Origin of the sequence: Virgibacillus subterraneus (assembly GCF_900110695.1) — a bacterium.
Taxonomy (GTDB): domain Bacteria; phylum Bacillota; class Bacilli; order Bacillales; family Amphibacillaceae; genus Lentibacillus; species Lentibacillus subterraneus.
Genome location: NZ_FOEH01000004.1, coordinates 230,685 through 288,355, shown reverse-complemented (window position 1 = coordinate 288,355; position 57,671 = coordinate 230,685). Strand labels below are relative to the sequence as shown.

Here is a 57,671-nt window from a genome sequence, read left to right as displayed (position 1 = left end):
TATGATAGATAATGAGTTTTAATGTTTGCTGGTAATGGAGGATATGGATGGATACTAATTTTAGTTTGCTATATGATTTTATTGTAGATAATTATCATGGTCATGAACTAATAATTTTTTATGTCTTAAATTTTATTTTTGCATCAATTGCATACAAGTTAGGATTTGCTCGCAAATTACCAATATTAAAATCTTTTTTGGTTTATTTAATGTTAGCATTTGGTTCGATAATCATAACGTTTTTTAGTATAGTTGGTTATCCTATTACAGAGAGTTTACTTATTATGTCACTGATTTTAGGAATATACAGATTCAGACTGTATCAAGAGAGAAAAACAAAAAGTAAATCATAGAAAGACAAAAAACTCCCATTTTTGGGAGTTTTTATCTATATTAAATCCTTTTTTTGTTTCTTCCCTTCATATAAGTGGAAGTTTCCAGTTTCATGTCTCTTTTTTGTGTTACTATATATCCGCTGATCACATTGCTGACATAAATACATATGGATTCTGCGATTTCTTAACCGTTTAGCTTGCAATGAACTATCCTGAATATCTTCTATAGTGTCACATAACACACATTGTACTTGCATCTCATCACCTCTAAAAATTAGGCTGTTTACCTATTAACTATAACATGACATTCTTTTGTATTAAAGTGAATGTTTTATAAGAGAATAAGTGGGGAACATATTAATTATTAAACTATATATAAATTGGAAAGGGTGATTAGATGCGAAAAAGATATATTGCTTCAGCGGCTGGAGCTATCGGAGCAGGAATTATGGGTGTTATCCTTAATAAAGAGGAAAACAGAAATAAACTAAAAGATAAAGTAAGATATATAACCAATAAAGTAAAAGATACAAATAAATCTAATTCTACTTTAGAAGATGCTGGTATTCCAGATCAAACAGAGGACAAGGATCCTGCACAACTGGAAAACGCTAAAATGGTATCAGAAGGGTCCCAATTTGGAGTAGACTATTATAATGAGGTTAAGGAAAAAGAAAGTGAAGAAAATAATATGAAATAAGAAAAGTGCTTCCTATCCTCTTCGGGAAGCACTTTTTGATAGGTAAGAAAGTATAAATACTTTTTTACTGCATAAGCGCAACTAAGGCTTGAATGCCAAGACCCGCTGCAAAGTACGGTAACGCAACTGCAGTGCGCTGGCACACTGCATACTGTGCTAAACAGCCACTTACGCTTTTTTTCTTATTCATTGTTCTGATGATTTGATTGTTCTTCCTCTATATCATCCAACTCTTCCTGATCTTCTTTTGGCAACATTTCTTTGTTTTGATCTGGTTCCTGTGGTTGATCATCATTAATTGGAAAGTCTGGCATATATCTACCTACAATTGCTGAAAGTTCGTCAACAACTCCCTGTACAGGATGTCCTTGATTAATTTTGTTTCCCATCATACGAAGCCTTTCGACAACATCGCCATCAGCAACAACAACTGCTGTTTTTCCATATGGATCATTCTGTAATGCTTCCAAAACGGAATATTTTATAGTTCCAACACGTGAACGGTCTAAATCTTTATCAACATTTATACCTACAACAGCATATGGACCTGCTACTATGGATGCAGAGTCATTGACATTTGGTACTTCACTTGCAATATTTGCTAAATGGGTAGAGATTTGTCTGTTAGTGGGATTTTGTTTCTCTCTGGGGTCAGAATCTTCTACCTGTACAATACGGTTATTTTCTTTTTCAGTTGATAAGGATTGATCTTCTTCCTCATTTTGCTGACAGCCATTTAAAAACAAAAAACTCATTAAAGACAGTATTCCTAAACGTAACAACATGTGTACTCCTCCTTTAAAATGTACAAACGGAATTACTGTCTTATTATTCTGAGTCGAATGCTGTAAAATATACATTCAAAAGTACAAAAGCAAGGTTAAGAGAAATCTGCAATTTCTGGAGAAAGACTTTTCTATTATATGCCATTTCAAAAAAGAACTCGTATTAGTAACTTAGCATTGCTAAAGTGATTCTTATGAAAGCTTTATATTGCTTTGTTTGAACCCCTTATACTTTGGAGAGATAAGCAATAGTTGCACTAATTAAGTAAGAAAATATATATAGTTTTTTAACTACTAAAAAAGCTGCTTACATATAATATGTAAACAGCTTCATCATTTAATTAATAACTATTTTCTCAATTCCTGTAATAGGATTATCTTTATTGGAACCGTCCTTATAAAATAAGTGAACAGGCCCTTCTTCTTTTAGGGGCTTTCCATCAACAGCAAATAGTAAATAGCAACTTTGCAAAGCTTCTAGTGAGATATGTTCATCTCCCTTACTTGTTACGATTGTAACGTCTGTAGCATTTTCATTTACTTCGGCATGATCCACAAACTCATTAATTGGCATTACATATGAGTTTTCTAGTATTTTTTCTCGTTCAAACCGGGATATGCTTTTATTAACTGGTGGATTTATTTTCTGTTGATAAACTGCTCTACTCCAACGTTTCGATGCATTTTCAAGTTCATTGTCCTCAACTTGTACATTTTCTCGTTCCGTGAATGCTTCTTCTAGTAGTATTTTTCTATCATCAAAGATCCATACGGTTGGATCTAGTGTGATTGAATATGTAACATTTCCAATAATCGGGACTATCATGTCTAACCACCTCTCAAAAATTATCTTTATCAAGAATAGCAGACATTCTTAAATTTTTCACTATAAATGATTAATTGATTAATTTTAAATTTACCTTAATATCATTTGCATTTTCATGGTTCAAACGATAATATAATATAGAAGAAAGTCTTTTAAATGGAGGGGATATATTTGATTCCTGAGGTGACTGAAACTCATCGTGAAAAAGCCTATGCCCTTCTAAAGGCTGATGCTGATAAAATACGAAGGCTAATAGAAGTTCAGATTGAGAATTTAACGATGCCACAATGTCCTTTATATGAAGAGGTTTTGGATACACAAATGTTTGGTCTTTCAAGGGAGATCGATTTTGCTGTGCGTTTAAACTTAATCAGCGAGCATGAAGGTAAAGCAGTACTTGAGAATTTAGAAAGGCAGCTTAATATATTACATGAAGCAGCACAAAATTCGGTGTAATGTCATGTTACAACTTAGCAAAAACTTTGCCTAATTGGATAATGGCAAGGTTTTTTTATTTAAGCAGTTAAGAAAGTATAAATACTTTTACTGCATAAGTGCAACTAAGGCTTTTGCCATTAAGGCTTGGCGAAAAGCCAAGTTTTCTAATCTAATAGAAGTAGGAATTTAATATGTTACACAATTATATTAATTATGTTATACTATTAAAAATTTCTATTTCAACTATTGTTACTAATACATATGTTGAGGAGAAGAAAGATGATACAGAGATTAAAGAGTTATGATTTTACGTTAATGATTACACCAATACTACTATCAATGTTTGGGATAGTAATGATTTACAGTGCTAGTATGGTAATCGCTGTTGTAGAAGGTAATGAAAGTTCACATTATCTGATTAAGCAGATTCAATGGTTTTCATTAGCTATGGTAGGGTTTGTTGTGACAAGCATTTTTCCGTATAAATATTATCAAAAGTTGATGAAATTGATAATTTTAATTATCATTGGATTATTGGTGGGAGTTAGTATTTTTGGAAATGAAGCTAACGGTGCCCGATCGTGGTTCAATTTTGGATTCATCAGTATGCAGCCTGCTGAATTTGCAAAATTAGGATTAATTATGTATCTTGCCTCTGTATACTCTAAAAAACAATCGTACATTAATGAGTTTAACAGAGGAGTGCTTCCACCTTTAATATTAACTGCAGTAATATTGGGTCTCATTGTTTCGCAGCCTGATATTGGAACAGCAGCAATTATATTTATGATTGCTTGCTCTGTGATATTCAGTTCCGGAATTCACTTTAAACATTTATCCATTCTTGTGTTGGTAGGCTTGGCTTTAGTCGCTTTTGCTGTACCAAATATGGTGACTGAAGAGCGAATTGCCAGATTTGATGGGGCTTACCAGCCTTTTGAAGACCCGCAAGACGATGGGTATCATCTGATTCAGTCATATCTAGCTATAGGTGTTGGTGGACTTACTGGTGAAGGTTTGGGACAGAGTGTTCAAAAGCTTGGCTATTTACTAGAACCTCATACTGATTTTATAATGGCAGTTATAGCTGAAGAACTAGGTTTTGTAGGGGTCTTTATTGTAGTGGGTATGTTGTCTATTATTGTTCTGCGTGGATTCTTTATTTCCAAAAAATGCTCCGATAGTTTTGGTGCACTATTAGCGATAGGAATTTCCTCGATGATTGGAATTCAAGCATTTATTAATCTCGGGGCAATAAGTGGAATTTTACCGATCACAGGGGTACCATTGCCGTTTGTGAGTTATGGTGGCTCATCGCTTCTTGTTATGATGGTATCAATGGGAATAATGAATAACATTGCAAAATCTAATAAGCAAAAAGAAGAACAACCAATACCTGTAAGTACAAAAGAAGAACCTGAAACAAATGTATTTAAAAATAGAGGAGGAAAAACATGGGTGAGGTAAAACGTATTGAAAAAGTATTAGTTGCAAATCGTGGTGAAATTGCTATACGTGTCTTCCGAGCTTGTACTGAACTTAATATTCGTACTGTTGCGGTTTATTCCCAAGAAGACACCAGCTCTTACCATCGTTATAAAGCTGATGAGGCTTATTTGATTGGTGAAGGGAAGAAGCCAATCGATGCATATCTTGATATTGAAGGTATAATTGAACTTGCAAAAAATGTAGGTATTGATGCGATACATCCAGGCTATGGATTTCTTTCAGAAAATATTCATTTTGCTAAGCGTTGTGAAGAAGAGGGAATAATTTTCATTGGTCCAACAAGCGAGCATTTGAATATGTTTGGCGATAAAGTGAAAGCTAGAACGCAGGCAATAAACGCTGGCCTTCCAATTATTCCAGGTACTGATGGGCCAGTAACAACAGTAGATGACGTAAGAAAATTCGGGGAAAAACATGGTTATCCAATCATTATTAAAGCATCACTTGGCGGCGGTGGCCGTGGTATGCGTATCGTCCGTAATGAAAGTGGATTGTCAGAAGCCTATGATCGTGCTAAGTCAGAGGCAAGAGCAGCATTTGGCAGTGACGAAGTGTATGTTGAGAAGTTAATAGAAAACCCAAAACATATAGAAGTACAAGTTATTGGGGACAAACATGGAAATACAGTTCATTTATATGAGCGAGACTGCTCCATACAACGCAGGCATCAAAAGGTAGTAGAGATGGCACCAAGTGTTTCATTACAAGATGATTTACGACTTGAGATCTGTGAAGCAGCAGTAGACCTGATGAAAAATGTTAACTACATAAATGCGGGAACTGTTGAATTTTTAGTAACAGATGATGATTATTATTTTATTGAAGTTAACCCACGTGTTCAGGTTGAGCATACCATTACAGAAATGATAACTGGAATTGATATTGTCCAAACCCAGCTTAAAATTGCTGAAGGACAAGATATTCATAACAAGTCAATTGGTATTCCTGACCAGGATAGAATCGTGACCAACGGATATGCTATTCAATCACGTGTAACAACAGAAGATCCATTAAACAATTTCATGCCGGACACCGGGAAGATTATGGCTTACCGCACTGGTGGAGGATTTGGTGTACGCTTGGACGCTGGAAATGGATTCCAGGGTGCGATTATTTCTCCGCATTATGACTCTTTACTAGTAAAGGTGTCGACTTGGGCACTGACATTTGAACAAGCTGCACAAAAAATGGTCAGAAATTTAAAAGAATTCCGGATTAGAGGAATAAAAACAAACATTCCTTTCTTGGAAAATGTAATCTCACATAGTAAATTTTTATCTGGAAAATACAGTACAACGTTTATTGATCAGACACCAGAGTTATTTGTATTTCCGAAGCGAAAAGACCGTGGAACTAAAATGCTTTCCTATATTGGCCATACTACAGTTAATGGATTTGAAGGTATTGCTAGAAAGAAGAAACCGTCATTAGCATCTCCAATTGTACCTAAAATTAATAAGCTGGATGAAATTCCGACGGGGACAAAACAGATTTTGGATGAGCATGGACCTGAATATTTAGCAGAGTGGTTAAAAGCACAAAATAACGTGATGCTGACAGACACTACCTTTCGCGATGCACATCAATCTTTATTAGCTACTCGTGTCAGAACAAAGGATTTATTAAAGATTTCCGAGCCGACTGCGCGTTTATTACCCCAGCTTTTTTCTGTGGAAATGTGGGGGGGAGCAACATTTGATGTATCCTATCGTTTCTTAAAAGAAGACCCTTGGCAGCGATTAATAAAACTTCGTGAAAAAATGCCGAATGTTTTGTTTCAAATGTTACTACGTGCAAGTAATGCGGTAGGTTATAAAAATTACCCTGATAATTTAATAAGTGAATTTGTTGAAAATAGTGCATCTGCTGGAATTGATGTCTTCCGTATATTTGACAGTCTGAATTGGGTTGAGGGAATGAAACCTGCTATTCAGGCAGTACGGGAAAATAATAAAATTGCCGAAGCATCTATGTGTTATACAGGTGATATACTGGATTCAGGTCGTACGAAATATGATTTAAATTATTATGTCAACTTGGCCAAAGAGTTAGAGCGGGCTGGTGCACATATATTGGGGATAAAGGATATGGCTGGCTTGCTAAAACCAGAAGCTGCTTATCAATTGATTTCAACTTTAAAAGAGACCATTGATTTGCCAATCCATCTGCATACACATGACACAAGCGGTAATGGTATTTATATGTATGCTCGAGCTATTGATGCTGGAGTAGATGCGGTTGATGTAGCCAGTGGTCCAATGGCTGGTTTGACATCACAGCCAAGTGCGCAGACTTTATATCACGCATTAGAAGGAAGAGACCGTCAACCTAAATTAAATATCGATTCCTATGAAAAAATCTCACATTATTGGGAAGGTATTAGAGATTACTATCAAGATTTTGAGAGTGGTATGAAAGCACCACATACCGAAATTTATACTCATGAAATGCCAGGTGGACAATATAGTAACTTAAAACAACAAGCGAAAGCGGTAGGACTTGAGGATCGTTGGAATGAAGTTAAAACGATGTTCAGACAAGTAAATGATATGTTTGGGGATATTGTTAAGGTCACACCTTCATCTAAGGTGGTAGGGGATATGACATTATTCATGGTTCAGAATGACTTAACCGAAGATGAAATATATGAACGAGGAGAATCAATTGATTTCCCCGATTCTGTAATTGAATTTGCACAGGGCTATATTGGTCAGCCGTATCAAGGATTTCCACAAGAATTACAACGGATTATTTTAAAAGGAAAAGAATCAATTAAGGTACGACCGGGTGAGTTATTAGATCCGATTGATTTCACCCAATTAAAGGAAACATTATTTAAAACCCTTGATCGCCAGGTAACAAGTTTTGACTTGATTTCATATGCACTATATCCCAAAGTATTTATGGATTACCATAAGTTTACCGAAATGTATGGTGATATGTCGGTTCTCGATACACTCACATTCTTCTATGGTATGAAGCTAGGTGAGGAAATTGAGGTCGAAATTGAACAAGGGAAAACGCTGTTTGTAAAGCTGGTATCTATTTCTGAAGCGCGGTCAGATGGTACCCGTGTCATTTATTTTGAATTGAATGGTCAATCGAGAGAAATTATCGTTAAAGATGAAAATGTAAAATCGCAACTTATAACAAAGCCAAAGATTGATCAAGGTAATGACAAACAAATTGGTGCAACCATGCCTGGAACAGTTGTTAAAGTTCTCTGTGAAAAAGGAGAAAAAGTCCAAAAGGGTGATTATTTACTAATTAATGAAGCTATGAAAATGGAAACAACTGTTCAAGCTCCATATACAGGTGTCATTAAAGATATTTACGTAAAAAATGGTGAAGCGATAGCAGTTAATGATCTACTAATTGAATTTGAATAGTTTAAAAAGGGTAATGGACTAGTCCATTACCCTTTATTTCACAGTCAAGAAAGTATATTTATTTTCTTGAAGCACAAGTGCAAATGGGGCTTATCTAAAAACAAGGTTTATTGTCCAAAGTAAAAGGGTTCTAAGAAAGCAAAATAGGCTTTCATAGGAACCCTTTTAATGAATGTCAAGTTTTCTAATGCTTTGCGCTTCTTGTTGATAACAATATGAAATAACTGAGCATTGCAAAATAGCAGGAAATTACAAACGCATGTAATAATGCTATTCCCAGGTTCAACATTGTAAAGACAATCATAGCTCCAAAGAAGACTTGCAGACTTATTAAAGAGACTGTTGTAATCCAACCCCAGTACATGACCCGATTTGTTCGGTAATTTTTCATGATTTTTATAAATAACACAACCGTCCAAATAAATAATAAACTAGCAGCTAGTCTATGCCCCATCTGAACCCACTGTTCAAAGTTATAGTCAGCTAGTGAAAATGGTGACCCATTTGAACAAAATGGCCAGTCGCCACAAGCCATACTAGAATTGGCGTGTCTAACCAATGCACCTGTATAAACAACAAGTAATGTGTATATCGTCAGTGCATAAATTTCAATACGGTGTTTCTTTTGAATGATTAACGATTTTGCATCGAATTTCTGATCTATTTCAAATATTAAAAGCATCAGCAAAAACAGTGATGCAAATGATATAAGTGAAATACCAAAATGCGTTGCCAAAACAAAATCCGATTGATTCCATACTACCGCTGCTGCACCAATTAGTGCTTGGAGCACCAAGAAGAACGATGATAAAAAGGCTAGGAATTTCACTTCACGAATGTGACCAATAAACTTCCAAGCCAAAATGGATAAAGCCAATACAGTGACACCCATAATTCCAGATACTAATCTATGACTAAGCTCTATTACAAGTTCTGGCGTAATAGTGGATGGTACGAATTCTCCATGGCATAGTGGCCAAGTTGCTCCACATCCCATGCCAGATTCAGTCTTCGTAACAAGGGATCCCCCCATTAACACAAATACCATGCCCAATGTAGAAACTACAGAGAGCCATTTTAACATTTTAATCATATGACTGCCTCACTTTATGTCAAGTAAATATACCTCAATAGAATAATATTAATACTTCTATGTTAATAGAGCAATGAAAAACGCTAAACATATAGTAAAAATCACACAATTGTCATCTTATCATGGCTTATTACCATTTTCACTATAAAAAAATAAAAAACTCTTGCATTGTCGAGATTTGTTTGCTAGAAATAATATAGGGGATATTTGCTAAGCTTCAATTCACTATGCCCATCGCTATGGGATAACTACATATTTTATATTTTACTGGACAAAGGCTTTAAAAGCCTTTTGTTTTATTTTAGACCTCTATTTCACAAAACTGTCACATTTGGAGGTTTGAAAAGGTGAAATCAAGTAATGTAGTAAATAGATTGTATTTCAATTCCATGGTACAATTAGAATAATTATGTAGGATACTATTGGGAATACTTAGGTATGATAAGTAGTATGCCTAGAAATTATTTGTGCCTTTTGTTGGGTTTAGAAGGGGGGAATATATGTAATGAATAAAGTGGAGACAACTTCTTCACCTCTAATTGGTAATTCAGCTGCAGCAAAGGAAAAGGATGTTACTTTACTTGCTGATCTAAAGTCACTCATTAAAGTAGGAATTGTAAATTCTAACTTAATTACGACATTTACCGGTTTTTGGTTGGCTCTTTATTTTACAAACAGTACTTTTGCAGCTAATTGGGAAGTTTTTCTATTAACTATGGCTGGAAGTGCTCTTGTTATTGCCGGTGGTTGTATCATGAATAATTGGTATGATGTAGATATTGATCCTGTTATGTCGAGAACAAAGACACGTCCGACAGTTACAGGAAGTATATCGTTAAAAAATGTTCTGCTCTTAGGCATTTCTTCTACCACATTGGGACTTATCCTCTTATTGTTCACAACTGTTGAAGCAGCGTTTATTGGATTTATAGGCTGGTTTACATACGTTGTTCTGTATACAATGTGGTCCAAACGCAAATATACCTTAAACACAGCAATTGGTAGTATTTCCGGAGCGGTCCCCCCATTAATTGGGTGGGCAGCTATCGACCCAGGTCTTCACATGGTAGCTTTTGTTTTGTTCCTTACTATGTTTATATGGCAAACGCCGCATTTTCTGGCTTTAGCTATGAAAAAATCAAAGGAATATAAGGCTGCAAACATACCAATGCTCCCTGTTGTACATGGGTTTGAATTTACAAAACGACAAATTGTCGTCTACATTGCATGCTTATTGCCACTACCATTTTTTTTAGCATCATTAGGAACAACTTTTATGGTAATCGCAACTTTATTGAATGTTGGGTGGTTAGCACTTGGTATTAGTGGATTTTTTACGAAGAATGATTTGAAATGGGCGAATATGATATTTATATATTCCTTAAATTACTTAACCATCGTATTTTTACTGATGGTAATTGTGACATTTGATTTCCCGTTTAGTTAAACTCGTCCTTACTTATACAAAATTAATATATAAGGAAGTTACAAAGAGAAAGAGAGGTATGAATACATGAAAGGTTGGATGGGAAGATTCAGAGCATTTTTTCTGTTAGGCTCGTTAGCACTAGTGTTGTCAGCATGTGGTAAAGACAACTTAACTGCTCTTGTACCCAAAGGGTATGGCGCAGAGTCCTCTATGGATTTAATTATTATTTCGACAGTTGTAATGCTGTTTGTCTTTGCGGTTGTAATGCTTATATATGTAGCAGTTCTGCTGCGCTATCGTAAGAAAAAAGGTCAAGAGGACTTTATTCCGAAGCAAGTTGAAGGTAACAAAACACTTGAAACAATCTGGACAGTTATCCCAATTATCCTGTTGATCATTATTGCAGTGCCTACTGTAACGGCAACTTTTGATTTAGCGGATAATTCCGGTTCAAAAGATGGATTGAACATTCAAGTTACTGGTAACCAATATTGGTGGCATTTTAATTATGAAGGGCAAGAAATTCAAACCAGTCAGGATTTATATGTACCAGTTGGCGAAAAGATTTATTTATCCATGAAATCTTCAGATGTACACCATTCATTCTGGGTACCATCTATTTCAGGGAAAATGGATGTGTTGCCAGAGAATGAGAATAAGATGTATATCGAAGCATATGAAGAGGGCGTTTACTGGGGTAAATGTACAGAACTTTGTGGTCCGTCTCACTCACTTATGGACTTCAAGGTTATTGTAGTCAGCCAGGAAGAATTTGATCAGTGGGTAAAGGATATGAAAAATGTAAATCCTGATAATCAACCACAGGATGCTGTTGCACAGGAAGGTAAGTCGCTGTTCCAGCAAAATAATTGTATGAGTTGTCATGCGATTGGTTCATCTCCAACGCAAATAGGACCTAACCTTACTAACTTTGGTGATCGTTCTAAAATCGCCGGAATTTTAGATCCGACGAAGGAAAACTTGGTTAAATGGATTGTGGATCCTGAATCCATTAAGCCAGGAAATAAAATGACTGGTAATTACCCTGAGGTTTCAGAAAAAGAGGCTGGTAAAATTGCTGAATATTTAATGCAATTAAAACCGTCTGAGGTTACACCTGAAAGTGCAGGAAATTAATAAACATACACATATAAATCAAGGGATGGAAGATGTTAAAGGGAGGTTTAACTCGTGAGTATAGCAGCTACTCAAAAAAGAGGCTTCGGCGCTGTGCTATGGGATTATTTAACCACTGTAGATCATAAAAAGATTGCTCATTTATATCTGTTCGGTGGTGGATTTTTCTTCATACTCGGTGGATTGGAAGCCATGATTATACGTATTCAATTGGTCAGACCTGAAAATGACTTTGTCAGCGCAGGTTTGTATAATGAAATTCTTACGATGCATGGGACTACGATGATATTCTTAGCGGCAATGCCGTTATTATTAGGCTTGATGAATGCCGTCATGCCTTTACAAATAGGGGCAAGAGACGTCGCATTTCCGTTTTTAAATTCATTGGGCTTTTGGTTGTTTTTATTCGGCGGGCTTATTTTAAACTGTAGTTGGCTTTTAGGTGGAGCACCTGATGCAGGGTGGACGTCATATGCACCTTTGTCGACCACATCACCAGGACATGGTGTTGATTTCTATGTGCTCGGTTTACAAATATCAGGTGCTGGTACGCTAATTGGTGGTATTAACTTTCTAGTTACCATTATTAACATGCGTGCACCTGGAATGACATACATGCGTATGCCATTGTTTTCATGGACAACGTTTATAACAAGTGTATTAATTTTATTCGCTTTTCCAGCATTAACAATAGGTTTATTCCTACTAATGTTTGATCGATTATTTGGTTCAGCATTCTTTAATGTTGCACTGGGAGGGAATACTATTATCTGGGAGCATTTATTCTGGATATTTGGTCATCCTGAAGTATATATCCTGATATTACCAGCATTCGGGTTATTTAGTGATATTTTCTCTACATTCGCTAAAAAACGCTTGTTTGGTTATACAGCAATGGTGTTTGCAACTATCTTAATCGCATTTTTAGGTTTCATGGTTTGGGCTCACCATATGTTTACAGTAGGTCTTGGACCTGTAGCTAACTCGATCTTTGCGATTGCGACAATGGCTATAGCTGTACCAACTGGGATTAAAATATTTAATTGGCTCGCGACATTGTGGGGCGGTAGTATAACTATTAACTCAGCAATGTTATGGGCATTAGGATTTATCCCTACATTTACTCTTGGAGGTATGACAGGGGTAATGGTAGCTTCAGTTGTTGCTGACTATCAGTACCACGATACTTATTTCGTTGTTGCCCACTTCCATTATGTAATTGTTGGTGGTACCGTTTTTGGAATTTTAGCTGGTCTGCACTATTGGTGGCCTAAAATGTTTGGGCGAATCCTAAATGAAAAACTTGGTAAAATAGCTTTCTGGATATTCTTTACTGGATTTCATTTAACTTTCTTTATCCAACATTTCTTAGGTTTGATGGGAATGCCTCGTCGTTACTGGGTATTCTTAAAAGATCAAGGCTTGGATACAGGTAACTTAATTAGTACAATTGGTGCATTCTTAATGGCAATTGGTGTTATTATATTCTTCTATAATGTTGTTTACACAGCAGTTAAGGGAGAAAAAGTACCTGATGATCCATGGGATGGTCGTACACTTGAATGGGCGACATCTTCACCGCCTGCTCACTATAACTTTAAACAAACCCCATTAGTCCGTGGACTGGACCCACTTTGGGTTGAAAAAACAGAAGGTAAAGGCAAAATGACACCTGCAGAACCATTGGGGGATATCCATATGCCAAATGGATCGATCTTGCCATTCATTATGTCATTTGGATTATTTATAGCCGGATTTGGTTTCATTTATCAAGTCAACTATACCTGGGCTTATATTCCATTATTTGTAGGTATGGGTATATTACTTGGTTGTATGTTAATCAGATCATTAAAAGATGATCATGGTTACCATATTACAAAAGAAGAACTTGAAAGGGAGGCTGACTAATATGAGTCACGATCATTCCTTAAATCCCGAAACAATGCCACATGAACCAGAAAAGGCTACCCTTGAGGGTAAAAACAAATTTCTTGGTTTTTGGTTTTTTCTTGGTGGTGAAACAGTTTTATTTGCGTGTTTGTTTGGAACATACCTTGCATTAAGAAACTCAACAGCTGGTGGACCAACAACAAATGATTTGTTTGGTTTAGAGCTTGTTTTCATAATGACCATTTTGTTATTAACAAGTTCATTAACAAGTGTTTATGCGATGTATCATATGAAAAACAACAACTTTAAGAAAATGCAGCTTTGGCTAGGCGTTACGGCTGTACTTGGGTTTGCATTTTTAGGTTGTGAATTGTATGAGTTTAATCATTATATACATGAGTATGAATTCACATTCCGCTCATCAGCATTTGGTTCAGCCTTTTATACATTAGTAGGGTTCCACGGAGGACACGTTACATTTGGTTTACTGTGGCTTTTGGCGTTGATGATACGTAACGCAAAACGAGGCTTAAACTTATACAACGCACCAAAGTTTTATGTATTTAGTTTATATTGGCACTTTATCGATGTTGTATGGGTGTTTATATTTACAGTTGTATATTTAATGGGAAAGGTGGGTTAATTAATGGCAGAGAACACCAATTCCAACGAAGTTAATCCATATCAAAAGCATAAAAATAAATTAGAGATGCAAAAACAGTTAATTACATTTGCATTGATGATTTTGTTCACTATTATTGCTTTTGTAATTGTGGCTACTGGTATGATGCAAAAGATGTTTGTCATACCAGTGTTACTAATCCTAGCTGTTATTCAAGTAGCTTTTCAGTTTTATTATTTCATGCACATGAAAGAAAAGGGGCATGATATGCCATCCTTAATGATGTATGCTGGTATAATGGCAGCACTACTTATAATAGCGGGATTAGTAGTAATCACTTGGTGGTAAGATACAAAAGAGATCGGATCGGGACACAAAGTCCCGATCTTCTTTTTGCCTCTTTAATAATTATAAATCCTTTTCTTTGTTCAAAAATTGTCACATTACAGATGTGTGATTCTTATTTAAATGCGTTATAATAAGATACATAATCCGTTTATGGAGTGAGATATTATGTGGTTGGAATTACAGATTTTTGGTTTTCGTGCGTTGTGGAGTCCATATTTTCTTTTGTTTGTATTAGGTCTTGCTTTGGTCTATTTTTTGATAACTGGACCATACCGTCAGAAGTTTGGCGGCGGAGATAAACCATCCAAAAAACAACAGAGTATGTTTTATATTGCTTTGTTTTTGTTATATGTAGTAAAAGGTTCACCAGTAGATTTACTTACTCACATAATGCTAACGACGCACATGATGCAGATGGCAATTTATTATTTGGTGTTTCCTATTCTGATTATCAAGGGAATTCCGAAGTGGTTATGGGAGAAAGCGGTTCTTAGCCCTGTTATAAAGCCTGGACTATCGTTCCTATCAAAACCACTTATTTCGATTTTGTTATTTAACACATTATTTTCATTGTATCATTTACCTGACATATTCAACTTTGCTAAGTCATCACAAATTGCACATTCATCGATATCGGTTACTATTTTGATTGCAGCATTTATTGTATGGTGGCCTGTTTTGACACCAGTTAAAGAATTTAATCGTATGCCTTCTCTTGGGAAAATATTTTACATTTTCGCCAATGGTGTTTTAATCACGCCAGCATGTGTATTGATTATTTTTGCCGACGTACCGATTTATGCCGCATATTCACAGGATGGGGCTTGGATGCAGGCATTAGCTTTATGTGTACCTAATGATGTATTACAAGGTTTAACATATGCCATATCGGGTCCTGAAATGTTCTCTCCGTTGACTACATTAGAGGACCAACAACTAGGTGGTATTATTATGAAGATATCACAGGAAATCACGTATGGTGTAATCTTAGCTAGAATCTTTTTTGGCTGGTTTAATCGAGAAAGCTTACAAATCGATCCATTACCCGAAAACGAATATAGTTAGTGAATTCATGTGGACTATGTGAAGCTTTTTTAATTGTGCTACTTTCATAAGGATAGAAAGGATTAGTGTAAATATGCCGTTTTTACCAACGATAAGCACTTTCTTCATCATGACAAGTGCTGTTTTAGTTGCATTTGGATGGAGATTTATTATTAAAGGGAATGCAAGTGCACATAAAAAAACGATGATTTCTGCAGCGATCAGTGCGTTGTTATTTTTTATAATTTATGTATCACGAACTATCTTTATTGGAAATACAAGCTTTGGGGGACCAGAGGATATCAAAATATACTATACAATCTTTTTGATTTTCCATATTTTCCTGGCAACAACAGGGGCTATTTTTGGTGTCGTGACAATAACATTAGCATTAAAGCGAAAAATAAAAATTCATAGAAAAATCGGACCTGTAACAAGTGTGATTTGGTTTTTTAGTGCAATTACAGGGGTAATGGTTTATTTACTCTTGTACATTATTTATGATGGTGGTCAAACAACAAGTATGTTAAAAGCAATATTAGGTGGATAAGTAAAGTGTGCGAGCAGTATTAGCTCGCACACTTTATATTTTTATATTCCATTTTATTATTTTGGCTTCTTTTGCTGAATTAAAGGCAATCAGGAATAATGGTCCTAATATAAAACCTAGAATACCCAATAGTTTTATTCCCAAAAACATTGCAATAAGTGTGGCAAGTGGTGATAGACCAATATGCTTTCCCATTACTTTCGGTTCGACTGTTCTTCGTACTGCCAACAATATAATGGCCAATATCGCTAACTTAATGCCCAGAACTGTATCACCAGAGATGAACATAAATAATGACCATGGACCAACAATTATAATCGACCCTATAATTGGAATGAAATCAACTATCCAAACAATAAGTGCCATTATAATAGCTACTTCAGGTGCTATTACAAATAGGCCCAATAAAGTAACAAGGAAAATAATAACACTGACAAGTAATTGCGCTTTGAGGAATCCGAGTACAACGCTTGAAAGTCTATTGTTCATGAAGGAAACCTTTTCAGCAGTTTCTTTTGTCATTAAATTATATAATTTTGCTTTAATCAACGGTAATTCGAGCATAAATAAAAACAGTGCAATTATGTAAACAAGAAAACTGATTAAATACTGTGGAACTTGGGCAAAGATTTGTGCAATATTCTCTATGGTGATTTTTTCTTTAGCTGCATTACTTAAGTTAGTTAGATGTGACTGTATACTATCGGAAATCTGATCAGTGAATTCTGGTGGCAGACTCTGTGTATAATTTTCAAAATCTGATTCCCAATCTGCGTAAACATTATTTAGCTCATTAAAGTGTGTAGGAATATCTTCGACAAAATTAACAACTTGGGTAACTGCTTTTGTAACGACAAATGACCCCGAAATCCCTATGAATACCAAAAATAACAGGAACACGATAATTACTGATGTTTTTCGGCTTATTCTTCCTTTTCGTTGTAAAAATCTTACTAAAGGATTGAGGATTAATGCTGTTACTAATGCAACGATTAAAGGTATTGAGACTGGTAGTATAAAGTAAAAGACCAGTATTAGGAATATGGTTAAGATGATTAATGTCCATTGGCGTTTTGATATAGATCGAAACAATGTGAATTGATGTCTCCTTTCTTTATATAGGATAAATATGTATATAAAAAATATAGCACTAATTATACGGTTTGAACAGTTAAACATAATGGTTTAGGTTATTAAAAAACCAACTGCGCCTGTTATTTACTGAGCAGTTGGTTTTATGATTATTAAATACCTGTATTTTTCATCTGTTTATTTTTTATATATCTCAATTTCTTCTTTGACTTTTGATACAAGGTTAGTTGCACGTTCTACTAAGTTTTCAGGGAAATTTTCCTGTTCGCCATATTCTACACCATGTGGGTAATAGTGTTTACCAAGTAATGGTGTTGAAAGTTTAATAACAGCATTACCACGGTCGACATCACCCTCAACTGCATAACCTAAAATTCGAATATAATATGTAATGTTTTTTTCTTTGGAACCAATTTTATAGTCATAGGTTACACGTTCGTAATCCCACTGGCCTCCACGAATAAAAGCGTGTTTTGCCATCAGGTGATCTAATGGTTTCACATCAACAATAGAATCTTCAATTCCAGTATTTTCTAATCTCATTTTATCCACCTCACATCTTTTTCCTCACATAACAATAATAATACTAAATAGCCCAAGTTGCAATCGAAAAGAAAATTAAACGGATATATGAAAGATATTTGTAAATTTGGGAATGAATAATAAGTGATACTATAAAATTCGCTAAGGAGGAAGTGTAATGAAAGCTGCTAAAGAAATTATGAGTACGGACATAGTTGTTTGTCTGAAAGATGATACGTTACATGATGCAGCTATGAAGATGAAAGACAGGAATGTTGGTGTTATTCCAGTTTGTTCAGCTGATCGGGAACTTCTGGGGGTAATTACCGACCGTGATTTGGTTTTAAGAGGGTATGCTGATAAGAAGCCAGACACAACAAAGGTACAAGAGGTTATGAGTGATAAGCTGCATTTCACTTCGCCAGATACTTCAGTAGAGGAAGCAAGTAGACTAATGGCTGAAAATCAAATTCGACGTTTACCTATTGTTGATAATGGTAAACTCGTAGGCATTGTTTCGTTAGGGGATCTTTCACTTGAGGATAAATCAAATGATGCTGCAGGTCATGCTCTTGAGGAAATTTCTGAACGACCAGAACTTCATTAATGTAGTATAATGAGAACAACCGTATAATCCATATACGGTTGTTTTTTAATAGATAGTTAATAAAGCATAACTAATCTTACTACATAAGTGAACTGAGGCTAACACTCCAAAGTAGAGGATAAAAAACACTTTAAAGAAAGGTCAATTTTTCTGAAAAAAATAAAGAAAAGAGAATGTACTTGGAATCTCTTACATATAGTTAACAGTAAAAGGTTGAATAGAAGGGGAAGCGTCTATGCGGTTTATTCAAGTAGTTGCACTATTAGTATTACTCTTAATTGGTGGCTATTATCTTTTTGAAAAAAATAATCTATCACCCAAACAGGCGATAGATGACTTTAGCAGCATTTTTGAAACAAAGAAGAATATGCTAGAGACCAAGCAAATACCTGAGGAGAGATTAACTATTCCTTTAAAGGGAGATCTTTTTCAATGGGTAGATAAATCAACGGATGAATTAATTAAAGCATTCGGAGAGCCGGTAAGAAGAGATCAAAGCGGATATGGCTATGAATGGTGGGTATACACGGATCAGCAAAAACAACATATTCAATTTGGAGTAGTCGGTGATGAAATTAGATCAATCTATGCTGTTGGAAATGACTTGTCGCTTGAACCTATTGAAATCGGGCAAGACTATGAATCGGTGAAGAAAGAACTGTCTATTACAAATGAGGTGTCTTACAGTAAGAAACTTAATTCATATACATTTCGCTTAAAGGATGAGGAAATACAAGGAAGACCACTAGTCAAGCTAACAGATGATATATTTATGCAATTATATTTTGATACGTTTACAAATAAATTGTCATCTATTCGTGTGTTATCTGCGGACATATTGTTACAGCACCGTCCTTATGAAATGGAGTATCGCGGTGATTTGCCTGAAAAACCTAATTACTCAGATAAAAAATGGGAAGAGATAGAAACGGGAATGGAACAGCAGGTTTTTAATATAACAAATGTTCTCCGAAATCAATATGGAGAAACCTCTTTAAAATGGGATGAAACCGTTAGCGAGGTTGCCTATCTTCATAGTAAGGATATGGCTGAGAATAATTACTTCTCTCATTATGCCTTGAATGGGGATGGTTTAAAAGAACGGTTAGCAGCACAAGAGGTGTTTTATCAGGCAGCCGGAGAGAATATTGCTGCACAATATCCGGATGTACCATCAGCTATGCATGGCTGGTTAAATAGTGAAGGACACCGGGAGGCATTACTGAAAGAGGATTATACACATTTAGGAGTAGGAGTCTTTCGATTTTATTACACTCAAAACTTCTTGAAAAAACAATAGGGTTTGAAAAAACGCATAGGATGGTATTTTTGTTATTAAGCGTACTATAAAGTCTAAATGCTGTGGATAAATGGACTTCCGAATTAGCCAAGTCCAGCTCCGCCGTACAGGACGAACTAGTGCGTTTATTCTTGTTTCGGACTTTAAACAGTGTAGTATTGTGCTTTTTATTACGCACAGTGTTTGATTAAATTACATAAAATAATTAGTAACAGATAACTATGATGAGGTGAAAAACTGTGAGTGATGATAAGCTTCACCCTAGTGTTAGGGAGTTTAAAGTATTTATGAATAAGCATCCAAAGCTTATTGAAGAAGTCCGTAAAAGCGGGAGAGGCTGGCAGGAGTATTATGAGAAGTGGGCATTACTTGGTGAAGATGATCCGGTTTGGGACAGTTACAAGAAGGAAGAGGCTGAAGGCAAGTCAAAAGAAGGTAAAGGAGAATTGTTTGGCCAGTTAATGAAACTATCGGAAAATGTTGATATAGATAAGGTGCAAAAGCAAGTACACCAATTAAGTAATACCATTACAACAATTCAAGATGTATTAGGGCAATTTCAGACAACAAAAACCCCTCCACAGCAGTTCAGGAAATCAAATAATCCATTTAATTGGGGGAGGGACTAGAGGTGGTACGATGCAGACATCAACATATCAATACTTGCAACAAAATCCAAAGCTAGCTAATTTTGTGCGTTATAATCCTGCTTGGTATCGATACCTTTCAAGAGATCCTTCTAGGGTCAAGGAACTTGAAAAAGAATCAAAAAAATTTTATGGAAAAACAATACCTCAACAAGTTGAGAAATTTGGGGATCAGATGAAAATGGTCAATATGCTAATTCAATTTGCAGGGGCAATGAAGGATTAAATAAATTACGTTTTCATTAAGGGAATTACATGATAAGATTGAGGTGGAGGTGAAAAAATGATTGGTACAATGGAATATGTAGATATACTTGACCATTCTGATATAGTCAGTGATATGATTCAAAAGTCAGATGTTATGGAAGCCTACGAAGATTCCCTTAAAAATGTAAGGAATGATGATGAAGCTCAACGGCTTATAAAGGCGTTTAAAGATACAAAAGGTCATTATGAAGACGTTCAACGTTTTGGAAGGTATCATCCTGACTATAATCAAATTATGAAAGAAGTACGCTCTACAAAACGTGAAATGGATATGAATGACAAAGTTGCAGCATTTAAGATTGCTGAACGTAACTTGCAAAAGTTACTCGATGAGGTAAGCGAGTATATTGCTTTAAGTGTGAGCGATGATATTAAAGCACCGAAAGATGGAGCTGCATTAAGTGATGGCGGCTGCGGTTGCGGAAGTGGAAGCAGTGGTTGTGGTTGTAAAGCATCCTAGTAAATATTGATGTATTTATTATATTCTGATACACTTATTTGCAAACATGATGTTAGCGAGGATATCCGATGATAACGAAACGTCAAGGATTAATTGTTTGGTTTCAGCATATGAAAAACATAAAACAAATAAAGCGATATGGGCACTTAATTTATTCTTCAAGGAAGTTAAAGTACGCAGTGATTTATGTAGACCAATCTGAATTGGAAACTATAGAGACTAAGCTACTAAAGCTTTCTTTCGTGTCAAAAATCGATCGTTCTTATAAACCATTTGTACAAACAGATTATGAGAACGCTAAACCTGATAAGGCTAAACAGTATGACTATAAAATGGGAATTTAACCTTTGCGGTGATACATAACTTGACCGCAAAGGTTTAGTTTTGTCAAAAAATTTTAGAAAAATCGGCATTTCGTTAAAGGGAGTCTTATGAAAGCGTATTTTTGCTTTCGTAGCCCCCTTATTCTTTGAAGTAAAAGCCTTATTATAGATAAGCTTTGGTTGAACTTATGAAGTAAAAAGTATTTTGTTACTTTCTTAACTACAAAAAGAAAACCTGCAGATATTTTCTGCAGGTCCCTTTGTTTTCTTGTTAGAAAACAAAAAGGCAAAGGGAGAGGAGAAACCGGAGGAAGAACTTATGGGGAAGTGTAAGTCTTCTCCGTGTTTTGAAACAGCCAAGCAATCTTAGCTGTCTCACTATGCTATTATGTACATGGTAATGAATTATATACACTCTCTTTTATTTTTTATAGTTAATTAGATTATAAACTTGCTCTTTTGTTTTGTTAGGATTAATATGATTTATTGAGGTGGTTACATGCGAGTAGTAGCAGGTGTACATAAAGGTAGGCAATTGAAAGCGGTGCCAGGTAATACTACCAGACCTACTACAGATAAAGTAAAAGAGGCCATATTTCAAATCTTAGGGCCATTGTTTGAACATGGTATGGTTCTTGATCTGTATGCTGGGAGTGGCTCATTAGGAATTGAAGCTTTGAGCAGAGGTATGGAAAAAGGGATATTTGTTGATAAAAATCCTAAAGCAATACATACTATTTATGAAAATGTTAGGACAATAAAATTAGATGATAAGGTTGAAGTGTATAAAACAGAAGCATTTCGTGCCATGAATGCTGCTTCAAAAAGAGACCTGCAATTTGACTTGATTTTACTAGATCCGCCATATAGGAAAGTAAACTATGGGAAATTGTTGGATGAAATTGATAAACTTCAACTATTGAATAAAAATGGCATGATATATTGTGAACATGATATAGTAGACAAATTACCAAGTGACAGTGATCGTTTTTCCGTCGTAAAACAAGATAATTACGGTGGTACAATAGGCGTTACAATTTATAAACAGGAATAGAAGGGAGAGCTTTTCATTGAGCAGATTAGCAATATGTCCAGGCAGCTTTGATCCAGTAACATATGGGCATTTGGATATTATAGAACGAGGTGCAAGTGTTTTTGATAACGTTATAGTTGTCGTCTTTAATAACCAGTCCAAAGCTCCTTTGTTTACAGTCGAGGAAAGAGTAGCTCTGTTAGAGGAATCCACAAAGCATTTACCTAATGTTACGGTTGATGAATCAAATGAATTATTAATTGATTATGCCATGCAGCAAAAGGCGCAAGTAGTATTACGCGGACTGAGGGCTGTTAGTGATTTTGAATATGAAATGCAAATCACATCTATGAACAGAAAGCTTAATGAAAGAGTTGAAACATTATTTATGATGACAAATAATCAATATTCGTTTTTAAGTTCAAGTATTGTAAAAGAAGTGGCTAAATACAAAGCCAATGTTTCTGATCTCGTTCCTGAAGCAGTAGAAAAAGCATTAAAGAAAAAGTATAGCTAGTTTAAAAAGATGTTGATAAGTGAGATGATCAACATCTTTTTTATGTTTTTCTTAACCGATTGCTTAAAATAATGAATGCAATCAGTAAAAATGTAATGGTTATTATTGGCCCAAGCTCTTTTAAGTTATATAGTATTGCCAGCCATGAATCTTGTGGAATCCCATTTGAAACAGGGATCCCCTTAAAGTCGAAAGAGGTTCGATTCAAATATAATGGCTTATATAAAATAACTGTTAGAATGCTTGCAAACACTCCATGCAAAATACGGGCGAAAAAATATGGCGAAAAACGGATATCCGTGGGTGCTATAATGCTTGCAACTTGTGCTTGGATTGAAAATCCATTAAAGCCTAATATAAAACTTACTACAATAATTTTAGCCAATAAACTGCCGGTCTCTGTTTGCGATATTGCTCTTGCTCCTTGTGTTATTTCGAATAATCCTGAAAATAGTGGTAAGGATAAATCTGCTGGCAGCGTAAATAATTGTAAAATATATTCAAAAATGGTTGAGATTGCTGGTGAAAATCCTATGATAAACATCAGCTTTGTTAAAACGGAAAAAAAGATGATAAAGCCACCAACCATTACTAATGTTTGAATCGAAGTTAAAACTGCATCCCCGACTATTTGTCCAAATGGACGTGGGTCATTCATTCTGGCACGATGCATTTCCTTAAATGCATAAATGATAGAAACTTTTTGTTTTTTTGATTTCACCACATTCTTTTCTTTTTCTCTGCCGTAAAACCGCATGCATATACCGACTAGTGCGTTACCAATGTAATGGGCCGAAGCAAGTAATATACCCAGTTTAACATCGTAGAAAAAACCAACTGACACTGCTCCGAATATAAAGAGAGGACTTGAAGCGTTTGTGAATGAAACGAGTCGTTCAGCCTCGATTTGTGTAAGCTGACGTTCCTCTCGAAGTCGTGTCGATATTTTAGCGCCAGTGGGATAGCCACTAGCCATTCCCATTGCCCATGCAAAGCTTCCGGCACCAGGAACATTAAATAACGGTCGCATTATAGGTTCAAATAATATTCCAATGAATCTTACAACGCCGAAGCCAATTAATAATTCAGCGGTTATAAAAAAGGGTAGTAATGAAGGAAACACAATTTCCCACCACATTTTTAAGCCTCTTATACTAGCTTCAAATGATTGGTCTGGATATTTAATTAGGCAAAATGCAATAAAAACAGTAATCCCTGATAGTAGTATTGTTTTGACTTTTTGTGTCAACATAAAGCCCCCTAGAGTATGAGCTAGCTCTGTACTTCTATTTTCGATAGTAGTAGAATGATTCTAGCTTGATATATTAAATTTATTAGCATGTTAAAGAATTAATTTGTACGAGCCTATATCAATATACGCACATACATCATGTTTTTATGCCATACACTTTTTATCACCTTAATTAAAATGATGTAATTGGAAAGATGGAAGGGGTTTTACGGTGAACTTTACAAAAAAGCACATAATTTATTTAATAGTTGTAATCGCAATAGCATTTTTCCTTTCAACATATCAACTCCCATATTATGTATATAAGCCTGGAGGTGCTGATGCACTTAACCCAATTGTCAATGTTGAAGGTGGATACGATAGTAAAGGTGACATGCATCTTGTTACGGTCCGAGGCGGGCAAGCGACCCCAGTTCAATATTTGTGGGCAAAAGTACTGCCCAATCATGAGATCTACCCCCTTAGCGAAGTTAGGCCAGAAGGTGTTTCAGAAAATGAGTATTTTCATGCACAGCTTCAGATGATGGAAAGTTCACAGGAGGCATCAACGGTAGTAGCTTATAAAGCCGCTGATGAGGATATTACAATTAATTATGAAGGAGTATATGTAGTTGCAGTTGTTAACGGTATGCCAGCGGATGGGAAGTTAGAATCGGGCGACCGTATCACTGAAATTGATGGGAATGAGATTAAGGAATCCAAGGATTTAATAAATTACGTGGAAAATAAACAAGCAGGAGATACGATTAATTTAGAAGTTGAACGTGGTGAAAAGCAATTGACAAAAGAAGTTCAACTTGAGAGATTTAAAGAGGCGGATAATAAAGTTGGCATTGGGATAAGACTTGTTACCGATCGAAGCGTGAAAGTTGATCCAAAAGTTAACTTTTCGAGTGGTAGTATCGGCGGGCCAAGTGCAGGATTAATGTTCTCTTTGGAGATTTATGATCAATTGACCGAAAATGATTTAACAAAAGGCAATCAAATTGCTGGAACCGGTGAAGTGGACTACAATGGGAATGTATTACGGATTGGTGGAATTGATAAAAAAGTAATTGCAGCTGATCAGGAAGACTGTGATATCTTTTTCGCTCCTAATGATAATGGAGCTGAAGGATCAAACTATGAAGTAGCAAAGAAGACTGCAGAAGAAATTGACACCGATATGAAAATTGTTCCAGTAGATACATTCGAGGATGCATTGAACTATTTACAAAACATAGAATCGGAATAATAAAAACCTGTCTTATGCTAATGTAGCATAAAACAGGTTTTTTTCTTTGACTTTTTTATCCTTACTTTAATATTGGTGGCTGCAGTTCCTGCTTGTGAAAGTCTCGTTTCTTTTTAGCTGGAAGTATACTATAATAGGCCTTTGAGGCTTTTTCCTCCATAGAAAGCATTGGGTCAGTAGTTCGGCTTAGATTTGCAACCAGTGGTACGTCCATATTCTTTTTTTGTCTATTTAAATAGGTTTGTCCTGTTTCTGTCATTCCTAAAATGCGGACATATGGAACAGATGAAGAATTTTTTGCAACTTCCATATCTGTTTTTGGTGTATTTGTTAATATATGGGCAAATATTCGTTGCAATCGTGTCCAAGTATATCGTTTAGTTTTAATCTTCTCAATCCAATCGTCAAACGAAGTGACATCATTAGCAGTAGATTTAATACGATATTCCAGTCCTTCATCAACACCATGAATTTCAGAAAGTTCATGGAGTGACATTGTTAAAACACGGTAATGAACAAGATGAAAATAATGTTCCCAATTATGCCAGGTAGTTGCATCATGCTTATATAGTTGGAGCTGGCTTACGGTCTCTGCTGGCATGGTGTCTTTAATATCTGCTGAGATAACCTGGTCAGTAAATAATTTGTTTCGAATACTTGTAGCACTTGCAATTGCCCCTGTAATTTCTTTGTCATGATAGCCACTTTTCGTTCGTGTTATTGTTAAGGGGTCAATAGGTAGATTATTATCAAGTATCGTTTTAACGTAGCTAAAACCAAGTATATTGTTTGGCTGCGATAAATCCATCTCCGAAGTGGTTAAGCCTATCTTCTCATATGCTTTTCTGCTTGCCTCTGGAAAAGATAGACCTTGATTTAAACAGCTTTTAAGTGTTTCTTTGAATGTGAACTTATTCTCATTGTAGACTTTGTAGCTCTTAGTAAAACGGGATATGTCACCAGATTCACTGCCGAAACAGATACTGGACACACCAATCTCATTTAATGTATGTACAGAACCTTTGGAAAACAAATCACTGCTTTGAACAGCGTAAGGATAGGGTAACTCCAATACTATGTCAATTCCAGCTGATAATGCCGCATTTGTCCGGTGGAATTTATCAATAATTGCGGGTTCTCCACGTTGTAAAAATGATCCACTCATAACAGCAATTATGCAATCGGCTTTAGAGACTCTTTTTGCTTCCTGTATATGATATACATGCCCATTATGAAACGGGTTATATTCGACAATTAAACCACAAGCTTCCATACGTTCATCCCCTATATGTGAGTTGGTATTAATTGTATCAAAAAACTTATCCAGACGCATTGTTCATAAATATGATTATCAGAAATAGGAAAGGGAACACTATATATATAATTTTTTGAAGGAGGTTAAGAAAGTAATGCTACTTTCTAATCTGCATTAGTGCAATTAAGACTATAGCCATCAAAACTCAGTAATAAGCTAAGACTTCTAAACAAATTTTATTCTGTAAAGAAAACATGTTGACAAAAGTTCATTTTCATTTTAAAATAACTCTTGTTGCCTTGAGGTGATAATAATGAAATTTACATTAGGTCAAATTAAGAATAATGCCTATAATGAACCCTTTTCATTTGATGATTGGGTTAATGTTTCCGAGTTGGAAGCATTGAATAATGATATACGTGAAATTGATTCTGCTCATGTATATGGTACAGCATTCGATCAGGGGAACGAAATTGTTTTTTCATTTACAATAAGTGGAAAGATGATTTTACCATGTGCCCGTACATTAGTCGATGTTCCATATCCTTTTGAAATAAAGGCAACTGAGATTTTTTCTGAATCAACCTATTATGATGGTGAAGAATCAGAAGATGAAATTCATCCTATTGATGGGGAAGTACTTGACTTAACCCCCTATATCAAGGAAAATATCTTACTAGAGGTTCCTTATCGTGTGTTCTCGGATGATGAAGAAGCCAAAAGACATACTCCTGTTAAAGGAAATGATTGGGAATTTATTTCAGAGGAAAAAACCGAAAAGAAGATTGATCCACGTTTGAAAAAACTGGAGTCATTACTTGAAGATAACGAGAAAGAGGAATAAGAATATTAATTCTGATTTTTGCTTTCGTATTTGAAGGAGGTGTAAGTCATGGCAGTACCAAAAAGAAAAACGTCTAAAAAGGTTAAAAATCAACGTCGTACTCATAAAAAGCTACACGTAACTGGCATGGTAGAATGTTCAAATTGTGGTGAATTAACCAAGTCACATCATGTATGTAAATCATGTGGACATTATGATGGAAAAGAAGTAGTTAACAATTAAATCGTACTAATAGCCTATAATTAACAGATCACTGCTTAGTGATCTGTTTTTATATGTAAAACTACAAATTATGCTATGATGAGCAGGAATAAGTGATAAAAGAGGGGATTTCATAATGGAAACAATTCAATATAATAAACATGAAGATGGTTACGGTGTAATACAGTTAAATCGTCCTGAAAAACTGAATGCTATATCAAATGAAATGGCTAGTGAACTTAAGAATGTACTGAAATCTGCGAAGCAAACTTCGATTAAATTCTTAGTAATCACAGGTGCAGGAAGTAAGATGTTTTGTGCGGGTGGTGATTTACATAATCTTCACGGAGAACTAAGTACTGATGAAGCTTTTTCAATGTTGTATCCAATGAAAGAAGTTCTTTATGAAATTGTCTCTTTCCCAGTTCCTACTATATGTTTGCTAAATGGAGATGCGTTAGGTGGAGGATGTGAAATCGCAACTGCTTGTGACTTCAGAATTGCAAAGGAAAACACTAAATTTGGTTTTGTACAAACTAAATTAGGAATAACCCCCGGCTGGGGTGGCGGAGCACTTTTATATGAGAAAGTTCATCCAAGCTTTGCATATCAGTGGCTGATGGAAGGAGAAGTATATAATGCATCTTATTTACAAAAACAAGGTTGGCTACATAAAATTGCTTCAGAAGAATTATGGAATAATCATCAAAAACTATTAAATCCTTATTTATCGAAGTCGTTAAATCAAATGAATATATTAAAAATGCAATATAGGAAGAAGCTATCTATATTAGGCTTTTCTGCATTAATGGATGACGAGGTTAGAAATTGCGCTAAGTTATGGGAATCACAGGAACATAAGGAAGCTGTTCAACAATTCATATCACGATAATAATACAAACTATTCACAAAAATAGTAAAACTTATTCTATCACTCCTACTTTTTGCATACATTGATAGCAAATGTGTAAGGAGGGATGTTATGAATGCAACACGTCAGGATGCATGGACGCAAGATGAAGATATAATATTAGCAGAAACTGTTCTTCGCTATATTAGAGAAGGTAAAACCCAGCTTGAAGCGTTTAAAGAAGTTGCGAAACAACTATCACGAACATCAGCGGCATGCGGCTTTCGCTGGAATGCTTCAATTCGGAAGCAATACCAGGACGCTATTGATTTTGCTAAGGAAGAACGTAAACAAGGCGGACGACAGAAATCATGGAATTATACAGAAACAAGACCCATGCAAGAGGATGATCCAATTAATACTGCGATTTTACTGTTGGAGAAAATGAGGACTAATTTTACTAGTGAAAGTCAATTGTCTCAACAAGAAGAGAAAGAGGCAGTAAATAATTTAAAGAAAGAAAATGAGATACTTAAAGAACAATTAAAGCGTTATGAAGAAGCGTGGAGAGAAATGGGGAACTTGTGGAATTGGGTGAAGGAAAATAAAATGTAACAACAAGAGTGCAAGTAAACACAGTGTATAAACTAGCCATGGCTAATTCTGAAGAGAAGTTATTCATTATAATATGCCAATATATAATTTTCTGGAGCGCAAAAAGACATGAATGATTAATAATTATCATTCATGTCTTTATTTTTGTCTAGGAAACTTCGTGTATCCTTTTCGCTTTCCAAGCATAAGATTCATCTTGACTTTCGCCATCATTGGCGATAAGTCAAGTTCATCTAATCTCGGGGAAAAGGAAGATCGACTAAAACCGCCGCTTTGCGCGGAAACGTCGACCTACCCGCAGCGCTGAGCACAGTCCATACGGCGCTGAACAGGCGCTTGCGTTTTTGTTCTTATTTTAGTTTTCTTTTTCTTTTACGCCCTCAGGCATCCAAATCAGCGGATTCTCGCCAAGGTCACGTTCCATGTCATATCTTGCTTTTTGAAAGCCCATTTTCTCCCAGAAACCATGCGAATTAATTCGTGGGTTTGTTTTTATAGGTAACTGATAGCTTTTAGCAAAATCGACTAAGGCTTTACCGTATTCCTGTCCTCTATAATCTGGTAATACCTCGAGTTTCCAAAGCTCCAAGTAATCCTGCGGCGGTTCAAAATATGCATCATATTTAGAGGTGACCTTGTAAAGGCTCATTCTTGCGATTAAGTTATTGCCAAGATAAATCCCATAAAATGGTGACTCGCTGTCATTTTCGACAATATTATTTTGTAAATCTTCCAGCATAGATAGTTCCTGGTTGCCATACTCCTTGAATCGCTTAAATTTTTCTAGTGTCTTATAATTAATTAAAAGCTTCTCAACTTTAATTTGGTTCATGACATCTTCCCCCTTAAAATCAGAAGTATTTGGTTTTCCATTTAATTTTATTATAATATAAAAAAATTCAGATTGAAATGACAGATACTTATAATCTTAGTTTTATTATACTGTAAATTAAGAGGAAATTATACTTCAAGTACATAATGGTATATATTCTGCTACAATTAATTAAAGATTTTGTCCAAAAAGTCCGATAAAAATGACGCATTGAATTTCTTCGTTAGCTTAGCAGTTAGGAAATGATAATACTGCAAAAGTAAAACCAAGGATTTCGCCATTAAGCATTGGCAATAAGCCGAGTTTCTAACTTTTAAGTTGGATGGAAAAGATAATCACGATGTAGGTTCGGTAAAGTTTTTTCCTAGTGTTCATGTTTTCATAAGGGAAGCTACTCTGAAATACATCGCATGAAGAAAATTGTCCTATATTTTTGAGAACATTGCGACCTTAGCCGACTCGGTCATTTTCATCCTCCTTTTTGAACACACACTTAAAGGAAAATTATAGAAGGGCGAATACGAATATGAATATTGGAATAATAGGCGGGGGATCAACTGGACTGTTGCTCGGAAGTCATTTAGCAGTTAAGCATAATGTGACTATTTATGTTAGGCGAGAGCAGCAAAAGAAAACGTTGAATGAAAATGGGATTTTTTCGCCAGAATCAAATAAATTAATAATAGTAAAGTCACTTCTAATCAGTGAGATGCATAGAGAAGATTATTTATTCGTCTGTGTGAAACAGCATCATGTTTCACAAGTTATTCCATTTATTAACCAGACAAATATAGAATCCACCGTTATCTTTTTGCAAAATGGCATGGGACATATTAATTTGCTGCAAAAATTGACTCAGACGGTTCTAGTCGGAGTGGTCGAACACGGAGCTCTGCGAAAGAACGACCATATCGTTTCACATACTGGAAAAGGTGTTATTAAGCTTGCGGTATTTTCGGGTGACCGAGATGATCTTGATCCCATTGTAAACAATTTACACCAACACCAGTTTCCGTTTAGAGGCTCATCAGACTGGGAGAGTTTACTGCAGGGGAAATTGATTATTAATGCTGTAATAAATCCTTTAACATCGTTATTCAATTTGAAAAACGGTGATATTTTTAAGAACGTATATATTCATAATATAGCTTGTGAGTTATGTCGTGAAGCATCACTAGTATTGGGGTTAAACTTTAATCAACAATTGGAACGGGTTCAGGAAGTTGCAGATAAAACAGGAAATAATATTTCATCGATGCTAAAAGATTTACAAGAAAACAGAAAAACGGAGATTGAAGCAATATGTGGTTACTTAATAAATCAAAGCAATCACCCTATTCCGTATACGACATTTATATATACTAGTATAAAGGCTATGGAAAAGCAGAAGGAGATTAAGGAATAGGCATGTTGAATATTATCATTTATTTTATAGGATTTATCATAACAGTTCCTGTGATAGCTACATGGATTGTTTATTTAATCTCCTTGAAAATATACAACCATAAATGGAAAGCATTTCATAATGCTGTCAACTGGACAGCTATACTATACATAATTGCCGTTAATACTTTAGTAAGTGAAGTCTTTGGTATATCATTTTTTGGTATCGTTTTGGTTATATTAATTAGTATCTATACGATTATCATAATTGTTCATTGGAAAATTTATACCGAGGTTTTATTCAGTAAAGCGTTTAAGTTATTTTGGCGAATTTGTTTTCTATTGTTTTCAATCTTCTATATTTGTTTGGTTTTTGTTGGTATTTATTTGCGTATTTTTTCTTATTAAGGATCTTATAGTAATAGTTGTCAATCCTGGATATTTTCACTGATGAGCATTCATTTTCCAAGCAACACTTTTTCATTAAAAAACAACAAACTTTTAGAAAATATCCTAATTAAATGGATGGGTTAAAACAGATTAAATGAAATTAGCGACAGTTTTATGTACAATACATATTGGATATATTTCATTACGTTAAAAGGAGCATGTGATCTATGCGGATCGATCCAATAAAACTACAGAACCAAAATGCACTAATAGATGATTATCGCAATAATAGAGAAAGTATCACGAAACATTTTGACTACAACCCTTATTCGGATGCTGCCTATCAAAGTAGATTGCAAGCGTTGCGAAACAGAAATTTTGATCGTAAGCAGCTTACCGAAACACTTTTCGAAATTAACCAGCAATGGAATGCTCCTGAATCTACATACTTAAATATTAAACGTCTGAAAAATGATGATAGTGTTGTGGTTATTGGAGGACAGCAAGCGGGATTATTGACGGGGCCCATGTATACGATAAATAAGATTATTTCGGTTATACAGTTTGCTAAACAACAAGAATCTAAGCTTCAAAAACCGGTTATTCCTGTTTTTTGGATTGCAGGTGAAGACCATGATTTTGATGAAATCAATCATATTTTTTTACCGGAAACAGCCTCCATGAAAAAATACAAATTGCTGCAGAGGGTATTGGATAAGCAATCCGTGTCTGATATTCCAATTGATGAAACCTATGCAAACCAATGGGTGAATCGATTATTTGAACAAATGGATGAAACTCAGTATACGAAAAAGCTCTATCAAACGATCAAAGACTGTTTAGAGAACTCATGTACATATGTGGACTTTTTTGCACGTGTCATTTATCAATTATTTGATGAAGAAGGTATTGTGCTAGTTGACTCTGGTAATCCAAAAATGCGCAGGCTTGAACGAGATCATTTTCTAACATTGATTAAAAATCAGACTGAAATCAGTACAGGTGTGCACGAGGCATTGCAGCAAATTAAACAAAAACGCTATTCTGTGTCTTTGGATGTTGAACCTACTGATGCACACCTTTTTTATCATAAAAATAATGAGCGAATTTTACTTGTACGAAATGAGAATGGGGATTGGGAAGGAAAGCAAAATGAAGTATTGCTGACTAACCAGGAAATGATTAATGTTGCTAGAAATAATCCGGAATCATTGAGTAATAATGTAGTTACAAGACCAATCATGCAGGAGTTATTGTTTCCAACATTGGCATTTATTGGAGGTCCAGGTGAAGTAGGCTATTGGTCAATATTAAAACCAGCATTTAAGGCTGTGGGTATTAAAATGCCGCCAGTAATACCACGATTATCGTTTACATTCATCGATCGTAATGTGGAAAAAGTAATAAGTAAATATGCAATAGATGAACAAGATGCTGTTAATCATGGAGTAGAAGAGATAAAGGGAAACTGGCTGGCATCACAGAGTGATCCACCAGTAAAACAGGTCGCTTCCGAAATTAAACAAGCAGTTGACAAAGCTCATAGCCCTTTACGAAAAATTGCTAAAGATACACGCTCAGACCTTGGTGAGTTAGCTGATAAAAATCTGTATTATTTGCAATGTGATATTGAATATCTTGAAGATCGGATTATTAAAGCAGTAGAGGAGAAATATAAAAAAGAATTAATTGAATTCGATCAAATTCAAATAGCTTTGCGACCAAATCAGGGACTTCAGGAACGGACATGGAACCCGCTGCCGTTAATTAATGATTACGGCCCATATTTTATAAAACAGCTAGCAAAGGAATCTTGTTCCTTTGAACAGGAACACCACTTAATTTATATATAATTAAATTCCACCCACTATCCCCCACCTATTATAAAATGGTGGGGGATAGTTGTGTTTAACACAGGATTAATTACTCTAAAACGTTGAGACATACTGATGTATCAACGTTTTTTGTTTGTCTTTTTTCTCCGGAGGTTTAGCAATGATCAGCGGTACTATGTGGAACAAAAGACCTAATTTGATAATATGGGTAAAAAAGTTAAAAATAGAGTGGTGAATAGTGGAGGAATGTGGTAACATATGAAATATGAAAGTGGGGATAGCTTTATGTTCATGGGCGAATTTCAACACAACATTGATACAAAAGGTCGAATAATTGTTCCTGCTAAGTTCCGTGAAGGGCTTGGCGACAACTTTGTTGTTACCCGTGGACTCGATAAATGTCTGTTTGCCTATCCGATGGACGAATGGAAGTTACTTGAAGAAAAGCTAAAGAAACTCCCCCTAACTAAAAAAGATGCACGAGCTTTTACAAGGTTCTTTTTCTCTGGAGCAGTTGAATGCGAAGTTGATAAACAGGGAAGAATAAATATTCCTCAGCCACTACGAAATTATGCTGTGTTGGATAAAGAGTGCGTTGTAATTGGTGTATCTAATCGAATTGAGTTCTGGGCAAATGAGAACTGGGAAGATTATTTCAATGACTCAGAAGAATCATTTAGTGAAATTGCTGAAAATCTTATGGATTTTGATATTTAGCAGTTATAAAGAAGTAATATATTAGCATTGAGGCAAGATTTCTAAAAGTAGGTGTGACAATGTTTGATCATTATAGTGTTTTGAAAGATGAGACCTTGGAAGGTATAGCTATAAAGTCTGATGGTACATATATTGATTGTACAGTAGGTGGCGGTGGGCATTCAGAACAAATCGCTTCCCATCTAGGGGAGGATGGTTTATTGGTTGCCTTTGACCAGGATATGGATGCGCTCAGCGCAGCTAAATCAAGACTGCATCAATATCATGATCGAATAACATTTATTCATTCCAACTTTAGAAACTTAGAAGAAGAATTATCCAAACATAATATTGATAATATTGATGGAGTCCTTTTTGATCTTGGTGTTTCGTCCCCACAATTAGATCGTGGTGATAGAGGTTTTAGTTATCAGCAGGATGCACAACTTGATATGCGAATGAACCAGAACCAGGATCTTGACGCACATGAAATTGTTAATTCGTGGTCTTACAACGAACTGGTAAAGATCTTTTTCAAATATGGTGAAGAGAAATTTTCCAAACAAATTGCGAGGAAAATTGAAGCGTTCAGAAAAGAACAATCAATTGAAACAACACATCAGCTGGTAGAAATAATTAAAGATGGTATTCCCGCACCTGCACGAAGAAAGGGAGGGCATCCTGCGAAACGTATTTTTCAAGCATTGCGAATAGCGGTGAACGATGAGTTAGAAGCGTTTAATGATGCATTACACCAAGCTGCAAGAGTTGTTAAAGTTAATGGAAGAGTGGTTGTTATTACATTTCACTCACTCGAAGATAGACTCTGTAAACAAGCGTTCAAGAAATGGAGTACAGCGAAGGAAGTGCCAAGGAATCTTCCAATAATACCTGTAGGTCACCAGGCACCATTTAAGCTAATTAATAGAAAGCCGATTTTACCAAGTACTGGTGAATTGGATTTAAATCGCAGGTCAAAATCTGCAAAGTTACGGATTGCTGAGAAAGTTAATGAGTGGAATGAAGATTTTACATATGAAGAAGGGTGGAAAAAATCATGAGTGCAAGCCATGCTCGCAGTTGGGAACAATCTTATACATCACATGCACCTAAAGAGGACAAACAAATTGCAGTTAAGGTACATAAGAAAGGCTGGATAACAAAAGGCGAAAAAATGTTGTATTCAGTAATTGGATTTTGTTTGATTATAGCATGTATTTATATTGTTTCTTTTTCTTCTTCAACGGATACTTTAAACAGAGAATTACAATCATTAGAGCAAACCGTACAAAAACAACAAATTGAAAACGAAGGATTAGTATATGAGAAAAAACAATTAAGCAGACCAGAACGCATTACAAGAATTGCTAAGGAAAATGGATTGAAAATCCAAGATGCAGAAGTGAAGCAAGCAACTGCGTTTAACAACTAAGCAAGGTGGATATGTTATGAAAAAAAATAAAACAACCCATTTCATGTCTAGCATTCTGATTCTTATTTTTGTCGGTATATTTTTAATTATAGCCGGTAGGTTTTTATATATTCAGGCTACCGCTGAAATTAACAACGTTTCACTGGATGAATGGGCCAAGGAGAAACGAACTGCATCATACACCCTGGATGCAGAGCGGGGTAAAATCTTTGATAAAAATGGGATGACGCTAGCTTATGATCGGCCTACATTCCGTATTCAAGCAATTGTTGATGAATCATATACTCAGGATCAAGAGGAGCCACTGCATGTTAAAAATCCGGAAGAAACTGCGGAGATGCTGGCTCCTTTATTAGATACTGAGCAAGGGTATCTACTAGAACGACTGGAAAAAGGTATTAAAAAAGATCAATTTCAGGTAGAGTTCGGGAATGTTGGTAAAGAATTATCCCAGCAAACAAAAGAAAAAATCGAGAATTTGAATCTGTCAGGTATTACTTTTCAAAAAGAGGCGGTAAGATTTTATCCTAATGGTATGTTTGCATCTAACATTATTGGATTTGCTCGTAAAAAGGATGGAAAGATCAACGGAGTAACCGGCATTGAAAATGAGATGGATGATTTGCTGAGTGGAGAGGCCGGACATATTTCTTACCAACGTGATAATTTTAATAAGAAATTACTAGATCCAAATGAAGTTATTAAGCAGCCTGAGGATGGAGAGGATGTTTATCTAACTATTGATCAAAAAGTTCAAACAATACTTGAAGACGTTATGACCCAAGTCGATAAAGAATATAAACCAGAGCGTATAACCGCTGTTGTCATGAATCCTAAGACAGGTGAAGTATTGGCTATGGGTAATCGCCCAAGCTATAATCCTAATAATCCAAATGTGAAGAATTGGTATAATGATGTGATTTCCACACCGTTTGAACCAGGATCGACAATGAAGATATTCACATGGGCTTCTGCTATTCAAGAAGGTGTCTACAATGGTGATAAGTGGTTAGAATCCAGCAGCTATCAGATTAGTGATAATATAGCTCCTATTCACGATTGGAGCAATAACTGGGGTTCAATAACATTTGATGAAGGATTTGCACGCTCATCGAATGTTGCTGCTGCAAAGTTAGTCTGGGAAGAAATTGGCACAGAAAAATACTTGGATTACCTTAATGCTTTTGATTTCGATCAGAAGACTAGTATTGATTTGCCACATGAGGCTGCAGGAAACCTTGTGTATAATTATCCACGTGATAAAATGGCTACAGGTTTTGGTCAAGCTAGTACTGTAACACCGATTCAGCAAATGAAGGCTGCGACAGCAATTGCTAATGATGGCAAGATGCTCAAGCCTTATGTTATTTCAAAAATAGTAAATTCAACTACAGGAAAAACAATGGAGAAAAAGTCACCAGAAGTAGTTGGAAACCCTATTTCGGAGAAAACATCGGAGCAAGTGCTAGATTTGATGGAATCTGTAGTTTCATCAGAACCTGGAACAGGGAGACCCTACAAACTGGAGGATTATTCAGTAGCAGGTAAAACAGGAACAGCCCAGTTATATGAATCTGAAGCAGGCGGTTACTTAACCGGGCATGGTAACTATATTTTCTCATTTTTAGGTATGGCACCCAAAGATGATCCACAGCTAATGATGTATGTATCGGTTGAAAAACCAGAATTAGAGGGTAATACTCCTGGTTCAACACCTGTTTCATTTATATTTAAGAATGTCATGCAAAACAGTTTACATTACATGAATATTAATCCAGACAAAGACCAATCCAAACCAGTTCAATCGGTCAAGGTTCCGGAATTAGAAGGTATGAGTAAAGCGACTGTGAAAAAATCCTTAGAAGCTAAAGGTATAAATATAACTGTAATTGGTTCAGGGGATACGATAACAAAAGCGAGTGCTGCAAAAGGTGACGAGCTGCTTCCTAATGATCGCATTATGCTGATTACGGATAACCCAACAATGCCTAGTATAATTGGATGGTCGACAAGAGATGTATTACAATTTGCGAATTTACTTCAACTAGATATAGAAATCCTTGGAAACGGATATGTCAATAGTCAAAGTATTAAAAAAGGTACTACTCTTAAAAAGAATGACTATTTAGGAGTCGAATTAAAGCCGCCTAAGTCTAAAAATAATAATAGTGAATCTAATGAAGAACAAACCGAAGAACAGACAGATGATTCAAGTGACCAGCAATAAATAAGCCTTTTCTAGTCTTATAAATTAGGCTTCTTTATACGGGCACCTAAGCTTTTTCTAACATAAACAGTGTTCTATTCATTTTTTTTCATTCATATAGTGGATACAAGCCTACCTATGAAAAGGGGATGGAGAATGAAACGTGTATCTGCCGTGACTGTAAGAAAAAGAATAGTTACTGTTTTTCTTTTTGGATTGTTATTTTTTGCAATAATTGATGTTCGCTTGGGATATGTTCAGTTTGTTATTGGTGACGAACTCATGGACCTGGCAAATGAGTCCTGGAGCAGGGACATTACCTTTGAGCCTGAACGGGGTAACATTCTTGACCGGAATGGTGAAATATTGGCTGAGAATGTCTCGTCCCCCTCTGTTATTGTCGTTCCAAAACAAATTAAAAATCCCCAGGAAACTGCCGCCAAGATAGCAAATATATTAAATATTTCAGAGGAAAAGGCGTATGAATATGTAACCAGGAAGTCCGTCTATACACGTGTGCATCCTGAGGGGAGAAAGATATCAGAAGAACAGGAGTTACAGTTTCGTACGCTAGATTTGGATGGTGTTTACCTTGCGAAGGATTCAAAACGTCACTACCCGTATGGAAATTACTTATCACACGTATTAGGATTTGCAGGTATTGATAACCAAGGATTAATGGGATTGGAAATGTACTATAATGATAAGCTCGATGGTGAAAAAGGCAGTCTATCTTTCTACTCAGATGCCAAGGGAAAAAAGCTGGAGCAAATTGCTGATGAATATAAGTCACCAGAAGATGGATTAAATTTAAAAACAACAATTAACTCAAAAGTTCAAACAATCATAGAACGTGAGCTTGATTTGGCTGTATCCAAATATAATCCGGACGGAGCTCTCGCTATTGCTGTTAATCCGAATACTGGTGGAATTCTTGGAATGACTTCCCGTCCTAATTTTAATCCAGAGAATTATCAAGATGTTGATCCGGAAATTTACAACCGAAATCTACCAATTTGGAGCACATATGAGCCTGGTTCAACTTTCAAGATTATTACACTTGCAGCAGCGCTTGAAGAAGGTGCTGTAGATTTGGAGAAAGACCATTTTCATGATGATGGAGATATCTCTGTAAGTGGAACTGAGCTGCATTGCTGGAAGAGCGGTGGCCATGGCAAGCAAACATATCTGGAAGTTGTTCAAAATTCATGTAATCCGGGTTTTGTTAATTTGGGGATGAATTTAGGAGAAGAGAAATTGTTTAGTTATATTAAGGATTTTGGCTTTGGAAAGAAAACTGGAATTGACCTTCAAGGTGAAGGAAATGGAATACTGTTCAAACCTGAAAATGTTGGCCCTGTAGAACTTGCTACTACTTCATTTGGACAAGGTGTCTCTGTAACACCAATTCAGCAAGTGATGGCAGTTGCAGCGGCAGTGAATGGCGGTAAATTATATGAACCTTATATTGCAAAAGAATGGATAGATCCCCAAACAAATAAGGTAGTTGGAATGGTTGAGCCAAACCTGAAAGAAAATATTATTTCAGAAGCAACTTCTAAAGAAATTCGTCAGGCATTGGAAAGTGTTGTGGCTCAAGGAACCGGACGTCCAGCTTATGTTGATGGTTACCGTGTTGGCGGTAAAACGGGGACTGCCCAAAAAGTTGGACCTGAAGGAAGATACTTGAAAGACAATTATGTTGTATCTTTTATTGGATTTGCTCCTGCTGATGACCCTGAAATCGTTGTATATGTTGCAGTTGATAATCCTAAAAATACTGTTCAGTTTGGCGGAGTTGTTACTGCACCAGTTGTAGGAACTATTATTGGAGACAGCTTGCGTGCGATGGGGGTAGAACCAAGGGATGATGGACTTGATAAAGAATACTTGTGGCCAGAACAGCCAAAAGTTGAAGTGCCAGATTTAGTAGGGCTGAATAAAAGCAAGTTAACCAAATACATGACCAATTTATCTATTGAGACGAGTGGTTCTGGTGACTATATTATTGACCAGGCACCAAGTCCGGGAACGAAGGTTGAGCAAGGTGAAAAGATAAGAATTTACCTGTCTGATAAAAATTAATCGTGAATACGGTAAATATTTGCTATAATGAACAAGAAATAATTAATGTAAAACACTTAGTTTATCACCTAGTCTTAGTGGCGAAATCCTTAGTTGCACTTATACAGCAAAAAAGTATTTATACTTTCTTAACTGTCTAAGATTTTAATAAGAGGGTCATTGTACCCTCTTAAAAATTGAGGCTTTCTAGAATACATATGTGAGACACTACTGAAACGAGGATGTATTTATATGAAATTATTAGAAATTCTTTCCGTCTTACCATTTTATGAAACTACTGCTTCAATTGAAAATGTGGAGATCAATAATATAGAAGTTGATTCCCGCAAAGTTACTGATGGTAGTCTATTCATTTGTATTAATGGTTTTACGGTTGATGGACACGATTTTATAAGTCAGGCTGTTGATAATGGGGCAAAGGCTATTTTAGCTGAAAAAAATGTAGACACATCCGTGCCAACAATACTTGTTGCCGATTCGTCCAGAGCAATAGCAGTGATAGCCGCAAAGTTTTATAACTTTCCAACTAAAAAGTTACCACTAGTCGGCGTAACTGGTACTAATGGTAAAACGACAGTAACTTATCTGTTGGAATCCATTTTCAATCAAAATGACATGAAAACAGGTGTAATAGGAACAATTCAAATGAAAATTGGTCCGGATTCCTATCCTGTGAGCAATACAACACCAGATGCATTGTTTTTACAAAAGACATTCAGGCAGATGGCTAATGTAAATGTGGATAAAGCAATTATGGAAGTATCATCTCATGCGTTAGATATGGGTCGTGTCTATGGCTGTGATTTTGACATTGCAGTGTTTACAAACTTATCACAAGATCATTTAGATTATCATAAAAACATGGATGACTACAGGCATGCAAAAAGTCTTTTGTTTGCCCAATTAGGGAATACCTATAATGACGGACATAAGAAATATGCAGTAATTAATGAGGATGATCCAAACAATGGTGTGCTAAAAAGAAGTACCGCTCAGCACGTTGTAACATATGGATGTGTTAATGATGCACAAGTAATGGCAATTGATATAAACCTCGAAGTTACGAAAACATCATTTAGAATGAACACTCCAGTAGGATCTATACAAGTTGACAGTCAGTTAATTGGTATGTTTAATGTCTACAACATGCTTGCGGCAAGTGCAGCAGCAATTTCTGCAAACGTACCGCTGCAGGTCATAAAAGATGCGCTTGGAGACATCAAAGGCGTCAGTGGCCGCTTCGAACCAGTAGATGGTGATCAGAATTTCGCTGCAATTGTAGATTATGCGCATACACCTGATTCTTTGGAAAACGTGTTACAGACAATTAAGGGCTTTGCTAAACAAAAAGTGTACGTTATCGTTGGTTGTGGTGGAGATCGTGATAAGACTAAACGTCCATTGATGGCATCTATTGCATTGGAATATGCTAATCAAGTTTTCTTTACTTCGGATAACCCACGTACAGAAGATCCTAAGTCTATTTTGGATGATATGATTGAAGGGATTGAAGAAAGTCATTACGAGGTAATAGAGGATAGGCGTGAAGCTATTTTTCACGCAGTAAGTCTAGCTGAAGAAGATGATATTATTCTAATCGCCGGAAAAGGCCATGAAACATATCAAGAAATTGGTAATATAAGATACGATTTTGATGATCGGGAAGTTGCGAAAGAAGCAATTAAAATAAAGGAGAAATGATAATGTTATTTACCACAGAATGGCTTACATCCATTTTTGGCGATTACAAAGGTGTTGCAGCTGATCCGATTGAAATTGGTGAGGTAGTAACAGACAGTCGTAAAAAAACGCATAAATCATTATTTATTCCTATAATTGGTGAAAACTTTGACGGTCATGACTATATAAAACAGGCATTTGATCAAGGCGCTGTCGCAGCACTGTGGAAAAAAGAGAAACAACTTCCTAGCTTTTTACCAACTGATTTCCCTGTGTTTTTTGTGGAAGATACATTAAAGGCGTTACAGGAGCTGGCTGGTTTCTATCGAGATAACATTAATCCTATTGTAATTGCAATAACGGGATCCAATGGTAAGACTACGACTAAAGATATTGTGGCATCAGTTATAAAGACAACATTTAATACACAGCACACAAAAGGTAATCTTAATAATCATATCGGAGTACCATTAACTATTCTATCAATGGTTCCTGGGACTGAAGTACTTATCGTTGAAATGGGTATGAATCAATATGGTGAAATAGAAACACTATCGAACATTGCAAAACCTGATATTGCCGTTATAACTAATATTGGTGAGTCACATATTGAGTACTTGGGATCAAGAGCAGGTATTGCCAAAGCCAAGCTTGAAATTATTAGCGGAATGAAACATAATGGTTATCTTATTATCGACGGTGATGAACCGTTATTAGAAGAAATGCATAAACGGGATAATGTAATAACATGTGGATTTGATGCCGACAATGAAGTAGTAGTGAAGAAAATAAAGCTAACATATAACCACACACAATTTCAGCTTTCAGATGGAAATGAGTATTCTATTCCCTTACTAGGTAATCATCATGCCTTGAACGCAGCATTTGCTATTATAATTGCCGAACGTCTTCAAATACCAAAATCTAAGGTAGTAAAGGGATTGACAGAGTTGGAACGCACATCAATGCGATTTGAACTGCTAAAGGGTAAAAATGATGTTTCTATAATAAACGATGCATACAATGCCTCGCCTACTTCCATGAAAGCAGCAATAAACGTTGTGAAACAAATGGAAGGATTCAAGCAAAAAGTTCTTGTTCTAGGGGATATTTTTGAACTTGGAAATGAGTCTAAATTGTTTCATCAATCGATTGCAGAAAGTATTGATAATTCAGTAGATGCTTTATTAACGTTTGGTGATGAATCAGAAGAAATATCATCCACCGTAAATAAAAGTAATTCAGATATAAGTTGCAGCCATTTTACATCGAAAACAAATTTATTGAACGCCTTGGAGGACTTTTTAACAAAGGATACGCTTATATTGTTTAAAGCTTCAAGAGGTATGCAGTTTGAATTATTCGTTGAAAAACTTACAGATCCATCATAATTAGCATGGACGGTTGTTGCAAGAGGAGGAGAAACAGTGAATATATATGTATTAATGATGACAATAGCAATAGCTTTCCTAATCACCGTCCTTCTATCACCATTTTTTATTCCGTTTTTACGGCGTCTGAAGTTTGGTCAAAGTATTAGGGATGAAGGTCCGCAATCACATATTAAAAAAACAGGAACACCGACAATGGGCGGTATAATGATTGTTATTAGTGTGACCGCTACTTCGATTATTATGGTAAGTAAATTCAGCTCAGGCTCAATTGGGTATGAATTGTGGCTGCTTATTTTTGTGTTAGTGGGCTACGGGTTTTTAGGATTTTTAGATGACTTCATTAAAGTAGCAATGAAGCGAAATTTAGGATTGACTTCCAAACAAAAAATGCTTGGACAACTTATTATCGCACTTGTATTTTACTTTATTATTCAATATAACGGCTTTGCGACATATATCCATATACCAGGCACAGCAATTCAATGGGAACTAGGCTGGGGATATGCATTACTCATTATATTTATGCTTGTAGGTGCATCTAATGCTGTTAACTTGACTGATGGACTGGACGGGTTGCTAGCAGGAACAGCCGCAATTGCGTTTGGTGCGTTTGGCATTTTAGCATGGTATGGGTTCCCTCAATCTGAGGTTACAATCTTCTCACTGGCTGTAGTTGGAGCCTTATTAGGATTTTTAGTATTTAATGCTCATCCTGCTAAAGTATTTATGGGTGACACCGGTTCGCTGGCATTAGGCGGATCGATTGCAGCAATAGCTATTTTAACAAAACTTGAAATAATACTAGTGATTATTGGTGGCGTATTCGTAATCGAAACGCTCTCGGTAATTATTCAGGTTATATCGTTTAAGACAACAGGTAAAAGGGTATTTAAAATGAGTCCATTGCACCATCATTATGAATTACTTGGCTGGTCAGAGTGGCGTGTTGTAACAACATTTTGGCTAGTAGGACTTATTTTTGCAGCTCTAGGCATATATATTGAGGTGTGGATAGTTTGAAGACTTTAGATAATTTTCCTTATTCTCATGTACTTGTATTAGGTTTAGCGAAGAGCGGGACTGCCGCTGCCAAGCTTTTATTACAAAGTGGGAAAAGAGTTCGTGTAAATGATAAAAATGCAAATGAAAACGATGACGCTGTTAATGAATTGAAGTCGATGGGGGCAGAAGTGATTACAGGTTCCCATCCTCTTTGTGTTTTGGATAGTATTGAAATTGTTGTTAAGAACCCGGGAATTCCATATGATAACCCGATATTAGTTGAGGCAAAAAAGAGAGACATATCAATTATCACTGAAATCGAAATTGCCGGTAATTTAGTAGAAAGTTCGATTATTGGTATAACCGGATCTAACGGCAAAACTACAACTACAACTTTAACAACTGAAATGCTGGTGAAAAGCAATCAGTCTGCTAAAATCGCAGGAAACATTGGATATGTGGCAACAGATGTTGCAAAATCATTAGGAAAAGAAGAAAAGATGGTATTGGAATTGTCATCGTTTCAATTAATGGGAGTCAAAACTTTTAAACCAAAGATAGCAGTTTTATTAAATATCTTTGAAGCTCACCTTGATTATCACAAGACGTTTGAAAATTATAAAGAAGCAAAATGTAATGTATTTGCAAATCAGTCTGAGGATGACTTTTTAATTTATAATGCTGATGATCCAGTAGTATCAGAAGCAGTTCTCTCAGCAAAATCAATGAAGATACCATTCTCTTTGAAAAAGCGGCTTAATGAGGGTGCTTGGGTCGACAAAACTAGCATCTATTTTAAGAGTGAAAAGATTATTGATAAAAGCGATATTGTATTAGTAGGTGCACACAATCTTGAAAATATTCTGGCTGCAATAAGTGCAGCAAAGTTAAGTGGTGCAAGTAATGAAGGAGTACGGGAAGTTCTAATTAATTTTTCAAGTGTCAAACATCGGCTTCAATTTGTTGAAAACATAGATGGTCGGCTATTTTATAATGATTCGAAAGCAACAAATATACTTGCATCACAGAAGGCACTTTCCTCATTTAAGCAACCAACAATCTTGTTAGCTGGTGGACTTGATCGTGGAAATGAATTTGATGATCTAATACCATATTTGAATAACGTTAAAGGAGTCATTCTTTTTGGTGAAACAAAAGAAAAACTCAAAAAAACTGCTAGTGATGCTGGAGTAGAAGTTATTTTAACAGTTAATGATATGAATCAGGCTGTTAAACAAGCTTACAGTATTTCTGAGCGTGATGATGTCATATTATTATCCCCTGCATGTGCGAGCTGGGACCAATATCGCACTTTTGAAGAAAGAGGAGACATGTTTATACAAGCTGTGCATACATTAATGTAGGGGCTTGTTTCTATTCAATACTTAATTAAATTATAAACGCCCCTTCCGATCAAACTGGAAACGGGGTGTTTTTTTGTTCCGGAGAATTTTTAAAAACCAGTATGCACCAGATTATACGTTATTGGCTGTCATATTGTCGTTGCTTTTAATAGGAATCGTTATAGTTTATAGTTCTTCATTTGTGTGGGCTGAATACAAATATGCAGATTCATTTTATTATGTAAAACGTCAACTCCTCTTCTGTAGTGTGGGTCTTATTGCCATGTTCTTTATTATGAGCGTTCCATATGGTACCTGGAAGAAGTACAGTAAAGTCATATTGCTCGCGTGCTTTTTGTTATTACTGGCTGTATTAATTCCGGGAATTGGTATGGTGCGTGGTGGAGCACAAAGCTGGATTGGCGTTGGAGCATTTAGTATCCAACCTTCCGAATTTATGAAGTTGGGTCTAATCATATATTTATCCGTTTATTTGTCTGTTCAGCAAAAGTATATTACCTCTTTCAAAAAGGGGTTTTTTCCATCCCTTCTTTTAGTTTTTACATCGTTTGGACTAATCATGCTGCAGCCGGATCTTGGAACAGGTGTTGTGCTTGTGCTTACATGTATGGTGATGATTTACACTGCCGGTGCCAGATTGTCCCATTTTTTAGGATTAGCTGTTCTTGGTATAGCAGGGTTCTTGCTGTTGATTATTTCTGCTCCATATCGAATAGATCGGATTACTGCCTTTTTAAATCCATGGGAAGATCCGTCTGATACAGGTTTTCAAATTATCCAATCATTATATGCCATTGGTCCAGGTGGTCTAACAGGGGTTGGGCTTGGCAATAGTTTGCAGAAACATTTCTATTTACCCGAACCGCAAAATGATTTTATCTTTGCAATATTAGGTGAGGAATTGGGCTTTTTGGGTGGTACATTTGTAATTGGACTATTTATGTTATTATTTTGGCGAGGGGTAAAGGTTGCACTTGAAGCACCAGATGCTTATGGACGATTTCTTGCGCTTGGAATTGTCTCCATGCTAACGATACAGGTAATGATTAATATAAGTGTAGTAATTGGTTTGATCCCAGTTACAGGAATAACACTCCCATTTCTTAGTTATGGGGGGTCATCATTAACGTTAACGCTTTGTTCTGTTGGTATTTTGCTAAATATCAGCAAATATTCCAAACTATAATAATTTTTGTTAGAAAACACTTCAATCTAGGTAATGTTTACTACATATTTAAATCTATTATGTGATATAATTCATGTAACAAAAGAGAAACGGCATTATATAGTGCCGTTTCGCTCTTTTCATTTAATTAAAATTTTCTGATAAAGGAAGAAATAGAAATGGGGAAAAAAAAGAATGTAGTTTCAATTGAGGATCGCATTCCAATGTTGAAACAGGAACGTAAAAAAAAGGCAAATCGCCGACTCATATTTTATCTTTCTATTTTTTTCTTTTTAATCTCCATAATTGTATACCTTCAATCACCGTTAAGCCATGTGAAAACAATTGACGTATCAGGAAATTCATTTGCTAAAGACCAGGAAGTTATTCAACAAAGCAATATCTCCAAAGATACGAATATATGGATGATTAATGAATCAAAAGTAGTACAGGCAATTAGTGAAAACCCGGTAGTGAAATCCGTAGAGGTGAATCGACAGCTACCTTGGACAATAGAAATTCAACTTAAAGAGTACGATCAGGTTGGCTATATTAAAAGAGAAGGCAGTTTTTATCCAATCTTGGGTAATGGTAGAGTTCTAACTGAAATGAAGCAGAAATTAGCTAACGGGGATGCGCCATTAATTCTTGGCTTTAGTGAAGAGGCGTATTTGGATAATATGACTGCAGAATTAAAAAAACTACCTGAGAGCATATTGAATCTAATCTCAGAAATACACTGGAAACCAAGTGACGATAACCAGAATAAAATCTTGCTTTATATGAATGATGGCTATATGGTTGATGGAACAATTAGGAATTTTGCAGATAAGATGGATGTATATCCATCCATCGTTGCTCAGCTAAAACCAGAAAGTAAAGGGATTATTCATATTGGTGTAGGTGCATATTTTGAATCGTTTAACGATGATACAGAAGAAGATGAGATCCAGAATGAAACTGAAGGATAACCGGGTAATATAGTGACTAAATCTTTTTAACAAGAAAGTCACATTTTCAATATCTTTAACGAATTCTATGGAGTGGCTTCAAAAAAAGTTTTAGCAATAAAGAACTTCAATTGTTTGAAATGTTTAATTGATTGAAAGGTAGTTGGGAAAAATTAGTATAAAAACTCGATAAAATAGAAGGATTTAGTAGCTTTTTTGTTGAATTAACTAATATATATTTTCTTTTTAGTTATATTCCTTTAAAATAGTAGATTATAGTGTAATTAGAAACATGGCTTTTCGTTAAAGGGGTTTCTTATGAAAATCGTACTTTGCTTTTCTTAACCCTTATACTATGGAGTACAAGCTTTAATGGTGAGAGTCATAGTTGCATTTATGCAGTAAGAATAATAGTTATAAATTCTTAACTGCAAATAATAGAAAATGGAATAAGAGAAATCATCTGATGAAATAATGATTGAATCAGATGCTTCTGAATCAGGAGGTGCCTTTCTTTGAACAACAGTGAAGTACTAGTGAGTCTTGACATAGGTACATCAAAAATCAAAGTTATAATTGGAGAAGTATTAAATGACTCCCTTAATATCATTGGGGTTGGTACAGCAAAATCGAATGGCATGAAAAAAGGTGCAATAGTTGATATTGATCAAACCGTAAATTCCATACGAAATGCCGTTGAACAAGCGGAACGAATGGTTGGAATGCAAATTGATAGTGTAGTAGTAGGTATTAACGGGAATCACATACAATTACAGCCATGTCATGGAGTTGTAGCAGTTCAGAGTGAAAACCGGGAGATTGGTGATGAGGATATCTCACGCGTAATCGATGGTGCTCAAGTTATATCAATTCCACCAGAACGCGAGATTATCGATGTAATTCCTAAACAATTCGTTGTCGATGGTTTAGATGAGATAACAGATCCAAGAGGAATGATTGGCGTAAGACTGGAAATGGAGGGAACAATTATTACTTGTTCCAAGACAGTTTTACATAATATTTTAAAATGTGTGGAACGTGCTAATTTACAGGTTTCAGATATTTGTTTACAACCACTCTCGGCTGGAACGGTAGCTTTATCCAAAGATGAGAAAAATCTTGGTGTGACACTTATTGATGTTGGTGGAGGTTGCTCGACAGTTTCGATATTTGAAAATGAACACTTGGTATCTACCAGTGTAGTTCCACTTGGCGGCGACAACATTACCAAGGATTTGTCCATTGGGTTAAGAACTTCAACAGAAGAGGCAGAAGATATTAAATTAAATTATGGACATGCTTTTTTCGATGATGCAAAAGAAGAAGAAACGTTTGAGGCATCTATTATTGGCAGTAATAATACACAAACGCATAACCAGTTGCAAATTGCTGACATAATAGAAGCTAGATTGGCGGAAATATATGCTTATGCAGAACGTGAAATCAGACGTATGGGATACCAACAACTACCTGGAGGATATGTACTAACAGGTGGTACAATGAAGATGCCGGGTGTTCTAGAACTTGCACAGGATATTTTCCAGTCAAATGTACGCATGGCTATCCCTGATTACATAGGTGTACGAGAGCCACAGTTTACTGCTGGAGTAGGAATCTTGCAATTTGCCTATCGTAATGCGAAAATACAAGGAAAAGAACTATATCCGTCTGTAGTAGTAAATCAGGATGAATCTAAACCCAAACGTACAAAAAAATCAACAAATACAGATGAAACAACAACAAAAACAAAGAAAAAAGAATCTGGAATGGCTAATTTGTTTAAGTATTTTTTTGACTAAACACTAGGCGGAACAGTTCGATGATAGATAGTAACTGGCCTCTTGCTAATGTTTATATATATTAATACTCTAGGACCCTAGGATATAAATTAGCTTCTAGAACTCTTGTAATTTTGCATATTAGGAGGAACGGAAATATGTTAGAGTTTGATACGAATATGGATCAGCTAGCAACAATAAAAGTTATCGGTGTCGGTGGTGGTGGAAGCAACGCTGTTAACCGCATGATTGAACATGGAGTTGAAGGTGTTGAGTTTATTGCCGTTAATACAGACGCACAAGCTTTAAATCTATCAATGGCAGAAACAAAATTACAAATCGGCGGAAAACTGACTCGCGGACTTGGTGCAGGTGCAAACCCTGAGGTTGGTAAAAAAGCCGCTGAAGAAAATAAAGAACAGTTAGAAGAAGTATTGCAAGGTGCTGACATGATATTTGTTACAGCCGGTATGGGTGGAGGCACTGGAACTGGTGCTGCACCAGTAATTGCGCAAATCGCGAAAGAACTTGGTGCATTAACGGTTGGTGTAGTAACCCGTCCTTTTACATTTGAAGGGAAAAGGAGATCTACACAAGCAGTAACTGGAATTGATTCACTTAAAAGCAGTGTAGATACTCTAATTGTTATTCCGAACGACCGTTTATTGGAAATTGTTGATAAGAATACTCCAATGCTAGAAGCATTCCGTGAAGCTGACAATGTATTGCGACAAGGTGTACAAGGTATCTCTGATTTAATTGCAAAACCAGGCTTGATTAATGTTGACTTTGCTGACGTGAAAACGATCATGTTTGATAAAGGGTCTGCGTTAATGGGGATTGGTGTTGCTACTGGAGAAAACCGTGCACCTGAAGCAGCTAAAAAAGCTATCTCTTCACCATTACTGGAAACCTCTATTGATGGGGCACACGGTATTCTTATGAATATAACAGGTGGTTCAAATTTAAGCTTGTATGAAGTTCAGGAAGCAGCAGATTTGGTAACCTCAGCTGCAGATGACGAAGTGAATGTAATCTTTGGATCAGTAATCAATGAGAACCTGAAAGATGAGATTATAGTAACTGTAATTGCTACTGGTTTTGATGAGAACCAAAAAGTAAATAAACAGCCTAAAGAACGCCCGGTTATTAATCATAACCAACATGCTGCGTCCAAATCTACCGATGAAATGCCTAGAGAAAGGGCACAAAATCAGCAAAGCCGTCCTACTTCACAGGATGACGAATTGGATATTCCTACATTCTTAAGAAATCGTAATCGCAACAAATAAATAATAATTTCAAAAAGCAATCAGACATTATCTGGTTGCTTTTTTTGTTGTTTAGGAAACGATAAAATTTAATTGCTGTTGATAATTGGATTTCCGAATCAGCCACGTCTCGACATACAGGACGTACTAGTGCCGGTGAAGCCACAGGACGTGGCGTTCTCGTCGTCCAGCACCTAGTGAACTTCCTCTCCGTGTCTACGATAAGAAATAAAGGAAGATCTTCTAACACCACCGGATTATACGGTAACGTCGACCCATCCGCGATGCGAAGGGCGCATTCCGTACATTGCTACATGGGCGCTTGCGCCTTTACTCTCATTTAAGACGACAAAGTCTCCGATAAGTAGTTAAAATTAGCACATTTTTGCATACAAGAAGTGACAGACTTCGCTAGCTAAACAAACTATACTTCTAAATAAGGTATTCGAGTAAGGTGAAAGGAAGAAGGAAGTGACCATTTATCTTGATGCTGTCTGGCTATTAAATTTCTTCTTGGACTTGATGCTTTTAATGCTTACTCAAGCCCTGGCAAAAGACAGCACACAAAAGGTTCGAATTATTTTTGGTGCGTTTATTGCTTCGTTATTAGTTCCGTTATCTATTTTTTATCCGAATTCATTCTTTACTAGTGTAATAGGAAAGCTGATTTATTCGATAATTATTATATTATGTGCATTTCAATTTCGGTCAATCTATCGAATGATAAAATTGCTTCTTCTATTTTACTTTACGACATTTGCCATAGGGGGTGGATTAATAGGGATTCACTTTTTACTTCAAAATCCGGTTGGTTTGTCTGCAAATGGTATTCTGACTTTTAATAGTGGCTACGGTGATCCGATTAGCTGGTTATTTATCGTTATTGGATTCCCATTAGTCTGGATATTCACCAAAGGTCGTATGGACAAGCATGCAGTAGAGAAGATTCGATATGATCAACTTTGCCCTATAACTATTCAAATTGGAAATACAAGTAAATCAACTACAGGATATATTGATAGCGGCAACCAGCTTGTAGACCCTTTTACAAAGAAACCTGTCATTATATGTGATGAGCATTTTTTAAAACAATGGTTTAGTTCAGTTGAATGGGAAATGTTGAAGGTTGCTCATGATGAGTTAGATTTTGAAAAGCTACCAAAAGATTGGGAAAACCGTATTAATATTATCCCTTTTCAGGGTGTTGAAGGTAATCGATCATTTATGATGGCTATTAAGCCCGACAATATAGTGATTTTTTATAACGACCAGAAGATTGTTACTCATAAAATCTTAATTGGTATTCAATTTGCCGATTTGACAAAGGATCAATCATACCATTGTCTATTACATCCTCAAATTGTAAAGATGGCAACTGCTAATTCTGCATAAAATATTCTGCAAAGTTAGCTATTCCCGTTAATTATTATGAAATAAATGCTAAAAGGAGCGTCTTAATTTGAAATTATGGAAATTGCGAATGCGTTTATGGTGGTACAATTTTTTATTTAAGCTCGGATTTAAAACAGACGAAATCTATTATATTGGTGGGAGTGAAGCACTACCTCCACCATTATCAAAAGATGAAGAGCGAGAATTACTTGAATTACTGCCAAAAGGTGATAAATCCGCCAGAGCAGTGCTGATCGAACGAAATCTTCGCTTGGTTGTATATATCGCACGAAAGTTTGAAAATACCGGTATAAATATTGAGGATTTGATTAGTATAGGAACAATCGGCTTAATAAAAGCTGTCAATACATTTAATCCAGAAAAGAAAATCAAGTTAGCAACATATGCATCAAGGTGTATTGAGAATGAGATACTAATGTACTTACGAAGAAATAATAAATTAAAATCTGAAATTTCGTTTGATGAACCACTTAACATAGACTGGGATGGTAATGAATTAAGGTTATCAGATATCTTAGGCACAGATGAAGATATAATTACAAGGGATATAGAAACAAATGTGGATAAATCTTTATTAAAAAATGCCCTATCACAATTGAATGCTCGAGAGAAACAAATTATGGAGCTTCGCTTTGGTTTAGTAGGTCAAGAAGAAAAAACACAAAAAGATGTCGCCGATATGTTAGGTATTTCTCAGTCTTATATTTCCCGTTTAGAGAAAAAAATTATTAGACGCTTACAAAAAGAATTCAATAAAATGGTCTGACATACTGCGGCAAGAAATTAGGTGTATTTAGACCATTTTTGTACTGAATAACTTTGCATAAAAAATCCTCTACGGGGAGATACTGTCCATGAACAGCATCTCCAATCCGGGAGGGTAGAACAGAATGACTAGACATAAAGTTGAGATTTGTGGTGTTGATACATCTAAGTTACCTGTACTAAAGAATGACGAAATGCGCAAGTTGTTCAAAAAAATGCAGGAAGGCGACATATCAGCGAGAGAGGAACTTGTTAATGGAAATTTACGGCTCGTATTAAGTGTGATTCAGCGATTTAATAATCGTGGAGAGTACGTTGATGATCTGTTCCAAGTAGGTTGTATTGGACTTATGAAATCAATTGATAATTTTGATTTAGGACATAATGTTAGGTTTTCCACGTATGCTGTTCCGATGATTATTGGTGAGATCAGACGGTATTTGCGTGATAATAATCCGATTAGAGTTTCTAGATCATTACGTGATATAGCCTATAAAGCATTACAGGTGAGGGAGAAGTTAATTAGTGAATCTTCAAAAGAGCCAACTCCTATGGAAATTGCTGAGGAAATGGGTATCCCTCATTCAGATATTGTCTTTGCGATGGATGCCATACAAGATCCGGTTTCCTTATTCGAACCAATTTACAATGATGGTGGTGATCCTATATATGTAATGGATCAGATCAGCGATGATTCGGATAAGGACTCAATGTGGGTTGATAAGCTATCGTTGAAAGAAGGAATGTACCGTTTAAATGAGCGAGAAAAAATGATCTTAAATAAACGTTTTTTCCAAGGAAAAACACAAATGGAAGTAGCAGATGAAATCGGAATATCACAGGCACAAGTATCACGCCTGGAAAAAGCAGCTATTTCCCAAATGAACAAACAAATGTTTGAATGATGAAAAGCGAAGCGGGTTTGGTCAGTGATGACATGCGAAACAAAAGTCAGTAGAGCACTCAAGTGACTATTGCTTACGTCATGAGTCACTAGCCCACGGAGCTAGTCTGATCAGAAGTGGAAGCAGCGCCGTTACATTTTAAAACTAATCAGTTTTGGGCTAACAACTGTACTAGCACGTACTTTGAAAATAGAGACGTAAGGATTGACTTGCTAAAAGTTACTTTTATATATATTCAGACGCCAAGCCAACTGTGTTTGGTGTCTTTTTTTGCAGTCAAGAAAGTATAAATCCCTTTTTATGCATAAGTGCAACTAAGGAATTCGCTATACAAGCTTGGTGATAAGCGAAGTTATAAATACATTTTTATTTTTCATGCTACTTTTTCTAATCTAAATTCGATTGTATAAATAGAAGGAAATTTAATTTTGCTCTAACTTTCAAGTTTTTTTTGCTAATTCTTTGCATATATATCATTATTAAGGCAGGTGAGTCATGATGATAAAGTTAACCGATCTTCAAATTAAAGAGGTTATCGTCATTAATGATGGCAGAAGGCTTGGGCATATTTCGGATTTAGAAATTAATGGAGACAACGGTAAAATCACAGCATTAATTATTATTGCGAAAGATAAAAAAGCAGGATTATTTGGGAAACCTGGAGAGCTGGTAATACCATGGTACAATATTGAAACGATTGGCTCAGACGTTATTCTAATAAGGGACGTGAATACTCCAACCCTCTATCCAGAACAAAAGCTTATCGAATGATGGAGAAATTATGATAAGATAGTGCTAACATACTATATCAAGGAGGTACTAATATGGCTGATACCTTCCAGCATAACGAAGAAGCTTATTTGCAAATTGATAAATGGCAGACATTAAATAAGAATTTAAAAGTTGGTTTTACAACTCGTAATGGCGGACAGAGCCAATCCCCGTTTAATACGTTAAACCTTGGTTTGCACGTACCTGATAATCAGGAAGATGTTTTAGCGAATAGACAGACTTTAGCTAAGGAGATAAATATACCTTTAGAGTCATGGGTTTCCGGGGAACAAACACATCACACGAATGTACACATTATTAAGGAAGAGGATAGAGGAAAGGGTGCAGCATCTTACCAGTCTTCATTAAATGACATTGATGGCCTTATAACAAATCGCGCTGGTATATTGTGCACTGCGTTTTTTGCTGATTGCGTTCCATTGTATTTTTTCGATCCGGAAACGGGTTATATAGGTATAGCACACGCAGGGTGGAAAGGGACAGTCCACGGTATAAGTGAAAAAATGGTGGATATGTTTAAGTCAGTTGGAGTAAACACAGATAACCTTCTAGTTACAATAGGACCATGTATATCTCAAGAGGTTTACGAGGTTGATGAAAAGGTTATTGGACAAATACCAGATAGTTACATTGGAAAAACTGTCATTCCAAAAGAAAATAATCGCTATTTATTGGACTTAAAGCAATTAAATGTCGAAATCCTTTTACAACAAGGGGTTCTTCGTCATAATATAGAGGTTACAAAATATTGCACATTCAGTGATAATGAGTTATTTTTTTCACATCGACGTGATCATGGTAAAACAGGTAGAATGCTAGGGTATATTGGCTATGCAACATGATTATACTTGGAAGGAGCAATGGTAATAATGGAAGTAGTAACAAATCTGAATGAAATAAAAAGCAATATTAGACAAGCATGCGAGAAAAGTAATCGAAATCCCGACGAAATAACCATTATTGGCGTCACGAAATATGTTACAATAGAGCGAACAGAAGAAACGATAAACGCTGGAATTAAAAATCTTGGCGAAAATCGGCTGGAAGGTTTTCTGGAAAAATATAATTACATACAAGATCAAGCCTCTTGGCACTTTATCGGTACATTACAATCACGAAAAGTAAAAGAAATAATTGATAAAGTGGATGCGATTCATTCATTGGATCGCAAGTCGCTTGCGAAGGAAATTAACAAACGCGCGACAACCCCAATGGACTGTTTTGTTCAAGTAAATGTAAGTGGTGAAGAATCCAAACATGGTCTTAGTCCTGAAAATGTTCTTTCATTTATTTCTTCGTTGGCAATTTTTGAGAATATTAGGGTAGTAGGTCTAATGACAATGGCTCCACATATGGAAAACCAAGAATTCTTACGTGACATTTTTAAAAAACTTACTTCATTGAGGGATGAAGTTAGGAGTGAGCAACTTGCTCATGCCCCTTGTAAGTATTTATCTATGGGTATGAGTAATGATTATCAACTTGCCATTGAAGAAGGGGCAACACATATACGAATTGGTTCAAAATTAGTTGGATCTTTCAAATAGCGGGGTGAAATAATGAGTATGAAGAATAAGATTAAGACTTTTTTTACAATGGATGACGAGTACGAATACTTTGAGGAACAACCAGAAGAGAATGTTCCAGATGATGCTGGTAATCAGAAACGAAAGAATCAAAATGTAGTTAACCTGGCTAGTATGCAACAACCGTCATCTAAAGTAGTATTGTCTGAGCCACGAAATTATAATGAAGCACAGGAAATAGCAGACAATGTTGTTAATAGACGAGCGGTAGTTATAAATTTACAACGTGTTGATCATGAGCAGGCAAAACGTATTGTTGATTTCTTAAGTGGAACAGTATATGCCGTTAGTGGTGATATACAAAAATTAGGTGCACAAACATTCCTATGTACCCCTGAGAATGTAGATGTGTCGGGAACAATTACAGAATCATTTGTTGAAGATGACGAATTTGAAAAAGGATGGTAGGCATTAATGGAATCAATTTATATGGTATTATTTTATGCACTTGAGATTTATAGTTATGCTTTAATTATTTATATTTTTATGTCATGGTTTCCAGGAGCTCGGGAATCTGCGTTTGGTAGTTTTCTGACAAAGATTTGTGAACCGTATCTGGAACCTTTTCGAAAGATTATACCACCACTTGGAATGATTGATTTATCACCAATTGTAGGGATTTTTGTATTGTTCTTCGCACGAGCATATGGGTTACCTGTATTATTCAATATGCTAATGGGTTGGTTTTAAGGTAGATAAACGTGGATATTTATCAGCATTTCAGAAAAGAAGAGCACCCATTTATAGATAATGTATTGTCCTGGATAGATCAAGTTGAGAAAACATTTCAGCACAAGGTAACCGATTTTCTCGATCCCAGGGAACAACAAATTGTTGCTATGTTAATTGGGACGAGCAATGAAGAATTGAAACTTTATCAGAATGGTGGCAGCGAATTCGCAGAGAGAAAGCGTGCTATTATTGCACCATTCTATGAAGAAGTGACTGATGAATCCTTTCAGCTCATACTAATGCAAGCATCTTATCATGAAAAATTTGTCACTTTAACGCACGGAGATGTCATGGGGGCATTTTTATCTTTAGGGATCAAACGAAAAAAACTTGGTGATATAACCGTTGATAATGGAACGATTCAAATCGTGGTGGCGGACGAAATAGCTGCATATGTATTTGCAAATCTTACAGCGATCAAGAAGGCAACAATTAAGCTTGTAGAAAAGCCGATGACATCAATTATTAAAAAGGAAACAGAGTGGATAGAAACAGAACAGACAGTGTCAGCATTGAGGTTAGATGCCGTTCTAAAGGCAATTTACAACATTTCCAGAAAAGATGCTTCAGAATTTATTGCTAAGCGTTATGTGAAAGTTAATTTCAGAGTAGTTGACGATGGGAAGTTTATGCTTGCTGAAGGAGATATGCTTTCTTTGAGAGGTAAGGGCAGAAGTAAGCTTATTCGCATTAATGGGCTTACAAAAAAAGATAAACACAGAATTACTACTGCTATTTTAAATTAATTTCGATTATTTGAAGGATAATTTAATTTTATGTCGAATAAAGACGTAATATAGGATTTTATTTATTTTAATATATAATTGGGTTAAAATTTTTAAGGAGGTGGCCTACGTGTCATTAACACCATTAGATATTCACAATAAAGAGTTTACAAGAA

60 protein-coding genes (1 of these 60 only partly in view) are annotated in these 57,671 nt (G+C 35.8%); 51 read left to right on the top strand and 9 right to left on the bottom strand.

The features are described from left to right. The first annotated feature begins 47 nt into the window (after positions 1 to 47). Positions 48 to 353, top strand: a complete 306-nt coding sequence (locus BMY13_RS13245; protein ID WP_092493079.1) for a YlaH-like family protein — start codon at positions 48 to 50, stop codon at positions 351 to 353. 35 nt (positions 354 to 388) lie between these two features. On the opposite strand, the gene BMY13_RS13240 is transcribed toward BMY13_RS13245, so the two are convergent. After that, positions 389 to 592: a YlaI family protein gene (locus BMY13_RS13240; RefSeq protein WP_092493078.1), complete on the bottom strand. Its 204-nt coding sequence runs from the start codon at positions 590 to 592 to the stop codon at positions 389 to 391. 140 nt (positions 593 to 732) lie between these two features. Here BMY13_RS13240 and BMY13_RS13235 point away from each other — a divergent pair, with 140 nt between their 5' ends. Beyond that, positions 733 to 1,035, top strand: a complete 303-nt coding sequence (locus BMY13_RS13235) for a hypothetical protein (protein ID WP_092505138.1) — start codon at positions 733 to 735, stop codon at positions 1,033 to 1,035. A gap of 182 nt (positions 1,036 to 1,217) precedes the next feature. Here the strand turns inward: BMY13_RS13235 and BMY13_RS13230 are convergent, their stop codons facing one another. Together BMY13_RS13230 and BMY13_RS13225 are read right to left on the bottom strand one after the other, a co-directional pair. Further along, entirely contained in the window at positions 1,218 to 1,820 is a 603-nt protein-coding gene (locus BMY13_RS13230; RefSeq protein ID WP_092493075.1) for a YhcN/YlaJ family sporulation lipoprotein, read from the bottom strand. Between the two features lie 337 nt (positions 1,821 to 2,157). Continuing rightward, a complete protein-coding gene (locus BMY13_RS13225; RefSeq protein ID WP_092505136.1) occupies positions 2,158 to 2,646 on the bottom strand; it encodes a hypothetical protein in 489 nt (162 codons plus the stop codon). A gap of 174 nt (positions 2,647 to 2,820) precedes the next feature. Here BMY13_RS13225 and BMY13_RS13220 point away from each other — a divergent pair, with 174 nt between their 5' ends. The 3 genes from BMY13_RS13220 (at position 2,821) to pyc (ending at position 7,982) form a co-directional block, all read left to right on the top strand. Further along, complete coding sequence (locus BMY13_RS13220; protein WP_092493248.1) at positions 2,821 to 3,102, top strand: Fpa/YlaN family protein; 282 nt, start codon at positions 2,821 to 2,823, stop codon at positions 3,100 to 3,102. Between the two features lie 261 nt (positions 3,103 to 3,363). After that, positions 3,364 to 4,551: a putative lipid II flippase FtsW gene (ftsW, locus tag BMY13_RS13215; protein WP_092493073.1), complete on the top strand. Its 1,188-nt coding sequence runs from the start codon at positions 3,364 to 3,366 to the stop codon at positions 4,549 to 4,551. After that, the gene (gene pyc, locus BMY13_RS13210) at positions 4,539 to 7,982 is read left to right on the top strand and encodes a pyruvate carboxylase (RefSeq protein WP_092505134.1); all 3,444 of its coding nucleotides are present in this window, start codon (positions 4,539 to 4,541) and stop codon (positions 7,980 to 7,982) included. The genes ftsW and pyc overlap by 13 nt, the downstream gene beginning before the upstream one ends. 184 nt (positions 7,983 to 8,166) lie before the next feature. On the opposite strand, the gene BMY13_RS13205 is transcribed toward pyc, so the two are convergent. Next, positions 8,167 to 9,075, bottom strand: coding sequence for a COX15/CtaA family protein (locus BMY13_RS13205; RefSeq protein ID WP_092493071.1), 909 nt, complete (start codon positions 9,073 to 9,075; stop codon positions 8,167 to 8,169). Positions 9,076 to 9,580: 505 nt separating this feature from the next. Between BMY13_RS13205 and cyoE the strand changes: the two genes are divergently transcribed. From cyoE to BMY13_RS13170, 7 genes are all read left to right on the top strand, one after another. After that, positions 9,581 to 10,522 carry a heme o synthase gene (gene cyoE, locus BMY13_RS13200; protein ID WP_092493070.1) on the top strand — a complete coding sequence of 314 codons (942 nt, stop codon included), beginning with the start codon at positions 9,581 to 9,583 and terminating at the stop codon, positions 10,520 to 10,522. 66 nt (positions 10,523 to 10,588) lie between these two features. Beyond that, positions 10,589 to 11,641, top strand: a complete 1,053-nt coding sequence (gene coxB, locus BMY13_RS13195) for a cytochrome c oxidase subunit II (protein ID WP_092505132.1) — start codon at positions 10,589 to 10,591, stop codon at positions 11,639 to 11,641. 54 nt (positions 11,642 to 11,695) lie between these two features. Beyond that, positions 11,696 to 13,549 carry a cytochrome c oxidase subunit I gene (gene ctaD / locus BMY13_RS13190; protein WP_092493067.1) on the top strand — a complete coding sequence of 618 codons (1,854 nt, stop codon included), beginning with the start codon at positions 11,696 to 11,698 and terminating at the stop codon, positions 13,547 to 13,549. A 1-nt stretch (position 13,550) separates the two neighbouring features. Next, on the top strand, positions 13,551 to 14,174 hold the full coding sequence (locus BMY13_RS13185; protein ID WP_092493066.1) for a cytochrome (ubi)quinol oxidase subunit III: 624 nt from the start codon (positions 13,551 to 13,553) through the stop codon (positions 14,172 to 14,174). Positions 14,175 to 14,177: 3 nt separating this feature from the next. Further along, a complete protein-coding gene (ctaF, locus tag BMY13_RS13180) occupies positions 14,178 to 14,501 on the top strand; it encodes a cytochrome c oxidase subunit IVB (RefSeq protein ID WP_092493065.1) in 324 nt (107 codons plus the stop codon). A gap of 165 nt (positions 14,502 to 14,666) precedes the next feature. Then, a complete protein-coding gene (gene ctaG / locus BMY13_RS13175) occupies positions 14,667 to 15,566 on the top strand; it encodes a cytochrome c oxidase assembly factor CtaG (RefSeq protein WP_092493064.1) in 900 nt (299 codons plus the stop codon). Between the two features lie 73 nt (positions 15,567 to 15,639). Then, positions 15,640 to 16,095, top strand: a complete 456-nt coding sequence (locus BMY13_RS13170) for a DUF420 domain-containing protein (RefSeq protein WP_092493063.1) — start codon at positions 15,640 to 15,642, stop codon at positions 16,093 to 16,095. A gap of 33 nt (positions 16,096 to 16,128) precedes the next feature. Here the strand turns inward: BMY13_RS13170 and ytvI are convergent, their stop codons facing one another. Both ytvI and BMY13_RS13160 read right to left on the bottom strand, forming a co-directional pair. Next, on the bottom strand, positions 16,129 to 17,187 hold the full coding sequence (gene ytvI / locus BMY13_RS13165; RefSeq protein ID WP_092493062.1) for a sporulation integral membrane protein YtvI: 1,059 nt from the start codon (positions 17,185 to 17,187) through the stop codon (positions 16,129 to 16,131). 177 nt (positions 17,188 to 17,364) lie between these two features. Next, entirely contained in the window at positions 17,365 to 17,730 is a 366-nt protein-coding gene (locus tag BMY13_RS13160) for a YugN family protein (protein WP_092493061.1), read from the bottom strand. 157 nt (positions 17,731 to 17,887) lie between these two features. Between BMY13_RS13160 and BMY13_RS13155 the strand changes: the two genes are divergently transcribed. The 8 genes from BMY13_RS13155 (at position 17,888) to coaD (ending at position 22,863) form a co-directional block, all read left to right on the top strand. Next, positions 17,888 to 18,316: a CBS domain-containing protein gene (locus BMY13_RS13155; RefSeq protein ID WP_092505130.1), complete on the top strand. Its 429-nt coding sequence runs from the start codon at positions 17,888 to 17,890 to the stop codon at positions 18,314 to 18,316. Between the two features lie 235 nt (positions 18,317 to 18,551). Continuing rightward, positions 18,552 to 19,616 (top strand): CAP domain-containing protein, encoded by a 1,065-nt coding sequence (locus tag BMY13_RS13150; RefSeq protein WP_092505128.1) that lies wholly within the window; start codon positions 18,552 to 18,554, stop codon positions 19,614 to 19,616. 239 nt (positions 19,617 to 19,855) lie between these two features. Continuing rightward, positions 19,856 to 20,245: a YlbD family protein gene (gene ylbD, locus BMY13_RS13145; RefSeq protein WP_245736103.1), complete on the top strand. Its 390-nt coding sequence runs from the start codon at positions 19,856 to 19,858 to the stop codon at positions 20,243 to 20,245. A 10-nt stretch (positions 20,246 to 20,255) separates the two neighbouring features. Then, positions 20,256 to 20,489: a YlbE-like family protein gene (locus BMY13_RS13140; RefSeq protein WP_092493058.1), complete on the top strand. Its 234-nt coding sequence runs from the start codon at positions 20,256 to 20,258 to the stop codon at positions 20,487 to 20,489. Positions 20,490 to 20,546: 57 nt separating this feature from the next. Further along, positions 20,547 to 20,990 carry a YlbF/YmcA family competence regulator gene (locus BMY13_RS13135; RefSeq protein WP_092493057.1) on the top strand — a complete coding sequence of 148 codons (444 nt, stop codon included), beginning with the start codon at positions 20,547 to 20,549 and terminating at the stop codon, positions 20,988 to 20,990. A gap of 68 nt (positions 20,991 to 21,058) precedes the next feature. Beyond that, positions 21,059 to 21,334, top strand: coding sequence for a YlbG family protein (locus BMY13_RS13130; protein WP_092493056.1), 276 nt, complete (start codon positions 21,059 to 21,061; stop codon positions 21,332 to 21,334). A 478-nt stretch (positions 21,335 to 21,812) separates the two neighbouring features. Next, positions 21,813 to 22,367: a 16S rRNA (guanine(966)-N(2))-methyltransferase RsmD gene (gene rsmD / locus BMY13_RS13125; RefSeq protein WP_092505126.1), complete on the top strand. Its 555-nt coding sequence runs from the start codon at positions 21,813 to 21,815 to the stop codon at positions 22,365 to 22,367. A gap of 16 nt (positions 22,368 to 22,383) precedes the next feature. Beyond that, positions 22,384 to 22,863 (top strand): pantetheine-phosphate adenylyltransferase, encoded by a 480-nt coding sequence (coaD, locus tag BMY13_RS13120; RefSeq protein ID WP_092493054.1) that lies wholly within the window; start codon positions 22,384 to 22,386, stop codon positions 22,861 to 22,863. A 40-nt stretch (positions 22,864 to 22,903) separates the two neighbouring features. Here coaD and ylbJ read toward each other — a convergent pair whose 3' ends face one another. Continuing rightward, positions 22,904 to 24,112 (bottom strand): sporulation integral membrane protein YlbJ, encoded by a 1,209-nt coding sequence (ylbJ, locus tag BMY13_RS13115; protein ID WP_175476800.1) that lies wholly within the window; start codon positions 24,110 to 24,112, stop codon positions 22,904 to 22,906. A gap of 214 nt (positions 24,113 to 24,326) precedes the next feature. Between ylbJ and BMY13_RS13110 the strand changes: the two genes are divergently transcribed. Beyond that, on the top strand, positions 24,327 to 25,349 hold the full coding sequence (locus BMY13_RS13110) for a SepM family pheromone-processing serine protease (protein WP_092493052.1): 1,023 nt from the start codon (positions 24,327 to 24,329) through the stop codon (positions 25,347 to 25,349). 61 nt (positions 25,350 to 25,410) lie between these two features. Here BMY13_RS13110 and BMY13_RS13105 read toward each other — a convergent pair whose 3' ends face one another. After that, positions 25,411 to 26,622, bottom strand: coding sequence for a nucleotidyltransferase (locus BMY13_RS13105; RefSeq protein ID WP_092505122.1), 1,212 nt, complete (start codon positions 26,620 to 26,622; stop codon positions 25,411 to 25,413). Positions 26,623 to 26,917: 295 nt separating this feature from the next. Between BMY13_RS13105 and BMY13_RS13100 the strand changes: the two genes are divergently transcribed. The 4 genes from BMY13_RS13100 to BMY13_RS13085 all read left to right on the top strand — a co-directional run bounded on the left by BMY13_RS13100 (position 26,918) and on the right by BMY13_RS13085 (position 29,114). After that, a complete protein-coding gene (locus BMY13_RS13100) occupies positions 26,918 to 27,448 on the top strand; it encodes a YceD family protein (RefSeq protein WP_092493050.1) in 531 nt (176 codons plus the stop codon). A 48-nt stretch (positions 27,449 to 27,496) separates the two neighbouring features. After that, the gene (gene rpmF, locus BMY13_RS13095) at positions 27,497 to 27,670 is read left to right on the top strand and encodes a 50S ribosomal protein L32 (protein ID WP_092493049.1); all 174 of its coding nucleotides are present in this window, start codon (positions 27,497 to 27,499) and stop codon (positions 27,668 to 27,670) included. Between the two features lie 115 nt (positions 27,671 to 27,785). Further along, a complete protein-coding gene (locus tag BMY13_RS13090; protein ID WP_092505120.1) occupies positions 27,786 to 28,541 on the top strand; it encodes an enoyl-CoA hydratase/isomerase family protein in 756 nt (251 codons plus the stop codon). A gap of 90 nt (positions 28,542 to 28,631) precedes the next feature. Beyond that, positions 28,632 to 29,114, top strand: a complete 483-nt coding sequence (locus BMY13_RS13085; RefSeq protein WP_092493047.1) for an RsfA family transcriptional regulator — start codon at positions 28,632 to 28,634, stop codon at positions 29,112 to 29,114. A 355-nt stretch (positions 29,115 to 29,469) separates the two neighbouring features. On the opposite strand, the gene BMY13_RS13080 is transcribed toward BMY13_RS13085, so the two are convergent. Beyond that, positions 29,470 to 29,946, bottom strand: coding sequence for an N-acetyltransferase (locus tag BMY13_RS13080; protein WP_092493046.1), 477 nt, complete (start codon positions 29,944 to 29,946; stop codon positions 29,470 to 29,472). Between the two features lie 526 nt (positions 29,947 to 30,472). Between BMY13_RS13080 and BMY13_RS13075 the strand changes: the two genes are divergently transcribed. The 26 genes from BMY13_RS13075 to BMY13_RS12950 all read left to right on the top strand — a co-directional run. Then, positions 30,473 to 31,351, top strand: coding sequence for a 2-dehydropantoate 2-reductase (locus BMY13_RS13075; RefSeq protein ID WP_092505118.1), 879 nt, complete (start codon positions 30,473 to 30,475; stop codon positions 31,349 to 31,351). Positions 31,352 to 31,353: 2 nt separating this feature from the next. After that, entirely contained in the window at positions 31,354 to 31,737 is a 384-nt protein-coding gene (locus BMY13_RS20075) for a DUF3397 domain-containing protein (RefSeq protein ID WP_092505116.1), read from the top strand. A 209-nt stretch (positions 31,738 to 31,946) separates the two neighbouring features. After that, a complete protein-coding gene (gene bshC, locus BMY13_RS13065) occupies positions 31,947 to 33,572 on the top strand; it encodes a bacillithiol biosynthesis cysteine-adding enzyme BshC (RefSeq protein WP_092493043.1) in 1,626 nt (541 codons plus the stop codon). 267 nt (positions 33,573 to 33,839) lie between these two features. Then, a complete protein-coding gene (gene mraZ / locus BMY13_RS13060) occupies positions 33,840 to 34,271 on the top strand; it encodes a division/cell wall cluster transcriptional repressor MraZ (protein ID WP_092493246.1) in 432 nt (143 codons plus the stop codon). Positions 34,272 to 34,330: 59 nt separating this feature from the next. Next, complete coding sequence (gene rsmH, locus BMY13_RS13055) at positions 34,331 to 35,311, top strand: 16S rRNA (cytosine(1402)-N(4))-methyltransferase RsmH (protein ID WP_092505114.1); 981 nt, start codon at positions 34,331 to 34,333, stop codon at positions 35,309 to 35,311. Continuing rightward, the gene (gene ftsL / locus BMY13_RS13050) at positions 35,308 to 35,682 is read left to right on the top strand and encodes a cell division protein FtsL (protein WP_092493041.1); all 375 of its coding nucleotides are present in this window, start codon (positions 35,308 to 35,310) and stop codon (positions 35,680 to 35,682) included. The genes rsmH and ftsL overlap by 4 nt, the downstream gene beginning before the upstream one ends. A 16-nt stretch (positions 35,683 to 35,698) precedes the next feature. After that, on the top strand, positions 35,699 to 37,909 hold the full coding sequence (locus BMY13_RS13045) for a penicillin-binding protein (protein ID WP_092505111.1): 2,211 nt from the start codon (positions 35,699 to 35,701) through the stop codon (positions 37,907 to 37,909). A gap of 135 nt (positions 37,910 to 38,044) precedes the next feature. After that, positions 38,045 to 39,973: a stage V sporulation protein D gene (locus BMY13_RS13040; RefSeq protein WP_092505109.1), complete on the top strand. Its 1,929-nt coding sequence runs from the start codon at positions 38,045 to 38,047 to the stop codon at positions 39,971 to 39,973. Positions 39,974 to 40,204: 231 nt separating this feature from the next. Next, on the top strand, positions 40,205 to 41,674 hold the full coding sequence (locus BMY13_RS13035; protein WP_092505107.1) for a UDP-N-acetylmuramoyl-L-alanyl-D-glutamate--2,6-diaminopimelate ligase: 1,470 nt from the start codon (positions 40,205 to 40,207) through the stop codon (positions 41,672 to 41,674). A 2-nt stretch (positions 41,675 to 41,676) separates the two neighbouring features. Next, positions 41,677 to 43,044, top strand: coding sequence for a UDP-N-acetylmuramoyl-tripeptide--D-alanyl-D-alanine ligase (locus tag BMY13_RS13030; protein ID WP_092505105.1), 1,368 nt, complete (start codon positions 41,677 to 41,679; stop codon positions 43,042 to 43,044). Positions 43,045 to 43,098: 54 nt separating this feature from the next. Then, positions 43,099 to 44,067, top strand: a complete 969-nt coding sequence (gene mraY / locus BMY13_RS13025) for a phospho-N-acetylmuramoyl-pentapeptide-transferase (protein ID WP_425445158.1) — start codon at positions 43,099 to 43,101, stop codon at positions 44,065 to 44,067. After that, the gene (gene murD, locus BMY13_RS13020) at positions 44,064 to 45,413 is read left to right on the top strand and encodes a UDP-N-acetylmuramoyl-L-alanine--D-glutamate ligase (protein WP_092505103.1); all 1,350 of its coding nucleotides are present in this window, start codon (positions 44,064 to 44,066) and stop codon (positions 45,411 to 45,413) included. The genes mraY and murD overlap by 4 nt, the downstream gene beginning before the upstream one ends. A gap of 73 nt (positions 45,414 to 45,486) precedes the next feature. After that, positions 45,487 to 46,599 carry a stage V sporulation protein E gene (gene spoVE / locus BMY13_RS13015; RefSeq protein WP_425445157.1) on the top strand — a complete coding sequence of 371 codons (1,113 nt, stop codon included), beginning with the start codon at positions 45,487 to 45,489 and terminating at the stop codon, positions 46,597 to 46,599. A gap of 158 nt (positions 46,600 to 46,757) precedes the next feature. Next, positions 46,758 to 47,549, top strand: a complete 792-nt coding sequence (locus tag BMY13_RS13010; RefSeq protein WP_092505101.1) for a cell division protein FtsQ/DivIB — start codon at positions 46,758 to 46,760, stop codon at positions 47,547 to 47,549. A 494-nt stretch (positions 47,550 to 48,043) separates the two neighbouring features. Further along, a complete protein-coding gene (gene ftsA, locus BMY13_RS13005; RefSeq protein WP_092493033.1) occupies positions 48,044 to 49,327 on the top strand; it encodes a cell division protein FtsA in 1,284 nt (427 codons plus the stop codon). 137 nt (positions 49,328 to 49,464) lie between these two features. Next, positions 49,465 to 50,598 carry a cell division protein FtsZ gene (gene ftsZ / locus BMY13_RS13000; RefSeq protein ID WP_092493032.1) on the top strand — a complete coding sequence of 378 codons (1,134 nt, stop codon included), beginning with the start codon at positions 49,465 to 49,467 and terminating at the stop codon, positions 50,596 to 50,598. 450 nt (positions 50,599 to 51,048) lie between these two features. Continuing rightward, a complete protein-coding gene (gene spoIIGA, locus BMY13_RS12995; protein ID WP_092493031.1) occupies positions 51,049 to 51,969 on the top strand; it encodes a sigma-E processing peptidase SpoIIGA in 921 nt (306 codons plus the stop codon). Between the two features lie 67 nt (positions 51,970 to 52,036). Further along, complete coding sequence (gene sigE / locus BMY13_RS12990) at positions 52,037 to 52,756, top strand: RNA polymerase sporulation sigma factor SigE (protein WP_092493030.1); 720 nt, start codon at positions 52,037 to 52,039, stop codon at positions 52,754 to 52,756. Between the two features lie 124 nt (positions 52,757 to 52,880). Further along, positions 52,881 to 53,660, top strand: coding sequence for an RNA polymerase sporulation sigma factor SigG (sigG, locus tag BMY13_RS12985; RefSeq protein ID WP_092493029.1), 780 nt, complete (start codon positions 52,881 to 52,883; stop codon positions 53,658 to 53,660). A gap of 495 nt (positions 53,661 to 54,155) precedes the next feature. Continuing rightward, positions 54,156 to 54,431: a YlmC/YmxH family sporulation protein gene (locus BMY13_RS12980; RefSeq protein ID WP_342729073.1), complete on the top strand. Its 276-nt coding sequence runs from the start codon at positions 54,156 to 54,158 to the stop codon at positions 54,429 to 54,431. A 53-nt stretch (positions 54,432 to 54,484) separates the two neighbouring features. Beyond that, positions 54,485 to 55,294, top strand: coding sequence for a peptidoglycan editing factor PgeF (gene pgeF, locus BMY13_RS12975; protein ID WP_092505099.1), 810 nt, complete (start codon positions 54,485 to 54,487; stop codon positions 55,292 to 55,294). A gap of 27 nt (positions 55,295 to 55,321) precedes the next feature. Further along, positions 55,322 to 55,999: a YggS family pyridoxal phosphate-dependent enzyme gene (locus BMY13_RS12970; protein WP_175476799.1), complete on the top strand. Its 678-nt coding sequence runs from the start codon at positions 55,322 to 55,324 to the stop codon at positions 55,997 to 55,999. A 12-nt stretch (positions 56,000 to 56,011) separates the two neighbouring features. Continuing rightward, complete coding sequence (locus tag BMY13_RS12965; protein WP_092505097.1) at positions 56,012 to 56,446, top strand: cell division protein SepF; 435 nt, start codon at positions 56,012 to 56,014, stop codon at positions 56,444 to 56,446. Positions 56,447 to 56,452: 6 nt separating this feature from the next. Continuing rightward, positions 56,453 to 56,728 carry a YggT family protein gene (locus tag BMY13_RS12960; protein WP_092493025.1) on the top strand — a complete coding sequence of 92 codons (276 nt, stop codon included), beginning with the start codon at positions 56,453 to 56,455 and terminating at the stop codon, positions 56,726 to 56,728. A gap of 11 nt (positions 56,729 to 56,739) precedes the next feature. Then, the gene (locus tag BMY13_RS12955) at positions 56,740 to 57,516 is read left to right on the top strand and encodes a YlmH family RNA-binding protein (RefSeq protein WP_092505095.1); all 777 of its coding nucleotides are present in this window, start codon (positions 56,740 to 56,742) and stop codon (positions 57,514 to 57,516) included. A 109-nt stretch (positions 57,517 to 57,625) separates the two neighbouring features. Then, a protein-coding gene (locus BMY13_RS12950; RefSeq protein WP_092493023.1) for a DivIVA domain-containing protein crosses the window boundary here: on the top strand, positions 57,626 to 57,671 show its 5' portion. Its footprint extends 461 nt past the window's final position; the window shows 46 of its 507 coding nt (coding positions 1-46); its start codon is at positions 57,626 to 57,628; its stop codon lies off the right edge, out of view.

Coding starts and splice junctions, on each gene's coding strand:
- BMY13_RS13085 (WP_092493047.1), top strand. CDS start 28,632: ATGAATGCAACACGTCAGGATGCATGGACGCAAGATGAAGATATAATA.
- BMY13_RS13100 (WP_092493050.1), top strand. CDS start 26,918: ATGAAATTTACATTAGGTCAAATTAAGAATAATGCCTATAATGAACCC.
- BMY13_RS13035 (WP_092505107.1), top strand. CDS start 40,205: ATGAAATTATTAGAAATTCTTTCCGTCTTACCATTTTATGAAACTACT.
- ctaG (WP_092493064.1), top strand. CDS start 14,667: ATGTGGTTGGAATTACAGATTTTTGGTTTTCGTGCGTTGTGGAGTCCA.
- BMY13_RS13135 (WP_092493057.1), top strand. CDS start 20,547: ATGATTGGTACAATGGAATATGTAGATATACTTGACCATTCTGATATA.
- BMY13_RS13075 (WP_092505118.1), top strand. CDS start 30,473: ATGAATATTGGAATAATAGGCGGGGGATCAACTGGACTGTTGCTCGGA.
- BMY13_RS13105 (WP_092505122.1), bottom strand. CDS start 26,622: ATGGAAGCTTGTGGTTTAATTGTCGAATATAACCCGTTTCATAATGGG.
- mraY (WP_425445158.1), top strand. CDS start 43,099: ATGATGACAATAGCAATAGCTTTCCTAATCACCGTCCTTCTATCACCA.
- bshC (WP_092493043.1), top strand. CDS start 31,947: ATGCGGATCGATCCAATAAAACTACAGAACCAAAATGCACTAATAGAT.
- pyc (WP_092505134.1), top strand. CDS start 4,539: ATGGGTGAGGTAAAACGTATTGAAAAAGTATTAGTTGCAAATCGTGGT.
- BMY13_RS12980 (WP_342729073.1), top strand. CDS start 54,156: ATGATGATAAAGTTAACCGATCTTCAAATTAAAGAGGTTATCGTCATT.
- BMY13_RS12970 (WP_175476799.1), top strand. CDS start 55,322: ATGGAAGTAGTAACAAATCTGAATGAAATAAAAAGCAATATTAGACAA.
- ftsL (WP_092493041.1), top strand. CDS start 35,308: ATGAGTGCAAGCCATGCTCGCAGTTGGGAACAATCTTATACATCACAT.
- ctaF (WP_092493065.1), top strand. CDS start 14,178: ATGGCAGAGAACACCAATTCCAACGAAGTTAATCCATATCAAAAGCAT.
- BMY13_RS13150 (WP_092505128.1), top strand. CDS start 18,552: ATGCGGTTTATTCAAGTAGTTGCACTATTAGTATTACTCTTAATTGGT.
- BMY13_RS13090 (WP_092505120.1), top strand. CDS start 27,786: ATGGAAACAATTCAATATAATAAACATGAAGATGGTTACGGTGTAATA.
- BMY13_RS13080 (WP_092493046.1), bottom strand. CDS start 29,946: ATGAACCAAATTAAAGTTGAGAAGCTTTTAATTAATTATAAGACACTA.
- BMY13_RS13205 (WP_092493071.1), bottom strand. CDS start 9,075: ATGATTAAAATGTTAAAATGGCTCTCTGTAGTTTCTACATTGGGCATG.
- BMY13_RS13010 (WP_092505101.1), top strand. CDS start 46,758: ATGGGGAAAAAAAAGAATGTAGTTTCAATTGAGGATCGCATTCCAATG.
- ftsW (WP_092493073.1), top strand. CDS start 3,364: ATGATACAGAGATTAAAGAGTTATGATTTTACGTTAATGATTACACCA.
- mraZ (WP_092493246.1), top strand. CDS start 33,840: ATGTTCATGGGCGAATTTCAACACAACATTGATACAAAAGGTCGAATA.
- BMY13_RS13045 (WP_092505111.1), top strand. CDS start 35,699: ATGAAAAAAAATAAAACAACCCATTTCATGTCTAGCATTCTGATTCTT.
- ftsZ (WP_092493032.1), top strand. CDS start 49,465: ATGTTAGAGTTTGATACGAATATGGATCAGCTAGCAACAATAAAAGTT.
- BMY13_RS20075 (WP_092505116.1), top strand. CDS start 31,354: ATGTTGAATATTATCATTTATTTTATAGGATTTATCATAACAGTTCCT.
- BMY13_RS13140 (WP_092493058.1), top strand. CDS start 20,256: ATGCAGACATCAACATATCAATACTTGCAACAAAATCCAAAGCTAGCT.
- BMY13_RS13225 (WP_092505136.1), bottom strand. CDS start 2,646: ATGATAGTCCCGATTATTGGAAATGTTACATATTCAATCACACTAGAT.
- BMY13_RS13155 (WP_092505130.1), top strand. CDS start 17,888: ATGAAAGCTGCTAAAGAAATTATGAGTACGGACATAGTTGTTTGTCTG.
- rsmH (WP_092505114.1), top strand. CDS start 34,331: ATGTTTGATCATTATAGTGTTTTGAAAGATGAGACCTTGGAAGGTATA.
- BMY13_RS13130 (WP_092493056.1), top strand. CDS start 21,059: ATGATAACGAAACGTCAAGGATTAATTGTTTGGTTTCAGCATATGAAA.
- BMY13_RS13230 (WP_092493075.1), bottom strand. CDS start 1,820: ATGTTGTTACGTTTAGGAATACTGTCTTTAATGAGTTTTTTGTTTTTA.
- BMY13_RS13030 (WP_092505105.1), top strand. CDS start 41,677: ATGTTATTTACCACAGAATGGCTTACATCCATTTTTGGCGATTACAAA.
- cyoE (WP_092493070.1), top strand. CDS start 9,581: ATGAATAAAGTGGAGACAACTTCTTCACCTCTAATTGGTAATTCAGCT.
- sigG (WP_092493029.1), top strand. CDS start 52,881: ATGACTAGACATAAAGTTGAGATTTGTGGTGTTGATACATCTAAGTTA.
- BMY13_RS13245 (WP_092493079.1), top strand. CDS start 48: ATGGATACTAATTTTAGTTTGCTATATGATTTTATTGTAGATAATTAT.
- BMY13_RS13235 (WP_092505138.1), top strand. CDS start 733: ATGCGAAAAAGATATATTGCTTCAGCGGCTGGAGCTATCGGAGCAGGA.
- coxB (WP_092505132.1), top strand. CDS start 10,589: ATGAAAGGTTGGATGGGAAGATTCAGAGCATTTTTTCTGTTAGGCTCG.
- BMY13_RS13170 (WP_092493063.1), top strand. CDS start 15,640: ATGCCGTTTTTACCAACGATAAGCACTTTCTTCATCATGACAAGTGCT.
- BMY13_RS13040 (WP_092505109.1), top strand. CDS start 38,045: ATGAAACGTGTATCTGCCGTGACTGTAAGAAAAAGAATAGTTACTGTT.
- rpmF (WP_092493049.1), top strand. CDS start 27,497: ATGGCAGTACCAAAAAGAAAAACGTCTAAAAAGGTTAAAAATCAACGT.
- BMY13_RS13160 (WP_092493061.1), bottom strand. CDS start 17,730: ATGAGATTAGAAAATACTGGAATTGAAGATTCTATTGTTGATGTGAAA.
- BMY13_RS13185 (WP_092493066.1), top strand. CDS start 13,551: ATGAGTCACGATCATTCCTTAAATCCCGAAACAATGCCACATGAACCA.
- pgeF (WP_092505099.1), top strand. CDS start 54,485: ATGGCTGATACCTTCCAGCATAACGAAGAAGCTTATTTGCAAATTGAT.
- BMY13_RS12960 (WP_092493025.1), top strand. CDS start 56,453: ATGGAATCAATTTATATGGTATTATTTTATGCACTTGAGATTTATAGT.
- BMY13_RS12965 (WP_092505097.1), top strand. CDS start 56,012: ATGAGTATGAAGAATAAGATTAAGACTTTTTTTACAATGGATGACGAG.
- rsmD (WP_092505126.1), top strand. CDS start 21,813: ATGCGAGTAGTAGCAGGTGTACATAAAGGTAGGCAATTGAAAGCGGTG.
- BMY13_RS13240 (WP_092493078.1), bottom strand. CDS start 592: ATGCAAGTACAATGTGTGTTATGTGACACTATAGAAGATATTCAGGAT.